The following is a 57,253-nucleotide window of genomic DNA, read 5'->3' as shown; positions in this document are numbered from 1 at the left end:
GACTTGCCGGTGACGAAGACCTTGCCGGCCGCGCCCTGGGCCAGGCCGACCTGTCCGAGGCCGCCGACGGCGAGGGTCTTGACCGTACGGCCGCGCAAGTGCTGGACCTCGACCTTGCCGCCCTTGGCGGGTTCGAGGAAGGTGACGTTGCCGTCGGCGTCGGGGCGCAGTCGCGTCGCTGTGCCGTGCGTGGTGGCCACCGTGTCCGCCTTGCCCGCCGGGGTCACCTTGATGAGGTGCGGCCCGGCCGCGGCTATGACGTCCTTGCCGACCGGGACCGCGGAGGTGGCCTGGCCGTCGACGGTCCCCGTGGAGACGATCCTTGCGGTGGTGGCGTCGACGGTCTGGAACTGGGTCTGCTCACTGCGGCCGTCCGCACTCGCCTGTGTGACGACCGCCGTCTCACCCGCACCGCAACCGGGGTCGAAGTAGGCCAGGCTGGCGTTGAGGGGCAGTTTGGTGACCTTGCCCGACTCCAGGTCCACGACCGCGGTGAAGGCACCCCGGTCGAAGAGGTCGGGGCGGTTGGTGAACGCCCGCGGCGCGTAGACCACCACGGCCCGCTTGCCCGAACCGGTCACACAGGCGTTGCCGATCCATTGATCGCTCTCCAGGCCCGGTTCCGACAGGGTCGCCACGGTGCGCCAGGTGTAGCCCGCGGCGGCGTCGGCGACCAGTACGTGGAACCCGGTCGCGTCCCCGGCCGTCGTCCAGGCGCGGTCGGTGGAGTTCTTCCAGTCCTTGCCGAGGGCGGCGGCGCGCTGTTCGGGCGCCACCGTACGGGGTGAGGCCGCGGCGGGCACCGGGGGCCGGTCCTCGTCGGTGTCCGGCTGCCCGGCCCAGGCGATGCTGCCCGGCAACAGCCCGGCGACCATGGCCAGGCCTGCCGACGCCAGCACGGACACCCGTGCTCTGCGGGGGGTTCTGCGAGGTCTCAAGGGAGATCTCCCGTTTCGTAGGTCGTGGATTGACGGGCGCGGCGTACGCGGCGGTATGGCGACGCGTGAGGGGCAGTCATGAGGCCATGACTGCGTGAGGATTTGAGGGTGAGGCGCTGCTGCCCGCGACGGTCGCGGCGGCGAGCGGGCAGGGCAGGACAGCAAAGGGCGCGGCAGCAAGCTGCCGCGCGCTTCGCCCTGTGTGCCGTCCAGGTCCCGTCGAGCAGCCGGTAACGCCGTCGGTAGCACCGGCGGTGCTGGCGCCGGGCCGCTCCGGCTAGATCCAGCCCGTGCACTCCTCGCGGCCCGCGCCGCGCATGCACACGCGGGCCGTGCGGGCCGCCGGGTCGTAGAACATCCCGGTGTGCCTGATCACCGTGTTGCCGTCCATGCCCTCGTAGGCGAGCTGGTCCACCCGGGACTCACCGAGGTTTTCGCACATGCTGTGGTCCAGGTAGCAGCGCTGGACGAAGACGGTGTAGTCGTAGGGGTTGCTGCCCGTGGGATAGGTGGCCTTGGCCCAGGCGTAGAAGTCCCCGTCGGTGGTGCCGGTCCACAGCTCGACGCCGAACCCGCTGCCGTGGTCGCGGCCGTCGCGGTGGGTGGGGCCGCGCTGCCAGCTCTGGATGTCGGGGTCGTGTCCGTCACAGCCGAAACCGGAGCAGGAGGTGACCTTGGCCGAGGCGGAGCCGGGCGCGACCATCAGCGTGGCGCAGGCGGCGAGGAGGGATGCGAACACCAGCCCCGTGCGGGACAGGAGACTGTTTCTCTTCAGCGTGAAACGCACGTGTTCCCTTCGGTTGGTGAGTGGACGGTCCGGTGCCGGTTTCAGCCGGCCGTGTACCACTCCTGGTTGCCGGCGGCCTCGCTGCGGCTCTTGGGCCACCACTGCACGGCGTCGGTGTCGTTGGCCGTACTGAAGCCCGGCATGTCCAGCGCCATGCCGCTGTTGGCGTTGCGGACGGATACGCCTACCTGGCCGACTTCCTCGACCCACTGCTGGTTGGCCCCGCCCGTGCACTGCCACACACGCACCGGGGCGCCCGCGTCCTTGCGCCAGTCGGCGACCTCGAGGCACTTGCCGCTCTCGGCGTTGCGGTACGTCCACGCCAGCCGGCCGTCGGCCGTCTGCACCCCGTCCACGATCCAGGTCTGGTTCGCGCCGCCGTTGCAGTCCCACTGCTGGGCCGGTGCGCCGTCGTAGTCGTGGTTCAGCGGGATCTCAAGGCACTTGTGGCTGGCCACGTTCACGATCCGGTGGGTGCTCGGACCCCCGCCCGCGTTCGCCGGAGATGCGGCGATCAATCCGAGGGCGGCCACCGCTGCCGTCGCCATGGCCGCCCGGGCGCCTGTCTTCCTCACCACGGTCTCGCTCCCCCTGTACTGGTGGTTGATCAGTCGCCACCGAGCCTAGGAAGGAAGATCGTCACCGCGCTGTGCACTCAGCGCACAGTTCCTTGATCTTCAGCGCACGGAATTCGGAGGGGCTGACTCCGTACGCCTCGCGGAAGCAACGGCTGAACACTGAGGGTCTGGTGAAGCCCCAGCGGGCCGCGATGGCCTGGATCGGCGCGCGCACGTCGGGACGGGCCAGGTCGGCGTGGCACTGTTCGAGACGGCGTCGGCGGATCCTGGCGTGGACGCTCTCGCACGTGCCGTGGAAGAGCTGGTGGAGTGAGCGAACGGAGATGTTGTGGTGAGCGGCGATGACGGAGGGGGTCAGCTCCGGGTCGCCCAGGCGGTGCTCGATGAACGTGCGGATCTGCCGCAGCAGCGTCTGTGCGCGCACTTCGGCGGGGAGGTCTTCCTCGACGTCGAGGTGCTGGGCCAGGCAGGCTGCCGCGAGCTGAGCCGTGACGGTGCCGAGACTGCTCAATTCCTGCGGCGTGCACCGGTCGCCGTTGTCCACCAGGGACCTCATGAAGGACGCCAGCATCGCCGCCATGCCGTGTCCGCCGGGAATGCGCCGGGCCAGCAGGCGCTCGATCTGGCGTGTGTGCAACGGCAGCGCGGACCGCGGCAGTTGCAGCACGACCAGCTCGCCCATCCCGCCCTGGGAGGGGGACTGGGCCACCCAGGGCCGGGAGGTGTCCCACATCACGAGGTCCCCGGCGGTTACGCCGCAGTCGTTGCCCTGCTGCGACAGCGCCATGGAGCTCTTGGTCACCAGTGCCAGCTGGTACTGCTCCGGGTCACTGCGCCTGATCAGCGCGGGAGTGCGCCGCGAGCGCAGAGGCAGGTAGGCGAGCCTCGACATCTGCGGGCCGCCGAGGTCCAGTACGGCGGCCTCGGCCTGGAAGCGGGCCGGGCACTCACTGCTGATCGCGGTGGGCACCACCTCCCGCGACACCATGTCCGAGAACCAGTCGAAACGTTCCGTTGCCGGTACCCCGCTCGACGACACCGCTGTCCACATGCTGCCCCCTACTTGCGATCTTCTCCAGGGACAGGATGCGGTGGGAGACCGTCATGGAGGAACGCTTTTCCGGACAGGTAGGGGAGGCCAATCGTCCGGTTCTTGGGGAGGGCAGCAGCGGCGGGCCGCCCCGCCGGGCAGCGCGTACCGGATGACTGATCGGCGGGTCAGGTGTCATGTCATGCAGCAGGCAGTGTCGCAACATCACCCACCGGTGGGTTCAGGCGAGCGAAGCCTTCCTGGCGTTGGTAAGGGAAGTATGGGTAGGCCGCTACCTTGGCGCTCGCCGCATTGAGCTTTGCCAACTGCTCGGGTGTGAGAGTCCAGCCGACGGCACCGAGGTTCTGGCGGAGCTGCTCCTCGTTGCGGGCGCCGATGATGACGGAGGAAACGGTCGGCCGCTGGAGCAGCCAATTGATGGCGATCTGCGGGATGTTTTTGCCGGTCTCCTGCGCGATCTCGTCGAGGGCGTCGACCACGCGGTAGAGGTGTTCGTCCTCGACCGGCGGACCGTAGTCCGCGGTGTGGTGCAGTCGGCTGTTGGCCGGTAGCGGCTGGCCGCGGCGGACTTTGCCGGTGAGCCGTCCCCAGCCGAGCGGGCTCCAGACAAGGGCTCCGAGGCCCTGGTCCAGACCGAGGGGCATCAACTCCCACTCGTAGTCGCGGCCGATGAGGGAGTAGTAGACCTGATGTGCGACATAGCGCGGGTGGCCGTACCTCTCCGCGATGGAGAGGGACTTCATCGCCTGCCACCCGGAGAAGTTGGAGATGCCGAGGTAACGGACCTTCCCTGCTCGTACGAGATCGTCGAGCGTGGACAGGACCTCCTCGATCGGTGTGCCGGCGTCAAAGGCGTGCAGCTGGAACAGATCGATGTAGTCGGTACCGAGTCGGCGCAGGGCGTCCTCACATGCGGTGATCAGACGCGAACGGGAGGATCCCGCATCGCCTGGACCATCGCCCATCGGCAGGCTGGTCTTCGTGGACACGATCACCCGATCCCTGCGGCCTTTGATCGCGTCGCCCAGCACCTCCTCCGAGGCGCCGCCGGAGTACACGTCGGCGGTGTCGAACATCGTGATCCCGGCGTCCAGGCAGATGTCCACGAGACGGCGTGCCTCGCGCGCATCGGTGTTGCCCCAGGCGCCGAACAGCGGTCCCTGACCACCGAATGTGCCGGCACCGAAGCTCAGCGCGGGGACCTTGAGGCCGGATGCACCCAGCCGCCTGTATTCCATGGCCGTTCCTCTCTCGTTGCCCAACTAACTAATGGGCATGGAGTTCCGTTAAGGTGATCTCAACGTAGCAGGTGCGAGTGATTAATGGAACGGGAGACCCGTTATGGGGCTGGAGAGTTCGGATCCGGGGACCGTCCGTCCTGGAGGGCGTACGGCGCGGGTGCGATCAGCGGTGCTGCGGGCAGCGGGGGATGCCTTGGCGGAGGGTGGCTTTGCCCACCTGGACCTCGCTGACATCGCGCGCCGTGCCGAGGTGGGCAAGACCACCGTCTACCGCCGCTGGGGGACGGTGACCGGCTTGGTGGCCGATCTGCTGGTGGACATGGCCGAGCAGTCACTGCCCCGTACTGAGACCGGCTCGCTGCTCGGCGACCTCAAAGCCAACGCCCGGCTCGTACAGCGCACCTTGGCCGACCCGCGACAAGGAGCGCTGTTCAAGGCAGTGGTCGCCGCCGCCACCTGCGAGGCCAAGACAGCCGAGGCTCTGCATGGCTTCTATGACATCCGTGTCAAGGAGTGGGCGCCCTGCGTCCAGCAAGCCATCGAGCGAGGCGAGGTGCCTGAGGGCACCGACGCCCACGAGGTCATCCGTGCTGTCTCCGCCCCCCTCTATTACCGCCTGCTGACCACCGGCGACCGTCTCGACGAAGCCGCTGCGGACCAAGCCGCCGAGGCCGCCGCAGCCGCAGCGCGCGCGGGAGCGTACCGGCGCGCTGAATGAGGTGGTACGTGACGGGCTTCATGCATCCGGCGTGAGTGCGGCTTACCGTGCGCGCTCTCAGAGGGTCTGGTGGTTCAAGATGCCGTCGTCGACCGGGAGAGAGGCCATCGGGCGCTGTTGCCGACGGGCACGGCGTACGGTCGCTGGTGGAAGGCCAAAGCCAGTTCCGGGGTGGCTGTGGCTGCAGTGATGCCGAGATCGCGGTAGCACCACGGCCACGACCGCCGCCGGGCCAGGAGCCGGGGCTACCCGGCGCCCTGGCCAAGTGGCGCGTCCCCCTTGGGAGTCTGGCTGTTGTGGCGGGGAAACCCCCGAGTCAGCCAGCTCCCTTTCGACGCGGGTCAGCCACCGGTCATCTCAGGGGCTCCGATGGTGTAGAGCAGGAGGGCGAGGGTGGCCAGGGTGAACAGCGCCGTCATCAAACGCCGTACGTTGATTGTTCGGGTCACGTCGGTTTCCTTGAGGGTGAGGTGTCAGCCGCCGGTCACGTCCGGGGCTCCGATGGTGTAGAGCAGGAGGGCGAGGGTGGCCACGGTGAACAGTGCCGTTATCAGGCGCCGTACGGTGATGGTTTGAGTCATGTCTTGCCTCCGCGGTGTGTTGTGGTGCGGGCTGGTGCATCGCTGTGGCGATGACGACGGTGACTCCCAGCGTGATGAGGATGTCGCCGATGCTGATGACCGCGTGCGCGGGGGGCACGGGGATGGCATCGCCTCCGCTCGTGCGGGGCGCGAGAGCGAGGCGTGCGGTGGCGGCGGTTCCCACGTGGGGATGGCTGTCGTCGCCCCTGGCCATGCCGGAGGAAGACCGGCACTGGCCCGAGTTCCGGGCGCCGATCTCGCTGCCACTGGCCGCGGAGGCCGACGCTTGCCGGGCAGCCGACAGGGCCGCTCCTCCCAGAAGCACCATTCCCGCTCCGCCGACGGATGTGGGCTTCCGGTCCTCGTTGCCATTAAGACCCCTGGGTGATCGAAAGCAAACTCGGTAGAGCTGCTGCTTCGGGCTGACGAATAGAACCTCGCGCGAACCGCCGTTGTCCGCCTTACGATGCCGGCGGCGACGCAGGTCGCAGCTGAACTGCGAGCGGACAATGGGGATTGTCCGCGGACAACCCTGCTCCCTGGCCGTGACTCCGCTGCAAGGAGGGCCTTCGCGTGCCGGGCGCAGGCAGGCGGCGCGGGTCGCGTCGGAGGGCAGTGGCCCGCTTTCCTCTGCCGCACCCGAGCCCGGGCAGGCGCGTCTCGTTCTCCGGCTACTGGTAGTCCTCGGTGCCCCGGTCCGTCGAAGCGCTTACGTGCGTTGGTCCGCGCAGTGAGTGGGTTCGTCCTGGGCGAAACGCCGCCATCTGGCACAGCGGGCACACCGCCATTGGTCGACGGAGGTGGCCTCTTGCGGGCGGGAGGGCGAGCAGGTCGCTGTCGGTGCGGCGCGATACGCCGGGGTCAGTTCCCGGTGTGCCACTGGTGGTCGGGCAGGAAGGTCACGTCGTAGTGCTCGGCGGCGGTGTGGAACTTGCCGGGTTCGGGGACGACGGGTTCGCGCGGCAGGGTGAGCTCGTCGGTGGGGACGCCGAGGTTGTCGAAGAACCGCTCGAAGGTGCCGCCGGGGCCGGCGGCCACGCCGACAACCCGGCTGTGGTGGCGTTCCATGCGATAGGCGTGCGGGCAGTTCTTGGGTACGAAGCCGAAGTCCCCCGGGGTCAGCAGCTTCTCGTGCTGGTTGCCCTGCAGGTCTTCGACGAACAAGCGTACCGCGCCGTCGGTGATGTAGAAGACCTCGTGGGTGTCGGGGTGGGAGTGGGCGGGGATGGTGTCGCCCTTGGGGCCTTCGACAGTGAAGAAGTTGAAGGTGTTGTCGGTCTGCTCGCCGCCCGCGTAGACGGTCACCAGGTCGCCGAAGAGGTGGGCGCGGTCGCCGTGGCCCCTCTCGATGAAGTAGGGCGTGCACGGCTCGGCAGGGATGTGGGAGCGGGTGCGGTAGCGGGTGGCGTACTCGATGGTCATCTGCGATCTCCCGGTCGTCGTGGAAGGAGTGGACGGTGCGTGGCGAGGTCGCGGAGGTGCCGCGTGCCGCGCCCCGGTGGTGGCGTAGGAGGCGCCCCCGGGCTCAGTCGGCCTGCTGAAGCTTTCGGACACCGGGTCAGGCGTTGGCGTGCCGCTTCTCTCGGGCACCCTGGGTGCGCTCCCGCCTCATGCAGGCTAGATCCAGGCGCTGCCCCGACCGCCTACACTCGGGACACGTCATGAAGAAAAACGGACACGCTTCGCAGAGCTCCTCCTCGGGGGAGATCACGGCCGTCCCCTACCGTCCGACGCCGGGCACCCCGCCGGGCGTCGAAGTCGTGCCACTCGACCGGCTTGTCGAACGCGCCCACAGCCACGGCATCGACCCCTACCGCCCCAGCCGCCCGGTCTTCCACTTGCTTCTCCACCTCCGGGCAGGCACCCTGCGCTGCTCGACCGACTTCAGTACCGACACGATCCAGCCCGGCGACTGGCGCTGGGTGAGGCCCGGACAGGTTCTGCAGTTCGTTGGCCCGCTGGAGGAGGCCGAGGGCACCGTGGTCGTTTTCCCGGCCGGCTTCCTCAGCGACACCGCCACCACGCTCACCAGCGCCGCCGACACCCGAACCGGTCGCGTAACCCCCGCCGCCCGGCAGGCCGAGTCACTGATCCGCATCCTCGGCGCACTCGAAGACGATTACGCCCACCTGTCCGACCTGCCCTTGACGGCTCACATCGAGACGATGCGACACCTGCTGTCCGCCCTCCTGATCCGCCTCGCCCACCTCAAAGGTTCCGTACCTGCCCAAGGTGCGGCCTGCGAACCCTTCAGCCGCTTCCGCGAGGCCCTCGAGCAGGACTTCGCCCACACCCACCGGGTCGAGGACTACGCCGGCCGCCTCGGCTACAGCACGCGCACCCTCACCCGCGCCACCCGCGCCGCCGTCGGATGCGGAGCCAAACGCTTCATCGACGACCGGGTCCTGCTGGAAGCCAAACGCCTCCTCGTCCACACCGCCCTGCCCCCCGCCGCTGTCGGCGACCGCATCGGCTTCACACACCCCACAGCCTTCAGTGCCTTCTTCCGCCGGCACACCGGCACCACCCCGAGCGACTTCCGCGCCCTCGCCTCGGGTGCGCCTCCGGGACTCGGGGCACCACCAAGGGCCGGACGGCCCAGCGGCCCCGTGTCTTCACGCGCGTGCTCGGCCCCCAACTGCGCCGTCTCGCCCCGCAGGCCACGTACCTGACGCCACCTCAGCTGGGGCGGCTGCTGGTCGAGGGAACGCGCTTCAGCGGGCGGGTGCGGACCGGTCCCCCCCCGCGAGCGCCCGACTGCTCACCTGCGTCAAGCGAGCGTGCGCCGAGGAGGCGTGGGGCGTCTACGCACTGACCGAGCCGTTCCCCGCCGGGGCGGTCGAACAGGCGGAGAGGATGGCGTTCACCGGCGAGGGCGACCTGGTCGGTCGGCCCCTTCCCGCGTGGAGGCCACGGCGGACGCCTTCGGCGTGCTGCTGCTGTCCGGTCCCTCCGTCCGGGACCGCTACCTGGGCGAGGCCCCGGACCGGTGGGTCGCCACCGGCAACCAAGCGCGCCTGGACGGCGGCCGGACCCGGTGCTGCTCGCCGACATCCCGCTGCCCGGCCGCTCCCTCAAGGCCGCCGACCGCGCGGCGACCGCGCGCCTCGCCGCCCGGCGCCTCGCGGAACGGAGCCGGGGATGAGCACGCCCGGCAGCGCGCCTTTTTTCGTCACGGTCGCTGGGCTCATCTCCGGTCAAGTTCCCCATGCGTCTGACGAGCCGGCGTCGATGGGTGCATGTCCGAAGGGGAGAACGGCGCGGCGGACACGGTGGAGGCATTGGCGCGTACATACATGGCCCGTAGGTGGCGGGCCAGGGCGAGTGCGGCGAGCAGCGCGACGAGCACGCACACGCCCCACCAGCCGGCCCGGCTCCAGACGTGTACCCCGAGCCAGGAACCTGTGCTGCCGCCCAGGTAGGCGCAGGTCATATAGGCGGTGTTGAGTCTGCTGCGGGCGTCGGGGCGGAGGGTGTAGACGCGGACTTGATTGGCGACCATGCCTGACTGCATCGCGGTGTCGAGGAGCAGCGTGCCGAGTGTCAGGGAGGTCAGGCCCAGCGAGCCGCCCCGGGCACCCATGGTGAGGGTCGCGGCCGAGACGAGGACGCCGAGCATGCAGACCAGGTTCACTGGATCGGGACCGTAGCGGTCCACCAGGCGGCCGGCGAGCGGGGTGCAGACCATGGTCGCTGCTCCGACCAGGGCGATCATTCCGACCGCCTGGGCACCCAGCCCGTAGGCCGGTCCGGCGAGCAGGAGCGCCAGGCAGGTCCAGACCGCGGAGAACCCGGCGAAGACGGTTGCCTGGTAGAAACACGAGCGGCGCAGGTCTGGCTCGGTGCGCAGCAGGCGCAGCGGCTCGGCCAGGAGCGCTGTGTACCGCTGGCGGGAGGACGGGGTTGTGGTCGGCACCGCGAACGCCAAAACGGTGGCGAGGAGCAGGGCCAGGACCGCGGCGATCAGGTAGGGGGCCCGCCAGCCCAGCCACTCACCGAGCGTGCCGCTGAAGGTCCGGGCCAGCAGCATGCCGCCGGTCGATCCGCTCAACAGGGCGCCGATCACCGCTCCTTGGCGGTCGGCGGCCACGAGACCGACCGCCAGGGGGCCGACGATCTGCGCGCCCACAGTGGTCAGGCCGACGAGGGTGCTGGCGCCAATGAGGGCCGGCAGAGCCGGTGCGCAACCCGCTGCGAGCAGGGCCAGGCCGGTCAGGGCGAGGAGGACGACGAGGAAGGGGCGGTGGGGGAGCCGGTCGCCAAGTGGCACCAGCAAGACCATCCCGGCCGTGTAGCCGGCCTGTGTGGCGGTCACCACCGCAGCGGCCGAATCGGGTGAGACATGCAGTCCGTCGGCTACCAGTGGAGCGATGGCCTGCGGGAAGTAGATGTTGCCCACCGCCACGGCGCACGTGACAGCCAGAATGAGGAGCGTCCGGCGGCTCATCCTTCAGTCCACCGCCCACCCGCCATGTGTATCCCCTGGCCGCAGGCCAACGCCGACCCGGGGCTTACGAGGAAGGAGGCGGTATGGGGCCCGATGCCGACGTTGTTGACCAGCACCGGCCGCGGTCCGAACGCGGCGGCGATCCGGACGAGGGCCGCAGCGACCGCAGCTGCGTCGGCGGCATCAATGGCGAAGGCCAGCACCGCCCCGCCGGCACTCGGGTTGGCCTTGACGGTATCGGCCCGGTCCGCCTGGTCCAGGTCGGCCACGCCGACCGCCAAGCCGTCTCCCGCCAGCCGACTGGCCACGGCGGCGCCGATACCGCGTGCCGCACCGGTGACAACCGCCGTCCGCTGCACATGCGTGGTGTGTGTCATGGGATGAAGTCCACGGCATCGACGCTGTGCGGCCAATCGATGTAGCGTATGGCTTAATGATCAGCTTTGTGCTCGACGTCGAGGACCTCGCGGACACCCGCTTCGCCCTCTCCCCTCTGCATGAAACCCTGTTCAGCCTGCGGGTGTTGCAGGATCCGGGTCTGTCCGCGCTGCACCTGCCCTGGCGCAGGTCCGTACTCGGCAGACTCGGCGCGCTCGACACCGGTCTCCTGATGTCCCTGGTCGCCCTGCGGCGTACCCTCCCCGACTTCCTGACCCCGAATCCCACGAGCTTCGCGCCGACGTTCGAAGAAGAGCTCTCTGTCGTCCGGCAGGCTTCCTGCGCTCGGGTCCGCCACGATCTGCTTCTGGCGCACGCGCCCGACCCCGTCCCTGAAGCTCTCCGCGATGCCACCGCCGCCGAAGACGCACCCGTCGCCAGACTCCGCGACGCCATCTGCGATCTCCTGCGGCAGTACTGGAAGGTGGCCATCGAGCCGGTATGGCCGCAGATGCGGCTGGTGCTGGAAGCCGACATGACCTACCGCGCCCGCCAGCTCGCCCTGGGGGGCGCCCGACTGCTGTTCGCCGACATGCACCCGAACCTGCGCTGGCAAGGCGGAGAGCTCTACATCCACAAGATGATCAGCAGGCACCGGGTTGTGGCATCCGGCCGGGGACTGCTGCTCCTGCCGTCCGTGTTCGCCCACAAGCCCGCGCCTCCCGTCAGCCCGGACGAGCCGCCGAGCCTCGTCTATCCCAGCCGGGGAGTAGCCACGCTGTGGAGCTCGGAGATACCGGCCGTCGACGCAACCGCCCTGGTGTCCCTGCTCGGTTCACCCCGAGCGAGCCTGCTCAGCATCCTGGAAGAGCCGCTGCCCACCGTAGAACTCGCCCGCCGTCTCAGAGTCACCCCAAGCGCTGTCTCCCAACATCTGCGTGTCCTGCACTCCACAGGACTGGTCACCCGGACACGTGACGGACGGCATGTGCTGTACCGGAGAAGCCAGCTCGGTGACCGACTCACGGCCACAGCTACCAGGCCGTGAACTCGCGACAGCTGAGTTCAACAGTCCGCCTCCGTCCCGCTTCGCCTGCCCTTGCGACGTAAGTTCGGCGAGCACTTGGCGCTGGCTTCACCGTTGGTGGTGACCGGGGGAGGAGTGCCATCCGCCTGGGCCGGAGCGATAGTGCCCGCGAGGGCGCCAAGGCTGAGAGCGGTGACTGTAATCAGTTTCTTCATGGCTTGATCAGCGCACACAGCATCGCCTTCGGTCACTGCCCCAGCAGGGTGTGCATTGCCCGACTCGGCAGCGCGTCCAAGGAAGGTAGCCAAGTCAGCTGGTCTTGGGGCCCTGCGAACCCGAATCGTGGTGACGACCGTTGTGCGCCGCCCGTTCACGCCCAACACGCCTTGGCAGTCTGAAGCGAACGCGCGGCCTGGGTGCGCCGGGGCCTGGTGTTGCGTCACTTGTGTCCTGAACACACGGTTCGCCTCTGCCAGCGCGGTCCGGCTCCATGTAGCTTCAGCGCCTTTCACCGGCGCCAGCAAGGGCGTTCATACCGGTCGGCGTCCAGCCCCTGAACCCCGACAACTTCGGCGACGTCTGCGCCGTCCAGGGTAGGGGGCTGCCCCGCACTCCCGTACGGTGCGGACGAATTTCAGCGAGCTGTACATGGCCGGGCTCATGTGGGTGGCATACACCTTGCGGGGCTGGCAGGCGTTGTAGCCCCGGGGTGAGTCCGTAGTTCGCGTCCTCGTACGCGCAGGAGATCAGAGACGTGCTGTTGATGACCACTCGAAATTGGTTGTCCCAGGTTTCCAGCGTCGGCTTGTTCGTGTTCGCCTTGAGCATCGCGCCGTTGCCCTGGCCGTCCTTCCAGGCACAGAAGGATCACAGCTTCCAGGCCCGTCCCGCAGCAGTTGCCCGAGCGCCAAGAGGCCTCGACGCGCCCCGGAAAGGTCAAGCTCCCCGGTCTGCCCGCCGTACAGAACCTGCAACATCACATGCCCTCCGACCTGCCGATTCTAGCGGACGCCGAGGCATGTCAGCCTGCCCGCCTTCGACCGGGGCCGGGCCTACGGCTGCTCAGAATCGGCCCGAGCCACCCTTGATGGCCAGGGGTCGCCTGACGGCGGGATTCGCACGAGTCGGCGGCCGTTCCGCAACGCTGCGTCATGTCTGGAAAGAGTTGCCCTGTTGAGGCGAGAAGTGAGCTTTCCCACGACGGAAGGTAGCGCAACCGAGTCTTACGTCCAGATTTTCACGATCGCAGATGTTTCGTCGTCCCGGTTGGTGCCGACTGGGGCGGGGTGAATTTAGGACGGATGTTGTGAGTTCGCTGTGTGAACGATATGACGAGCCCACTGATCATCTAGGTGGGGGACATCTGTGCGCACAGCGCGACCACTAGTACTGCTAGTGGCATTCATCATGGCCGTTCTGGCAGGTACAGAGCAGGCTGCACTCGCGGTGGACCAGTGGGTCACCACGAAGACCGGCCACAGTGCCGGTGAACGGCCTGAACAGGGCTGGGGATCGGCGAGCGGGCGGGGCCACAGTGTCTCCGGCGACGCAACGGACGCGGCGGCGCGAGGGGGACGAGGTGGCGCGCTGAAGGCGCCGGGCGAGCTGCCGCTCGCCGGCGGCACTCCGCCTGCGAACTTGAGCGGGGAGCACAAGCCGTCGCCCAAGGTGCCGTTCGCCAAGGTGGCCGCTCCCAAGGTGGCGCCGCCCAAGGGCTTCGACGCGAAGACCAGCACTGAGGTTGCTGGCAAGCGGACCAAGCGCGGGCGCACGTTCCTGAACAAGGACGGCACCTTTACCAGCCGCTTCTACGACGAAGACGTGAACTTCCGCTCGTCCGACGGATCGTGGAAAGCCATCGACACGGGTCTGGCCCGCGGGTCGCAGAGTGCGATGCGAAGCATGAGCGGCGCAGGCGCGGGGTGGGCGCCGCGGTCCACCGAGGAACAGCTGGGCTTCGCCGAGTTTGCCGACGCCCAGACTCTGGTCCGTCTCGGTGTGGACGACTCCCACGCTGTCGCCTACGGGATCGAGGACGCTGCGCATGTGCAGGGCACCGTGGCGGGGAGCATCATCACGTATCCCGAGGTCCGCAGCGGCGCGGATGTGGAGCTGATAGCGGGCAGCGATTCCGTCAAGGAGACGCTTGTCCTCAAGACCAAGGACGCGCCCGCCGTATGGCGTTTCCCGCTTGCCTCGCAGGGGCTGACGGCGAAGCTCGACGGCCACGGCGGCATCGCTTTCCTCGACTCCGCGGGCCGACAGCAGGCCTGGATGCCCGCCGGCTGGATGGAGGACTCCCGTAAGGGCTCCAACTCCAACGAGGGCGCCATTTCCTCCGGTGTCACTTACGACATCCTGCGTGAGGGTGCACGGCAGGTCCTGGTTGTCAGCCTCGACCGCAAGTGGCTCTCAGCACCTGAGCGGGTCTTCCCCGTGAAGGTGGATCCTTCGGCGACCCGTGTGGGCGCGTCGTCGGGTACCTACGTCCAGGCCTCGTTCAACCAGAACTTCTCCGCGGACACGGTCCTGAAGGTCGGCACCTCGAACGGTGGCGGCAACAAGGCCGCCTCGTTCGTGAGGTTCGACGGTATCGATGCTTCCCTGAAGAACGCGTTCGTGCAGGGAGTGAACCTCCAGCTCTTCAACACCTGGTCGTACTCCTGCACGGCCCGGCCGGTGACCATTCACCCCATCACGTCGAACTGGTCGGAGGGCTCGACCTCTTCGTGGCCCGGCCCTGCCACGGGTGATGCTCTCGGTTCGAAGAGTTTCGCCCACGGCTGGCGGCCCGAGGGCCAAACCGGGTATCCCTGCGGTGGTCCTGCCTGGGAAGCGATCGATCTCGGTGGTGCCGGACGCCAGCTGGTAGATGACTGGACCCATGGACGCAAGCCGAACTACGGCTTGGCGATCAAGGCATCCACCTCCGACTCGTACGCCTGGAAGCAGTTCGGGTCCGACAACTATCCGAACGGCAAGCCCGCCCTCGACGTCACGTGGTCCAAGTACGGCGCCACCTATCAGCTGGGGCAGTGGGTCCAGCCGATGACGGCCACGACCGAAGGCGCCTTCAAGGTCACGGTTACCAACCAGGGGCAGCAGACCTGGGGCAAGGACAGCAACTTCAAGCTCCGGTATGACCTGTATGACGCGAACGGCACACTGGTGGGCGGCGACTACTGGAGCAAGATCCGGTGGACGTCGATGCCCTACGACGTCGCGCCTGGTGGCTCGGCGACGGTGGATGCCAAGATCGCGCCTCTCGCGCCAGGGACCTACACGCTCGTATGGACGATGGACGAGTACGGCGTGTCCAGCTTCGCGGCGGACGGCGTGGGCGGCGCGGCCATCAGGTTCGATGCGGTCAACGCACCCCCGTACCTCACGGGGGCGGCGCCTCCGAGCGGAGCGATCGCCGACACGCTCACCCCGACGCTGTGGGCCGCTGCGGCAGACCGGGACCGCTACCCGAGCCCCCTCACGTACCAGTTCGAGGTGTGTGAGGTAGAGGGCAAGGACACCCGGAAGAACTGCCGGGGAAGCGCACAGGCGGCCTCGCAGAGCTGGACCGTCCCCTCCGGCTGGCTGAGCTGGGCCAAGACCTACGCCTGGTATGCGTACGCCAACGACGGCAAGGACCAGTCCTCCCGTAGCGCACCCTCGATCCTGATCACGCAGGTTCCGCAGCCCGTCATCACCTCGCACCTGGGCAGCGCGGACCCGGGCCGACGGTATGACGAGAGGTCGGGGAATTACGCCACCGCCGCTACGGACGCCGCCGTATCCACGGTCGGCCCCGAACTGGCGGTCACCCGCACTTATAACTCGCAGGACCCGCGTCCGGCCAACGCTTTCGGCGCAGGCTGGGCCACCCGCTGGGACATGCGTGCCACCGCGGAGCCCGACGGCAGCGTGGTGGTCACCCTTGCCAACGGCAGTCAGGTCCGTTTCGGCAAGAGCAACGACAACACCTACAGTGCACCGTCCGGCTCCATGGGTGTGCTGACCGCCGTAGCCGGGGGTTGGACGCTGCGTGACGCGAGTGCGGCGCTGTACACGTTCGACGCGACCGGCCTGCTGACCACGGTCAGGGACGGTTCCGGGCGCGAGCAGCAGCTCAGCTACACGGGCGGCAGGCTCACCAAGGCCACCGACGCCCTCACCAAGCGGGCGCTGACGTTCACCTGGAGCGGGACGCACGTCGCCACTGTGTCCACCGACGCCGTCGGCCCCGGAAATCCCGCTCTCACCTGGTCATACACCTACCAGGGCGACCAGCTGGCCAAGGTCTGTCCGCCGTCCTCCACGACCTCGTGCACGGTGTACCAGTACACCGGCGGTTCCCAGTACCGGGCCATGGTGCAGGATGCCAACCCCGTAGGCTACTGGCGGCTCGGCGAGACCGATGGCGAGACCGCCCAGAGCGATGGGGTCTCCCGTACGGGCACGAATGCCGGGCACTACCGTGACGTCGACCTCGGCAGCGCCGGTGCTCTGGCGGGCACGGCCAACCAGGCGGCCTCCTTCAACGGCACCAACTCCTACGTACAGCTGCCGGAGTCGACCCTGGCATCCTCCACCGTGCTGTCGTTGGAGCTGTGGTTCAAGACGGACAAGCCGAACGGTGTCCTCGTCGGCTTCCAGAACGACCCGCTGACAGCGCCCCACCCAGGCGTCTACAACCCCGTCCTCGCGGTCGACTCCGCGGGCAAGCTGCGCGGCGCTTTCGAGAAGGCCGACGGGGGTCTCACCCCGATGACCTCCGCGGCAACCGTCACTGACAACGCCTGGCACCACGCCGTGATCACCAGCACCGGCACCGGCCAGACCCTCTACCTCGACGGCCAGGCCGTCGGAACCCTGGCCGGTCCCGTCAGCCACGCCACCAAGACTTTCACCTACCTCGGCGGCGGCTTCACCGACCAGACGTGGGACGGGACGGGCACGTACGGCACCCGCTACTACAAGGGCCTGATGGACGAGGTCGCGGTCTACCACCGAGCCCTCGACGCAGGGTCGGTCCGCGCGCACTATGCAGCGCGTACCGGCTCCTCCAAGCTTTCCAAGATGACCCTGCCCTCGGGCCGAGTCAGCGGACAGGTCGAGTACGACAACGACACCGGGCGCGCCACCAGTGTGACCGACGAGAACGGCGGCACCTGGCAGATATCGGCACCTACCTACAGCGCGGGTTCCGCCGCCTACGCGGACGCCGTGCAGAGAGGAAACCCCGCGGCCTACTGGCGACTTGGCGAGACTGCCGGGGCCGAGGCCGTCAACCAGATAGCGGCGGGCGGAAACGGTTCCTACCGTGACGGCGTCACCCTCGGCAGCGTCGGCGCGTTCCTCGACGGCGACGACGGTTCCGTCGCACTCGACGGCTCCCGGGGTGCCATCTCCGTGCCCGGCGAGTCCGTGGCCGGGGCGACGGCGCTGTCGGTGGAACTCTGGTTCCGCACTGACAAGCCGAGCGGCGTGCTGCTCGGTCTGCAGAACAGCGAGCTGGGTACCACTCCGCAGATGTGGAACGCGAGCCTGCTGATCGACGCCGAGGGCAAGCTGCGCGGCCATCTGTGGGACGGTCCGTCCGCGGGCTGGCCGGTCATGGGCGGCGTCAAGGTCACCGACAACAAATGGCACCACGCCGTCATCACCGGTGGCCCGGCGGGCCAGTCGCTGTACCTCGACGGCAGCAAGATCGGTTCCAAGACCGGTGTGGTCAAGCCGGAGACCCTGGCATACGCCTACCTCGGCGCCGGCTACTCCAGCGAGGTCTGGGATGGGCAGCCGGGCGCGACTCGCTACTTCAACGGGCAGGTCGACGAGGCCGCCTTCTACACGACGGAACTGACCGGCCAGACTGTCGCCGACCACTACAAGGCCCGCAACCGCCTGATCACCGGAAACGCTGCCCAGTACCAGGGCACTGTCATGGCCGACGCTCCCTCCAGCTATTGGCAGCTGGACGAGCCCAGCGGCACGAGCGTGGTGAACGAGGTCGCCGTCACCGGAGGCAACGGCACCTACACCAACGCCCTTCTCGCCAGGCCCGGGGTATTCGGGGCAGGGGAGGGTTCGGCGGTCGAGTTCTCCGGGAATGGCTACGCCGAAATTCCCGGTGCGTCCATCCCCCAGACCGACCTGTCGGTTGAGCTGTGGTTCAAGACCACTAAGCCGGGCGTGCTCTTCAGCGACCAGAACCGTCCCATCCCTGACTCCGGTGCCAGCTACACGCCGGTGTTGTACGTCGGCTCCGACAGCAAGCTTCACGGGCAGTACTTCACCCGCGGTATCGGCGCCACCAACGTGTCTGCGAACACGGTGACCGACAACGAGTGGCACCACGCCGTGATCACGGCGCAAGGCGGAACACAGACGCTCTACCTGGACGGGACCCAGGTCGCTCAGGCCACCAATGTGCCGGTCGACCACGAAGCCAACAAGACCTCCGTCATCGGAGCAGGTTTCACCCAGTACTGGCCCGCCTCCCCGGGCAATGGCGTCAGCTACTTCACCGGCCAGATGGACGAGGTCGCCGTCTACCCACGTACCCTCAGCGCGGAGCAGGTCGCCAAGCACTACAACGCCCGGACGCAGGCTGCGGGTTCATCCCTCTCCTCGTCGGTGACGGTCACCGACCCCGCGGGCGCCAAGACCAGCAGCACCTATGACATGGTGCGTGGCCAGCGCCGGGTCTCCTCCACGGACGCGGACGGTGGCGTCACCACCTACGCGTACGACACCGGAGGCTTCCTGCACACCCTTACCGACCCCAACGGTCACTCGACCATCACCGGCCACGACGCACACGGCAATACCGTCTCCACCACCACATGCCGAGACGCCAACTCCTGCTGGACGTCCTTCGCTGAGTACTACGTGAACGCCACCGATGCGCTGGATCCGCGCAACGGCAAGCCCACGGCTGTCCGCGACCCGCGGTCGACAGGATCGGCCGACAACCGCTACCGGACCACGACGTCCTACACGGCCCTGGGCCTGACCGACACGGTCACACTGGCGGATGGCCGTACGACGTCGACCACGTACACCTCGGGCAACGAACCCGCGGTGGGCGGCGGCATCACACCGGCCGGCCTTGTCGCCACGAAGAAGAGCGCCGGCGGCGCCACGGTCTCCTACGCGTACTTCGCAAGCGGCGACCTGGCCAGGTCGACGGCGCCCTCCGGCCTGGTGACGACGTACACCTACGACGGCATCGGCCGGAAACTGACGGAGACCCAGGTTTCCGACACGGCTCCCGACGGTGTCACGACGACGTACGCCTACAACGCCCTGTCCCGTGTCTCCTCGGAAACCGGCCCGGGCGTCAAGAACGAGATCACCGGCGTCACGCACACCGCCAGGGTCAGCCGTACCTACGACGCGGACGGGCAGTTGCTCACCGAGTCGACGGAGGACACCACCGGCGGCGACGCCACCCGCACCACCACCTACCGCTACAACGCGCTCGGCCTGAACGAGAGCGTGACGGACGCGGCGGGCAGCGTGAGCACACTGGGCTACGACGCGCTGGGCCGGGTGATCCGCGAGACGGACCCGGCGGGCAACGTCGTCACGCACGCGTACACCAAGCGCGGTCAGTTGGCCGAGTCGGTGCTCAAGGACTGGACGGGCGATGCCTCCGGTCAGACCCATGACCTGGTCCTGGTCTCCCACGCCTACGATCCGGCAGGCCGCCTGGCCTCGACCACGGACGCGATGGGCGCCACGACCGCCTTCACCTACTTCGACGACGGCCTGAAGGCCACGGCCACGGCGAAGCAGGTCACCCAGGCCAACGGCGCCAAGCGGGACATCGTCCTAAAATCCAACACCTACGACGGCGCGGGCAACCCCGCCGTACAGACGACCAGCGGTGGGCGCACCACGGTCCGCACAGTCGACGCCACCGGACGCACCACGCGTTCCGTGTTCGACCCGAACGGCCTGAACCGCGTCACGACCACGGCCTACGACGGCGACAACCGGATCACCGAGCAGACCCGGTCGATCGACGGCTCCGGCACGAAGCTCACCTCGACGACCGAGTACGACGTGGCGGGCAACCCGAAAAAGGTGACCGTCGCCGACGGCACCAGCACCCGGGTCTCCTCGGCCACCTTCGATCAGCGGAACCTGCCGCTGACTCAGGTCACGGCGCGGGGCAACACGACAACCAGCCGCCACGACGTGCTCGGCCGCCTCGTCGAGACGACGGCGCCGCAGGTGCAGGCCGAGGAGAACGGCGGTGCCGCCACACTCGTCACACCGAAGACGCTCACCGGCTACAACACTTTCGGCGAGGCTACCGAGACGCGTGACGCACGCGGTCTCATAACCCGCACGGAGAACGACAAGCTCGGTCGCCCCGTCGCGGTCACGCTCCCCGACTACACACCGCCGGGTACCACCACACCCATAACGGCAGTCACACGCAAGGCCTACGACACGCTGGGCAACCCGATCTCCACCACCGACCCGCTAGGCCGTGCCCGCTACTTCGCGTACGACCAGCTGGGCCATCTGATCCGCAGGACGGACCCAAGCCTCGCTGGTCCGCAAGGTCTCCAGGCCCCGGGTGCCACCACCTTCAACGGCACTTCCACGGATCTGTCCGGCGGCGGTGTCTCCACCTTCAGCTGGACCCCGACCGGTCTGCCGCTCACCGCGACCAACCCGACAGGAGCCCGCACCGAGGCCACCTACGACGAACTGGGCCGTGAGCTCACCGCGACCACGGTCGAGCGCAAACCCACCCTGCAGAACCTCGTCTCCCGCTACACATGGGACGACGCGGGCAACCAGACCGAGTCCAGCACCCCGGCCGGCCGTCACAGCACCGCCACGTACAGCACCGCCGGTGAAGTCCTGACGACCACGGACCCGATGGGCGGCACCACGCGCGCCGCCTACGACGGTCTTGGCCGTCGGACCGAGAGCACGGACGCTACCGGCCGCAAGACCGTCACCGCGTACGACGTCCTCGGCAAGGCGACTGCCGTGACGGACTACGGCACCGGCACCACGCCGCTGCGCTCGGCGTCGACCGAGTACGACGCCGACGGAAACGTCACCGCATCGGTCTCCGCCACAGGCGCCCGGCGCACCTACACCTACGACGCCCTCGGCCGGATGACCAAGCAGGTGGAACCGGTCACAGCCACCGACTCCATCACCACGACCCTCGGTTACGACGTGGCGGGCAACCGCACGCGCCTGACCGACGGCCGCGGCAAGGCCACCTTCTACTCGTTCAACGCGTGGGGCCTTCCCGAGTCCACGATCGAACCGAGCACGGCGCTCCACCCGGCTCTCAGCAACCGTACGTGGACCAATGTCTACGATGCGGCAGGCCAGCTCGTGACCGAGCTGCTCCCGGGCAGCGTCAAGCGCAACAAGACGTATGACGCCCTGGGCCGGCTGACCGCCGAGACCGGTTCCGGCACCGCCGTGGCAACCCGTCCGCGCTCGCTGACCTACGACCTCGCCGGCCGACTGACCGGGGTGGGCGGCGACGGAGTGCTCGCGGGCAACACCTACACCTACAACGACCGCGATCAACTCCTCAGCGCCGAAGGCGCTTCGGGCACATCCGCCTTTACGTATGACGCGGACGGCCAGATGGCCTCCCGCACGGACGCGGCTGGCTCGACGGTCTTCACCTACGACCAGGCCGGACGTCTCGACACGACGACCGACCCGCTGACCGGCACGCAGGTGCGCAATGACTACGACGCGGCCGGGCGACCGACGCTGACGCAGTACGCACGCCCGGCGGCCGGCGGCACGTTCGCGATCGGCGCACAGCGCTCGTACACGTACGACGCCTTGGGCCGGCTGAGCGGTGACAATGTCGCCCCCACCGGTACCGGTGCGCAGATCCAGGGCACCGCGTACGAGTACGACCTCGACAACCGCCTGGTGAAGAGGGCCACGGCGGGCACTGCGGGGGCAGGTACGAAAACGTACGCCTATGACCTCGCCGGCCGGATGACCACGGAGACGAGCGGGAGCACCACCACCGCCTTCGAGTGGGACAAGTCCGGCAACCTCGTGAAGAAGGGAGACATCACAGCCACCTACGACTCCCGCAACCGACTCCAGAGCTGGGGCACGCAGACTTTCGACTACTCCGCCCGCGGCACCGTCAAGTCGGTGACCGACGGCGGCACCACCCGCACCATCAACTCGGATGCCTTCGAGCGCACGGTCAACAACGGCACGAAGACCTTCACCTACGACTCACTCGACCGGATCCTGACCGAAGACGGCACCGCCTTCAGCTACGACGGTGGCTCCAACAACCTGGTCAGGGACGGTAAGTCGACCTACAGCCGTACGCCCGATGGCGCGCTGATCGCCAGCGCCACCACCGGGACACCCGGTTCGGCCCGCCTGACCGTCACGGACCGGCACACCGACGTGGTCGCCACCCTCTCCGCGGACGGCACATCGGTCTCCTCCTCCCGCACCTATGACGCCCTTGGCAACGTGACGGCGACCTCGGGCGCCAATCCATCCCTCGGCTACCAGTCGGGGTGGACCGACAGCTCGACCGGTGAAATCAACATGGCTGCCCGCTGGTACCAGCCCGGCACCGGCAGCTTCACCAGCCGCGACACGTGGCAGCTGGACCAGGACCCTTCAGTACAGGCCAATCGCTACACCTACGGCAACGCCGGCCCGCTGAACGGGACCGACCCGACGGGGCACGCACGAATCACCATCGACCCCGCAGAGTACGAGCGGGAGTTGGCGAACCGGGGCGAGGACCCCTGGAACTTCCGGGCAATGCTCTGGGACACCGAAGAGTCCATTTGCGGCCGTTCATGTGATTGGGGCAGCGACGACGGAGGCGGTGACGGCGGAGGGGGTGGCGGTCATCACGGCCATGGAAATGACAGGAAGACCCCCCGGGGTCCTGGAAACGGAAAGCGTCCGACTGCCCCGCCGGTACCGGTGATCGACCAGAACGACCACAACGGCCGTAACCCCATTCCCGCGCCTGACCTGCCCCCGATTATCGGTGTGCTGGTCACTGGAACTGGTGCGGTACTTTCCGAGGCCACGGCCGCGGCGGCCACCGTGTTCGGCGCCCAGGCACTTCTCGACGCACTAGCTGTTGCCGTCTTCGCGCCTGCGGTGACTGACACCCCTGGCCAGGCCGACCAGGGCAGGGACCAGGACGAGGACTGCCGCAGCGGCTTCGGCGGCGGCTGGCGGCACTACTCACCCGTCGACGCGGTCAACGGAGGCCGCGCCGTGGGTGTGGAAGCATGCCTTGACGCTGCGTTCATCGACGCCAACCCAGGCTCCAAGACCAAGACCTTCACCAAAAAGGGTGAGGACGCGGATGATGTGAGGAAGCCCCCGGGCTACACCTGGGCCGCGATCGAGGTGCAGAAGCTGGGCAACTCGCCAGCCTCGAGATGGCGGAACGCCTGCCACCTGCTGGCGGACTCGCTGGGAGGCGACGGCCTCATGTACGAAAACATCTCGACCTGCTCGCGCACCGCTAACTCCACGCCCAACGTCAAGGGGCAACCTCCCCACCGTGTACCCAACATGGCGGACTACGAGGAGCAGGTACGTGACGCCATCAAGGGCAACCAAGTCGTCCACTACCGTGTGACACCGCTGTACTCAGGCTCCGAGGTAGTTCCGTACGCCTACCGCATGCAGGCGAGCGGTTATAGTCCGAACGGTAGCCCTTCGCTGCGTTTCGATGCGGAAGTCCCCAATGAGATCAGGAGCATGAGGGACGGAAAATGGTACAATCTCGGCCACCGGGCTCCGAACGGATGGGTGGAGTGACAGCGGCGATGGCGCCACGTTTCGAGACCGCGATCCCCGAACTCGCTCGCATGCTGAGTGTCATGGGTGAGACGGCGGGGGAAGATGTCAGTTGGGACGAGATGGAACGCGTCTATGAAACGCGCTTCCCGACCGACTTCAAGGACTTCATGGCCCGATACGGGTGCGGCTCCATCGAGGACCAGCTCGTGGTCCTGGCACCCCGTCAGACCGAATCCGAGCCGAACGCGGTATCCGGATTCGCACGAAAGTCCTTGGGTGAAGCCACTTCATATGGCGGATGGGGATCCCCGCAACTTGCCCTGGAGCATCCACTTGAGAAGATGCTCATCTGGGGTGAAACGGTAGGCGCTGACGCGCTCTGCTGGTTTACCGGCCATCCAGATCCTGACGCCTGGCCAGTGGCAGTGTTCAGTCGGGGAAGCCTCGCCTGGTCTCTGTACCCATGCAACATGAGCGGATTCATCCTCGGTGTTCTCCGCGGAGATCTGGCCGATTCGCCACTCTCGGATGAATCGCTCCTGGGATGGGGAGAGGCGCGTTTTCTCCATGCCAGGGACGAGGCCGCCTTGGCGGAACAGGACATCTACCCCTGGGATTGATCCAACTCAGGGCTGAGGCTTGCCGCCGTCCATAGAGTAAAGACAGGCCGGCATCGGGGACCGCTCCCGATGCCGGCCGTGTCATATAGAGCACGCCCCGACCGCGGTCAGAGGCTGGAACCGACGCCGTAGACGTGTAGAGGTCCGGCTGCAGAGAGAACAGCGGTGAGGAGAAGTTGGGAACCGCCGCCACATGGTGAGGTTGGTGTGGAGATACAAGGCCGCCAGTAGTACCTGGTCGGCAAGCGGCAGGCGCCACCGCCAGTCACCGCCGGGCCGTTCCCGCCCCGGTCCCGAGATGTTCAGCAGCCGCTCGGACTTCCGCAGCCGCTACCCGTGAATGTCTCCGCCCACAATGCCTGCGAGACGGTCATCGCGGTTACGAGGGAGCTCGGGGTCGCGGCGCCGTCCCAACGGTGGACGACGTGTCACCGTGCACGCAACCGACGAGGACCACCATGTGATGACCCGGACCTGTTGGCCAGGCTCATCGCTCTGGGGGGTGTCGTGCGGCACCGAGAGACTGAGCGCGACGATCCCGGCAACCCCCGATGGGCCCCGTCGACCTGGCGCGGTGCTACCCGCCTCCGATCAGGAGGCAGGCAGGCTCCTCGAAGGCCGTTTTCAGATGAGTCAGAAGAGCCGGTCGGGGGAGGGGAACTGCGTGATCTGCTTGTCGAGCCAGGTATAAGTCTCCAGGTAGGACAGGTAGCCGCCGTGGGCGAAGACCAGCACACCGCCGATGGGCTGTCCGTCGGCATCGAGGACTTCGGCCTCGGCAGCAACGCCGTCGTCGATGTCGGGCGCGGCGGCCGTCAGCGTCTCGTCCAAGCCGAGTTCGATACTGGCGCAGGAACAGGTGCAGTGCCCGGTCACCCGCAGATGGGGGATCTGTGCTCGCAGACCACGATAGACAGGATTGTCGCTTGCGAGGAGCGCCTCAAGGAGCGTGATCGCCTCTTCGGGTACGCGATCACTGGCCGTGCTCGTTTCCATGTCCTTACCTGAGCATCTGGCAAACTTGAAGGTCAACCGGGTTCGCGATGATCCAGCTCACTTCTCGCCGGCTGGGGCGGCCCCGAGGCCGCCAGGTCCTCCCTTCGCGACTGCGGCTCACCGGTCTTTTTGCTCCCCTGTATGACACGCGCTCTGCTGTGGCTTTCGTGCCGCGCTGGCGTTGGTTTCGCACCCCCGAGTTGTGGTCGATACCCATCCCTATGTGTGGGGGAACTCCCTGGTGGCTTGCGAAGAGTCGACGCTGTTGGTGGATGTCCGCTCGGCGCGCATCGTGAAGGAGGCGGCCGTCGCCGCCATCGCGGCGACCGGCCCACGCGGCGGCCTCGCCCGCGTACAGATTTCCGGGCTGGCAGGGGCAGCTGCTTGCCGCAGCGGTCGGGGCGCGGCGTCTGGGGGAGCCGGTCGCGGCGACGGCGTGGCCGGTGCTGGCGCGGGATCACGTCTTGGAGCCTAGGACGCCTTGGTCCGCGGGAACGAAGCGAGCGTCTGGAGGGTGCCGCAGTGGTATTTTGACCCGAAATCGAGGGGGGTGATCAGGCGGGTGGACAGAGATCGGCGGCATGCAGCTGTCATGGTCCTCCGCGAGCTCGGGCGAAGCCACGACTACCGTGATCGGGCGGATGCCGGTCACGGCTTGGCAAGCTTCGCCGAGACGCAGGAGGCGCTCGGGCCACTGCTGGAGCTTGTGCTCGACGCAGGTGACACGTTCGTCACCCGAGTGACCGCAGAAGCCGTGCTGCGACGAAAAGACAGGATCGGGTTGGCGATAGTCGCCTCCGCACTGGCAGTCGCCGACTCGAATCACAGCGATTGGATCCACACCGCACTTCACGATGTGTTCAGTATCTCCTCCGAGGACCGGGACAGCGCGATGGAGCTATGCGAGGAGATGTTGCGGGACACTGACGACCGTGTTGCCCTGGGGGCTCGTCAGATGCACGAAGCCCTGGCCGAGATCGACCCCGTTCTTCGCCCCATTTAGCTCGGGGGTGAACGCTGCCGTGAGAACGCAGGTGCTCGAATCTCCATCCAGGGCCGGGGCATCCCGCTGGGCTCAGCTCCATGAGCGGAGCGGCATTCGCCGGCTGTCGCGTCGGCGCTCAGCGTTCTGGCTCGGCGCTGGTTCATCTGACGTCGCGCGGCCGTCGGACATGCCGAGGTGGACGGTGCACGGTCGCGCATGGCCTCCGGCTTCTGGGCGGCGGCTGCCATGGTGGTCTCGATGGCGGCGGCCTCGCCGAGCCAGCCCTGGTCCTCCGCCTCTTGGAGACGGTCGACAAGATTGGCGTGGACCTCCTGAACGCGTGGCATCTGTGCCGGGTCCACGGGCAGTAGGGGAGATCTGACACTAGGTTCTCTGAACTACCGCTGGTGGGAGCGGACTACGTCTCGTTGGGGCCGATTACGGCGTTTAGCGCGCGCAGGGCGTCATCGTATTGGCGACGGTCGAACTGGAACGGACCGAATGCCGTGTACTCGCGGGTCGTGCGACGGGGTTGCTCGAAGGAGTCCCAGATCACGAGGTCGGCTGTCGCGGTGATGTGGGCCATGAGGGGCCAGCATCCCCAGTCGCCACATTTACAACCGAGAACGGGTGTCTTCGGCCCCATTGGGTTGGTGGACCGTTCGAGGAAGTGATCGTGCATCGGGCCGAACCGGTAGAACTCCGGGATGGGACCGCCGTAGGCGTCGCCTGCGGGCTGCATCCGGGCCGCGATCTCGAACCCGTCGATCAGCTCGGTGAGTGGTGCTCCATCAATACGGGGCACGATCATGAGCGGGCCGCCGTTGCCACGGTGCTGGCAGTCGAACCAGATGTCATTGCTGGTCATCCAGTGATTGTGCCAGCGAGGCCGTTCCCTCCGCCTGGGTAAATTGAGGTGGGGCTATACGTGGGATGCCGAGGTTGGCCGCGGTACCGCCGGGAGTTTGTCGGTCCATATGAACGAGCTTGTCTTCGGCGCCAGCCAGGCTGACCCGGGGGCCCTTCAACGACTCTGTCCCCCGCGCAACACGCGTCGGCATGCCTGCCGGTTGGACGCGCATCCGCACCTCCCAGCGGGACCTCGCTGCCGCCGCGCCGCGCCTTTGTCAGTGCAGGCGCCTGCCGTCGCGGGTGTGGCTCACGACATTCGTAACATCCGGTGCAACGACTGGTGGGAGGATGCCGCCGTCGGTTTCTTGCCCTCGTGCACAGTTGGCATCCGTGGCCCCCCCGTACCCCGTCCGTCAGCTACGGCTGGTGTCGATGACGCAGAAGCGGTTGCCCTCGGGATCGGCGAGCACGACGAAGTCGGCATCGTCCGGATAAGAGTCCCAGTCCACACGTTCCGCGCCCAGGGACATCAGGCGCGCCACTTCGGCGCTTTGATCGACGGCGTCACCTGCGTAGAGGTCGAGGTGGATCCTGGGGTGTTCCTGCACGGGTGTAGTACTGAGGTCGAGGGCCAGCGCGGCACCGGACCCGTGGGCCGGCACCAGCACCGTCCAGTCGTCCTTCACTTCGCCATCGCGAGGGACGTAGCCCAGTGCCCGGCTCCAGAACTCGGCAGCCCGCCGCACATCGGCGGCGCCCATCACGATGGTTCCGATGTTCAACATCCGCCGATTCTGGCAGACACCGGAGCAGACCCACAGCGCGATTCACGTCCCAATCAGTGCCGCATCCAGCAATGTTCGCCCTCAAAGGTGCCGACCCGTCCACCACCCGGGCAGGGTGATCCGCCGCTCCGTCCCGGCACAGCACTGGAGGACCTGTCTCGCGGTTGCGGCGGGGCGGCGAGCGAGACGGTGCGGAAACTTTGGTTTCCATATACCGAGTCGGGAACTATAGTTGTCGCATGATGGTCTCTGAGATCACTCCGGAAGAGCAGGCAGAACTCGACAAAGCGCTGTACGACGCCCTGAATCCGCTGGCCTCGGCGATACGCTCCCGACAGACCGGGCTGCCCGCGGGCCGTATGTGGGACGCGGATCCCGTCGAAGTGGCACTGTCCGTCCTGGCCGCTTGGAAGGTAATGGATGCCGAGGTCAGGCAGTTGACTGCGTACGCGGCAGCAACCGCTGGCTCCTACGGCGCCAGTTACGAGCAGATGGGGGCTGTCTGGGGCATCACCCGGCAGGGCGCCCGTAAGAAATGGCCCGACGCCATCAGCCGCTCAGTGCCCGCGACAGCTGGCAGGAGCGCGCTCGCGCTCTTCGGGGGGACTGCCGAACTGGTGCAGACGCCTTCCGGTGACTGGAGTTGGACAGGCATGGGCGCTGATGGAGCATCCGCCACGGTCACCGATGGGACGCGCTACGCGACTGCGGAAGAAGCAGCAGCCCATGCGGGTGTTTTCCTCAAGGAACACGCCCTCGACGCCGTCGACCGTTCCTAGCATCAGGCAGCGTTCGCCCTGTTCACGACCTCGCGAAGGCGTTCGTCGGCGGCGTGCTTGTTCCGTCGGATGATGCAGCGGCGGATCATGCTGCCATGCTGTTTGTGGTCGGCGTGGGCGGTACCGTCGAGGGTGAGGTGGCGCAGGCGGTGAACCGGGCCTTGATGCGGCTCTGCCAAGAGGTGTGCGTCGGGGTGCAGGCGATGTCCACGTTGTTGGCCGCCGCCCGGGCCCCGACCCGCTGGTACCGCTGCGTCGTCAGGTACGGGAGTGGTTGTCGCAGACGATCGCGTTGCGTCTCTTGACTCTCGACAGGGTGCAGTGAGCGCAGGTAGCGACAGAACGCCAGGAACTTCGGGCAGTTCTTGGTCTCACCGCATCCGCTGAGATTCGGCGGTGGGTCCGTTGGGGATCCGCGCGGGCAGTCCGGGGCCAACGTGGGGTCCTGGAGGGCCGTCACCCACTGGGTGGCGGCCTCCGCAGGTCAGTGGGCGAGCCTTCAGCTGCGGGCAGTTGGCGGGAGGTTAGCCCAGTGGGTAGCTCAGGTTGCTTACGTACCATCGCTGCTGGGGCTTGTAGTTGGCTGTCCACAGCTGCAAATGGTCGCCCGGGACGCCTGGGTTGTCAGCACCCGCAGTGACGGCGTCGAGCACGTAGTTGGTGTTCACCCCGTTGATGAACTCGTAGTTCCCGTTTCCCAGGGGCCACAGGTACCAGTGTTGCTGCGCCGCCCCGTTGCAGGTCCAGTCCTGCACTTTACCGCCGTCGCCTATGTGGTTCAGGTCGGCGTCCATGCACCTGCCCCAGATGTCCTTGATCTCCCACCAGGCTCCACCGTGGCTGTCTCGCCTGGTGAGCTGGTGAAAGGTCCAGTTGTAATACGGATGGCTGAGGCCCGAGCAGCCGCCCATCTGGAGCTGCCAGCTGTCACCTCCACCGCCGTTGACACAGAGGTAGGGGGCGTAATTGCTGACGATCTTCGACGTTGAGTCGGCGCTGGCCGATGCCGCACCGGCCGCCGACGCCGGCGCCGCACCCGCCGCGAACGCCATCGCCGCGAGTCCCGCAATCCCCGCGCCGAGCGTTCCCCGGACGCGCGTTCCTGACCTGTAGCTGGCAAGCCTCATACGTGATCCCTCCCCATCGGGCGCTGCTCGGCAAGGTTGTGCCCCACGCTCGCAGCTGCTTCTGACTGACGGCACCAACCATCGCCACCAGAAGCGTTGTCCGCACCACCCAGCCGACAACGATGCAGGCTGGCACCCACCCACGGGCGGACAACAAGCCTTGTCCGCGGACAAGCCCTCCAGGCGGCACGTCCAAGCTCAGAGATTTTCGTATGCCCGGCTCGCGTCGTGGACATGAGGTGAGCGGTGCGCGCGTCATCCGGTTGCCGTCATCCGAGGAGCATGCGGCAGCGGCCACGCCGGGGACGGCACATTGCTATGGGCTGTCGTCGACATTGGCTGAGAGACCGGGGTCCGGGTCGGGAACGCGGTACGCGAGTCTTGGCGCGCTGGGGCCAGACGATGGGGTGCGGCGGCCGGCGCGCGGGAGCCGGGTAGCAGGTTTCGCTTCGATCGCCGGACCGACTCCGTCCCGTGTGCGGGCTCCAAAAAGGTGATCCGGTGGCCAACGCCGCCAGAAATGAGTGGCGGCGGCCGATGAGTTCCTCCATGATCCACAGTCGTAGTTCGTGGTTGGTGTGCCGTGGCCGCGAGTGCGGTCCAAGCGCGCACTAAACGACCTGCCGCCAGCTGGATACGAGACACTGAGGAACCTTAGATGCGCACCCTGATCAGCACTGCCTTCATCTCGCTCGACGGCGTCGTGGAGGCCCCCGGCGGGGAGGCCGGTTACCGGAACGCCGGGTGGACCTTCAAGGACATCGACTTTCTTCCCGAGGCGTTCGAGCTCAAGGGACGGGAGCAAAAGGAAGCCACCGCGATGATGATGGGCCGCACCAGCTACGAGGCCTTCAGCGCGGTATGGCCCGACATGGAGGACTTCGCGGACTACAAGGTGATGCCGAAGTACGTCGTCTCCACCACCCTCCATGAGGACGACCTGGTGTCGAACTGGGGTGAGACGACGATCCTTCGCTCGGTCGACGAGGTCGCCGCGCTGAAGGAGACCGAGGGCGGCCCGATCATCGTCCACGGCAGCGCCACGCTGAACCACAGCCTCTCGGACGCCGGCCTGATCGACCGCTACCACCTGCTGGTCTTCCCGCTCCTGCTCGGCGCGGGCAAGCGGCTGTTCAGTGCCACCGACAAGGACACCCAGAAGCTGAAGCTCGTCGAGCACGAGGCCTACGCCAACGGTCTGCAGAAGCAGGTCTTCGACGTCGTCCGCTGACCGGACTTCCGCCCACGTCCTGCTCTCACCTCGCGGGGCGTGGGAGTCGGGGCAAGGACCTGCTCGGCGAGTTCGGGATCACCGCGCCAACCTGAGGAAGAGTCCCGGTCACCTTGAGCTCTTCGCCCGCGACCGGCCTCCCTGTCTACGCAGACGTTCGCGGATGCTCCGGGCCTCCACCCACTTCCCTCACGGATGGCGATGGGGCAGGCGGCCTCGACGGGAGTGCCCGTCTCATCGAACACGGACCATGTGGAGGGGTCCGGGTGCCATGCCGGCACCCGGGCTCCGAAGGAGCTGCTATATCACCCGTCGGCCTTGATACCGCGCCGCCGGCCTTCTGTTTCCGCCCTGGTCTTGGTGCAGGTTGGCTGCGGAGATGCCGAGGGAGATCGGCAGTCCCCAGTCAACATCCCGCAAGATCACGCAAAACGGGAGGTCTTGTAAGCATCGCTGCCCCGGCCCGATCACACCGCGCCGAGGCAAGGCACCGCCGGCTGCGCGTCGCGTGGCCGTAGCTATACGAGAGCAGGGCCGTGAGTCCCGCGAGTTCGCGGCAACTGAAGGTTCTGCGGTGCGAGCCCGAGGCTGCGGCGCCCTGATTCTGCGGATGGACCCGCGGGTTCGGGGTCAACTCGCGGGATCGGCCTGGCCGTGTCCCGCCGAGTGGTGTAGGCCGCGAGCATCTTTACGGAGGATTCGGTACAGCACGCACCGGCGCAGCGGCCCATTCGGCACGCTAGGGTCCTCGAAATCACCGGCCGGGTCCCGGGTCATGCCGATCCGGCGCATTACTGCCTGGGAACGAAGGTTGTTGATGGTCGTCGATGCAACGACCTCTGACAGCCCGAGGGTTTCGAAGCCGAAGTCCAGGCAGGCCAGCGCGGCCTCGGTGGCGTAACCGTGACCCCACGCCGAACGGGTCAGGCGCCACCCGATATCCACGCCCGTGAACGGCAGGTCCTCGGCCACCTTGTCCAAGCCGGCACGGCCGATGAACTCCCCGGTCTCCCGTGCTTCCAGTGCCCACCACCCAAAACCTTGCTCGTCGAACTCGGCTTGCATGAGCGTCACCGCGGCATCGCTCTGCTCCCGTGTCAACAGCTCTCCCAAGTGTTCGCGGACTTCGGGATCGGCGTTCATCGCTGCCCACGGTTCGAGGTCGGATCTCCGCCATCGGCGGAGCAGAAGACGATCGGTATGAAGTTCGGGCATGCCGCCAACCTAACGCGATCAAAAGAGCAGTGTCGATCAGTTATGTCCGGGCCCTGTGGTGGACTACTCCGTGCCAGAGCCGTCGCGAGGATCCTCAGGGCTGCCCACCACCCGGCGGGACGCGGCCGATGGCCTCCGCAGCCTGTTCAGCCTCGGCAGGATAGCTAGTAGTGCCTCGTTACCTTGTGTGATCTCGACGGATCGGGGGTGACTTCCCAGAGTGAGGTTGGGGGAAGTGGCCGGTTCCAGGGCGAGTTGGATAGTCATGGCGACCCGTGACGCGGCCTCGGTGCGTGTGTTCGCCTTGCGGCGGCCGGGCTGTCCTGGGTACTGCGGCAGCGCTTCCCCCTCGCCGCCGGAGGTCGAGCGCCGACTGGCCGTATTGCAGGAGGCCCGGAAATCGTCATGGGCGTACCGGTACGTCGGAAAGGGCACGGTTCCGGTTCCCCGGCGCGGAACGGGCGCGCCGTCAGGCCATCGACGGCGCGCCGTCCGCCCCTTACCGGCACCATGACTTTGTCAGTGGGCCTCGGTCGGGGAACCTTTCAGGTGGCTTTCTGGGAGGCGGCTGCGTCGGGGTGCAGGTCGTCGAGGGTGAGTTGGTGCGTAGGTGAATCGGGAAGGGCGACCTGGCGGCTGAGGCGGAGGTCGGGGCCGACGTGGAGCAGCTCGCCGGGTTCCATCGCGTGCCAGTGGGGGTTGTCGTCCATGCGCTCGCTGGCGACGACGACAGCAGGGTGCTCGGCAAGGTGCGACGAGTGGATGCGCATCCGGCCGTGGCTGCCGCTGTGGTCGAGGTGCCGGCTGCCGTGCTGGCCGCCCGCCCGGCGCTCGAGGACGTACAGCTCGTGGGTGTCGGGGTAGCGCAGTGCCCAGAGTTCCTCGGGGGTGGTGAGGATCAGGTTGATGGCGTAGACGGGCAGGTTCTCGGCGATCCATCGGGCGGCCTGCCGGATGCCCGCGGTGACGTCACCGTCGTGCCGCCGGGTCTCGCGGGTGATCAGGGCGAAGAACCGCTCGGAGTCGGTGTCGCCCTTGACCAGCGAGCGGTCTTCGCCCAAGTGGTCGTCGAGCTTGTCCAGGCCTTCGATGACCCCGTTGTGCGCGAAGAGCCGCCCGTCCTGTTCGAAAGGATGAGTGTTGCGCATGTCGAGGCCGCCGGTGGAGGCGAAACGCACGTGGGCGATGAAGGTCGCCGACTCCACCTCTCGGGCCTCCTCGGCGAAGACGCGGTCGCGGTAGGCCGCGATAGGGGCCTTGTGGATGCGCGGGGTGCCGCCGGCGGTGAAGTGGCCGAGGCCGGTGCCGTCGGGGTCGCGGCGGCTCTGCCGCCTCAGACTGTCGGGGGCGTCGAGAAGCCAGAAGGTGGCGTGCGTGCGTTGCGGGGCACTGCTGAGGCCGAAAAGACGGCACACGGCATTCCTCCAGAGGGGTCGGCCGGCCCGTGGCGGCCGGTGCAGGGCCGGCGGTTCGTGGCCGGGGTCAGTGGCGGCCGGGTCGCTGGTGATTCTTGGTCTCCGCTCCGTGGGCGAAGCCGTCGGCCTCCTCATCGCGGTGAGGTTCAACTGTTGCTTGTCCAGTCGGGCAGGACGCAGCACAGGTCTTCGAGGAGCAGGTCGACCCAGGTCGTGGTGGGGAGGAAGGACCCAAAGCCCCCCACCAGCACAGCACAGGTACCATGTCTTCGCCCGTATCACGTGCAGTCCCGGTGGTGGCTGGTCCGCTCGAGGGGCTGGATGGGGTCGGGGTAACAGCCGAAGAGCAGTCCGGCCGCAGCTGCACCTTCGTCCTCGCCGTTGGCGGCCTGGGTCAGTGCCGCGCGGCAGGCCCGCACCGTGTCCAGGGTTTCGGCGGGCAGGATCAAAGCCCGTACGCAACCGGGGGGGGGGTATCGGTCGTCGCCAGGTCGCCGACCAGTTCGGCGGCGCCCCGCCAGGTCAGGGCAGAGACCACGTAGGGGGTGACGTTGAAGGTGGCCGCGGCAGCGGCCCCCACCGTCCGCAGTACCTCACCGGCCAGACGGGCGTGGGCGTTCTGGGCGATGCCGGCGGGCTGCAGGACAGGCCGGTCGGACTGAGCGTGACGGCTGCGCATGAGGCAGCTCTGCCCACACAGCCGCTCCGAGAATCCCGACCCCGACCGGGGCGCCGCCGACCGAGCCGTCGTGGCGGGGCGTCCACGATCCCCGCCGTCAGGCTCCTGCGACGCCGATTCCGCAGGCAGGAAGGCCGCGAGGAGGGACCCGACCCCGGTGAGCAGGGTATCGACGCTGGCAAGAAGATCGTCGGAAGGCAGCGGAGCATCGTCATCGACACCGTCGGACTCCTCTCGCGGTCGTGGTCACCGACCGCGAGCGTGAAGGCCGCGCCAACTTACGGCGTGCTGGTGAAGGAGCGGCGGTAGGAGCGGGGTGGGACTCCGCGGCGTCGGATGAACTGTTCGCGCAGGACGGCTGCGCTTGCGTATCCGATCTGATGCGCGATCTCTTCGATGGGGAGGTTGGTGGTTTCGAGGAGTTCTTCGGCTCTGCTCAGTCGCAGGTTGCGTAGCCAGGCGTGTGGGGTGGTGCCGGTGGCGGCGGTGAAGCGGCGGGTGAAGGAGCGTTTGCTCATCAGGGCGCGGCGGGCGAGTTCCGTGACGGGCAGTGGTTCGTGGAGGTGGTCGCGGGCCCAGGTGAGGACTTCGGTGAGCTGTTTGTCCTGGCCGTCCTCGGGGACGGGCGCGGTCAGGTATTGAGCCTGTCCGCCGTCGCGGTGGGAGGGCAGGACCATGTCCCGGGCGACGGTGTTGGCCATTGTGGTGCCGTATTCCCGCCTGAGCAGGTGCAGGCAGAGGTCGATGCCTGCGGCGGCTCCCGCTCCGGTGAGGATGTTGCCCTCGTCGATGTAGAGCGCGGTGGGGTCCACGGTGATGGGTGGGTGGCGGTCGGCGAGCAGGTCGGCGAAGCGCCAGTGGGTGGTTGCCCGTCGGCCGTCGAGGAGTCCGGCGGCGGCGAGTGTGAAGGTGCCGACGCAGTGGGCGGCGATTACGGAGCCGCGCTGGTGCGCGGTCCTCAGCGCGTCGAGTACGGCAGGGGCGGGCGGTGTGCGGAAGTGGGCGCCGGGCAGGGCGATGAGCAGATCGGCGTCGGCGAGGTGGTCCAGGCCGTGAGCGATGGAGAGGGGTATGCCGTGGTCGGTGGGCACGGGTCCGGGGCGGTCGGCGCACAGGGCGAAGTCGAAGCCGGGCAGGGCCGTTCCGTGGGGGCCGAACACTTCGGTGACGATGCCGACGGCGAGCATGCCGACGCCGGGCGGGACGTAGGCGGCGACGGTGGGGAAAGGCGGCATGGGGTGCAGTGTGGCACACGATGGCACGAATCCTGCGATGTGCGGCTGCTGTGCCACTCGTGAAGGGCTGCGGCACCGGGAAGGATGGGGGCCATGACAGACGCACCGCTCGGCCGCAGCGCCGTGTACAAGGTCCTGACCACCGGTTACGTGGGCTCCACCGGCCCCGGGGTTGCCGCAACCGTCTCCTACGTGCGTGACGCGGGACGTCACGTGATCTTCGACCCGGGCATGGTGGCCAGCCACGACGACATCCTCGCTCCGCTGGCCGAACTGGGCCTTGGCCCCGAGGACATCACCGATGTGGTGCTCAGTCATCACCACCCGGACAACACCATGAACGTGGGTCTGTTCGGCCGTGCCCGGGTGCACGACCACAAGGTGGAATACCTGGGTGACCAGTGGAAGAACCGGGACGCGGAGGGCTACGAACTCACCCCCTCGCTGCGGCTGATCCGCACCCCGGGTCACAGCGCCGAAGACATCACCCTGCTCGCGGGTACGGAGGCGGGCGTGGTGGCCTTCGCGGGCGACCTGTGGTGGCACGCGAACGGCCCGGCGGACGACCCGGTAGCCCCCGACCGCGAAGTGCTCCGCGCCTCCCGGCAGCGGGTGCTGGCCGCGGCGGACCTGATCGTGCCCGGCCATGGAAGCCCGTTCACAGCCGACGACAACACTCCCCGCTGAAGAACAAACCGTATGCGTGGGGGAGTGTGGCGCCTGGCCCATGATCTCGCCGGCGCAAAGGCGTGTTGTGCGGGTGACGGCGCCCGCACCAGCTAGGGCTTCTGGCCCCGAGTTTGACGTTCAGAACCGGTGGCAGGGGTGCAGGGGGGTGGTGCCTCCTTCCCTTCTATGCGGGGCCACGCTGCGTACAGCGCCAGGACTGCTTGCGATTCCCTGGATGCCGGATCTGTATCAGGCGGCCGGGTCGCGGTGGCGGGCCACGGTCATGCGCGACAGGGCCAGTGTGGCGGCGGTGATCCCGGGCCACAGCACTCCCATGACGACGTGGAGGACACCGAGCCAGGCGATCTCCGCACGACTGTAGAGGGCGGCCTGCGCAGCCAGACTCGCCAGGCACACCAGGCCGATGCCCACGGTGATCCAGCGATAGAAACGGTGCAGGGGCAGTTGCGAGTGCCAGCGCGGTGGGCCGCCCACGACCCGATTCGCCACCAGGCCGGCCAGGGGACGGCCTGCCAGCACCGACAGCAGGCAGGCCGCCCAGGATGCTGCGGGCAGCAACATGGGCAGCAGGAAGAAGCCCCGTGCCTGCCCGGTCCCGACCGCCACGGCCGCGCAGGCCACCGCCAACAGCGCGCCCACCGCCGCATGCTGGAGGTACCGGCGGGCCCGCAGACCGCAGGCGAGGACCAGTACACCGGCCGCTGTGGCCGCTACGAGGGCGGTCCGCAGCCCTTCGGCGCTGTAGGCAGCCACGAACGCCAGGGTCGGCGCCGCCGTAGCAGCGAGCCCGGGAAGGCGGTCCCTCATCGTGCCCCCGATCCCGTGTCGGGAGCGGCCTGCGCGTCGGCACGCTCCAGGGCACGGACCGCGAGCAGGCCCCCGATGCCAGGGATGACGGCAAGCAGCGTGGCGCCGGTGCTGCGGTGTGGATCGCGCCGGGTGGCCAGGACGCCGAAAAGCCAGGCGACCCCGTGCACGGGCCCGAACAGCGCGGCGATCTCCCGGTCGTTCCCGGTGGTGAGGTTGACCAACAACACGGCGAGGCTGACCAGTTCGATGGTTGCTGAGGCGCGCAGCGGCCTGCGTGCGCGCCGTGGCGCGGGTATGGAGTGGGCGGTCATGGGTCACACTTCCGTGGTGGGGCCGGGGCGGAGGATCATCAGGACGGTGACCGTCGCCCAGAGCTGGTTGAAGGCGCCGGGCGGCATGGCCAGGCGCGCGGTCTGCGTGCGCTCGACGGCCGCCGTCCCGGCCGCGGACTCTGCCAGCGGGGCGAGGAGACGGTCCTGGGCCGGTAGAACCAGCAGTGCCAGCAGTGCCAGCAGTGCCAGCACCCATGCAGCTGCACCTGTCAGTGCGATCGACATGATCAGTCAGGGGCTGTCCAGGACGTGGAGCTTGCTCGCGGTGGCGAAGCCGAGGACGGGAACGGCCAGGCCGAGGGCGGCGTAGACCCGCTAGACGCGGTGCAGCATCGTTAGGTGGCGGGTGTCTCGTGCTGGTCGGGCGTGCCGGCGGCACGGCAGACCGCGGCGGGAAACACGCTGTCCGCCACGGTCACCGGTCCGACGGCGGCGACGATCGCCGCGAGCACGTGCAGGCTGAGCAGGAGCTTGGGTCAGCGCGACTGCTCGCTGACGGCAGGGAACATCGGCACCACCCCCTGGTCGCGCCAGACGACGCCGCGGCGCTCGTAGGCGAACAGTTGCTCCACCGCGAGCGCGACTTTCGGCCCGACCTCCCGTTCCAGCAGATACAGGCCCAGATCGAGGCCAGAGGTGACGCCGCCGGCGGTGACGAGGTCGCCGTCGTCGACCACCCGGCCCGGGACGACCTGCACACCGCCCGCGCCCAGCAGGTCCAGCCCCTGGTGATGGGTGGTGGCGTGGCGGCCGTGCACCAGCCCGGCCATCGAGAGCACCAGCGACCCGCCGCAGACCGTGGCCACCGTTGTGCCCGCTGCAGCCAGCGCGTCGGCCAGCAATGTCGGGAGCTTGGTGGTCAGCGCGCGGCCGAGGATCGCGGGAACCTGTTCCTCAGCAGAGTCGTCCGCGCCCTGCCCGGGGAGCCTGCCGGCCGCGCCCGGCACAACGACCAGGTCTGCGCGATCCGGGGCCAGAAGAGCGGCGGCCGTCAGCGCGACGCCGGGTATTCCGCTCGGTACCTGCCCGGCCCCTTCCGCAGAGACCAGTTCGACGGTCACCCGGTCGGTGAAGGCCCGGGCGGCGCTGAAGACCTCGAACGGAGCCATGACATCCAACGGGTCGAAACCATCGAAGAGGACGAACTGTGCCAGCATCAGCGACTCTCATTTCCCTCGGTTCCTGACTGCCGCGCTCACGCTAGGCGGCACAACAGACCCCGAACCATGGGCTCGAATGACACAACTCAACGAGTTCTCGCCACTTCGCTGACCAGTACCTTCGTGGCCCTCAACTTCTGGGCCTGCAGGGTGTGTTACGGCAAGAAGTGGGCGTAGCCTGCGGAGATGCACACCGTGGCGATTCTTGCGCTGGACCAGACGGTGGCCTTCGACATGGCCATCCCGGTCGAGGTGTTCGGGCGCGTACGCCTGCCGGACGGGCGTCGCCCCTACCGGGTGCGGGTCTGCGGAACCCGGCCGGAGGTGCCGACCGAGACGTTCACCATCCGTGCGCCCTGGGGGCTGGACGGCCTCGCCGGTGCCGACACGATCATCGTGCCCGGCCGGGAGGAGCACGCGGGGCCGCCCCCGGCCGAGGCTCTTCAGGCACTACGTGACGCCGCCGCCGAAGGCGCGCGCATCGCCTCGATCTGCGGCGGCGCCTTCACCCTGGCCGCCACCGGCCTGCTGGACGGCCTGGCCGCGACCACCCACTGGATCGCCGCCGACCAACTCACCCGGCAGTACCCGAAAATCGACGTGCGCCCGGACGTTCTCTACGTGGACAACGGCCAACTGCTCACCTCCGCCGGGGCGTCCGCCGGCATGGACCTGTGCCTGCACCTGGTCCGCCGCGACCTGGGCTCAGCCGTCGCGGCGGACGCCGCCCGACTGGCCGTCACCCCCCTGGAACGGGAGGGCGGCCAGGCCCAGTACATCGTCCATGAACTCCCGCCCCTGCCTCGCGGCTCACTTCTGGAACCGACACTGGCCTGGATCCAGGACCACCTCGGCGAGGATCTCACTCTGGAAGCCATGGCCGCCCGCTGCGCCATGAGCACCCGCACCTTCAGCCGCCGCTTCCGCGAACAGACCGGCACGACGCCACTGCAGTGGCTGCTCCGCGCACGCGTCCGACACGCCCAGTACCTACTGGAGCACAGCGACCATCCCGTCGAACGTATCGCCGTGCAGGCCGGTTTTGGATCCGCGACCGCCTTCCGTGAACGGTTCAAACGCGTCGTCGGCACGACACCGCAGACCTACCGGGCCACCTTCCGCCGTTCTTGCTGAAACCCGGGTCACGCCCACGGGGGCGTTGCACCGGCGGCCACCCGGTGCCTCGGTGGTACCGACCCACCGCGCGGGCCAGCACCCACGCGCCGATCTTCGTGGAGTGGGATCACCCCCGCGTGCGCGGGGACCGCAGGTTCGAGGCGAAGGGCACGAGGTCTCTGACGCGACCGCCTGACCGACGGCCGCGTCAATACCACGACGTACACCTACAATCCGTGGAACCTCTCGGAGTTCGCCATCGACCTACGCCCACGACGACCGCGGCCAACTGTGACTGAGTTCCCCATCCGGCGGGTGAGTGCTTGAGTAGGCGGACGTGAGCGTCACGGTTGGCGGCTGTGCGCACGATCTGGTGTGCGGCGAGGCATGCGGGTGTTGTACTGTTTTTGAGGTCCTGTGCCGAGTTTTCGGTGACAGTGACCGGACTTCCTGTTCCTTCTGTGTCGATCTTGGGGTGACGTCTTATCAGCCAGGCCATGTAGTCGTCCGTGTTCCCCGCGTGCTGTGTTGTCGCACGTGTCCGGGGGCGGACGTCGCGCTGGCCTGAGTCGCGTCACCCATCCCCGCAGTTTTCCTTCCCGGGTGCAGCTCTGCCGTCTGCCCCGGGTTTCGCGTTTTTCGGCCCCGGTGTGGCTGTCGGCAGGGCTCCCCGATTCCTTTGGATCAGGAGTTCCCGTTTTGTCTTCCTCCGTGCTCGGCAGCGAGCCAGTGCACACCACCAGCCAGACCCCGACCCAGTCATCATCTGGACCGTCGAAGATGGCTATGGGGGCCTGGATCGCCCTCCTGGTGCTGCTGACGGCCGAGCTGATGAACATGCTCGACCAGTCGGTCGTCCTGACAGCCCTGCCCGCGATCCAGGAGTCGACCGGCGCCGGACCGGTCGCGGTGCAGTGGCTGACCACCGCCTATTCCCTGCCCGTCGCCGTTGGGCTGATCACCGGCGGGCGGCTCGGTGACATCTACGGCCGCCGCAGGATGCTGCTCATCGGCACCGTCGTGTTCACGGCCGCCTCGCTGCTGTGCGGTCTGGCGACCGGCCCGGGCGTGCTGATCGGCGCCCGTCTGCTGCAGGGCATCGGCGTGGCCGTGATGATTCCGCAGGTCCTGGCGACCATGCACGTCACCTTCGAGGGCCACAACCGCAGCAAGGCGTTCGGCCTGTACGGGGCCGTCCTGGCCATCGCCAACGTCCTGGGCCCGGTCCTGGGCGGCGTGCTCACCCAGGCCGACCTGTTCGGGCTGTCCTGGCGGCCGATCTTCCTGGTCAACGTGCCCATCGGCCTCGCCGTACTCCTCCTCGGACGCACGTTCATCCCCGAATCGACCGTCCGCACGGCCGCCCGGCTCGACTTGGCCGGCGTGCTGCTGTCCAGCCTGGCCATCGTCCTGATCCTCTTCCCGCTCACCGAGGGCCACGCCCACGGATGGCCGCTGTGGTGCTTCGTCATGCTCGCCGCCGGCGCCCTTGTCCTCGGTGTCTTCCTGCGCCACCAGCGGCGCAGGCAGGACAACGCCCCGCTGGTGACCCTGCCCCTCTTCCGCGTCAGGCAGTTCTCCGGGGGCATGGCCGCAGACCTGCTGCACGGCCTGCTGTGCGGCCTGTTCTTCATGACCTGGACGCTGTACCTGCAGCGCGGACTTGGTATGAGCCCGCTTGAGGCGGCTGCGGCCTTCGTGCTGCTCTCCGTGGGAGAACTGGGCGGCGCGACGGTCGCAGCGAAAACCGCCGGGCGTTTCGCCCGCCGTCTGCCGCAGGCCGGAGCCCTCATCGCGACCGCTGCGATGGCCGCCTACGGGCTTCAGATCGGCAGCCACCACGCTGGCCTGACCCTGTTGGCAATGACCGCTCCGGTGGTGCTGATCGGTTTCGGCCTGGGCATGGTCTCCGGCCCGCTCGCCGATTTGTCGCTGGCCCGGGTCCCGCACGAGGACGCCGGCTCGGCCTCGGGCTTGTTCAACACGGCCATTCACCTGGGCATCGCACTGGGCACGGCGCTGACCGCCGTGGTGTTCTTCGCCGTCACCGGTGGCTCTCGCGATGGCGCGGTCAACCGCGACGCATTCCTCACCGTGCTGTGGTGGGCCAGCAGCCTCCTGGCCCTGATGTGGGCGCTGATGTTCTGCCTGCCCAAGCACGCGAACAGCCACGACGACTGAGCCACCTCCCACGGGCGGCGGTTCCCGCACCCGGGTCGCCCCCGCCCCCCGCCCTCCGTTGATTCCCGCGGCAGGCCGCAGGGTGGCGGCCCATGCTCGTTCTCACGAACAAAGCCACGAATTCGCAGTCCTGCCCTCCACCGTCCTCCTGACCGCGAGCGTCAACGAGGAAATCGGCAAGGAATACGCAAAAGTGGCGGCTGACGGCGCTCTTGGTGCACTCACCCAGCTCTCGGCCTGTGGTTAACGCAGTCCAGGTCACGGGGGGCGTCAGAACTTGCCGGAATCGCGATTGAGAGACACGTCACGTCAGCGATCCATCGCCTGGTACTCCAGTTGTAGATCGTGATCTTCATGTCTGGTTCGCAGGTCGATGACGGCCCAGTCGTAGTAGCGGTACACCTTGGCGCCGGTCCCGGCCGACAGGTTCTGCCAGGCCCGCGTCGGGACTTTCGCAGCCAGGACATCTGCGCGGAACTTCCCGGCATCGGTGGTCACTTCATGGGAGCAGGCGACGGCGAGCGCGTAGCCGACCTGGCGCTCTTCCAGCGCCGCCCGCAGCTCCGGATTGCCGCCGTAGACCTCGTCACCCGCGACCCAGCCCGCGCGGTGCCCAGCCTCTAGGAACCGGCCGATCATGCGGGCGGCCAGCTCTGGCTTGGTCGCGAAGACGGCGTCCTCGCCCAGCCCCGCTGCCCGGCAGCGGTCCGGGTCGCACGTCCACGAGCGCGGGATGTACAGCTCACGGTCCACCGCCGCATGTCCGCGGCGGCCTGCGTAGACGAGGTAGCCGGCGACCTGTGCGTTTTCGATCCTTCGGCGGTGCCGGTGTACTGCCGCTGGACACCGACGGTGTGCGTGCCCTTCTTCACGTCCCCCGTCTCGTCGACCACCAGCACCGCGTCATCGTCGTGGAGGTGCTCGACGACGTATTCGCGCACATCGTCGCGCACGGGGTCGGCATCCCACTTGGCCCGGCCGAGCAGGTGCTGCATGCCGTCCGGGGTGGCTTCCCCTGCCCACTCGGCGATCGACCAGGAGGCCTTGCGCGGCAGGTCCGACAGCAGCCCCGGCACCAAGTCCCCCACCCGGCGCCGGGGTTCAACCCGTGCGAACCGGCCTGCTATCCGGGACATCAGGACCTCGAACGCCTCCTGCCAGCGGGCAGGGTCTACGCTGTGACCCGCGGCCACCGCATGAACTTCAGTCTTCACACACCGATGATCGACGGTGGCCGCACCCGTCTTCGCCACCCGTCGGTCACGACGTGCGAAGACGGGGCCGTATCCCTTGCGCGTCCCGCTCGGGACACGCAGCGTCGCCCGCCGTCTCGTGCCAGGAGGACCACATGCAACGCGGCGAAGTCTGGTGGGTCGACTTCGACGAGCGACGCCCGGTCGTGCTGCTCTCGGATGACGAGTCATCCGGCTTCCAGGCGATGCAGGTCGTTGCTCCAGCGGGCGTCGACATCAGCGGCCTGGGCGTTGAAGTGGCGATAGGCGCCCTGGAAGGACTGCCCTTCGAAGGTGTGCTGCGGTTCGCGTTCCCGCGTCCAGGCTTTACTCCTTGCACCTGGCTGACCACCGTGGCCCGGGATGATCTGATCGAGCGGGCGGGCGTGTTGTCGTCCGCGAAGCTCAGCGAGGTCGGGGAAGCCCTTCGTGCCGCTGGACAGAGGAGGGAGTGGACCCCGATGACCGCTGCCAGGCTCCACGAGATCAAAGATGCCCGCCGTCTCGGAGGACTCGAGTAGCGGGCGCCTCTGCTGGCCGGCTCGATCTCGTCGGCGACCGGCGGCGGCCCCCTCTCCGCCACACAACATCGCCTAGGCTGCCGCGGTGATCGAGACCTCTCCGCTCCCCGGCGAACCCTCCGAACTGCGTTTGCGTATCGCCTATGTCGACGAACTGTGCGACACCCCCGACGCTGACACGCCGGAACGGTGGGATGTGGCCGTCGCGCACCGCCGATAGGTGCACGACCACCGCCGATGCCCGGACGCGCCGTGCGAATGCCGCACCGACGCGTGCCCGGTGTACGCCGGTTCGGGTGAATCCGGCCCGGTCGGCGGCCAGTTGTGCGCCTGACCACGCGCTGCTCAGCGCCCGGGGAGCCGCAGCCTGCCCGACCGCGCAGCTGGGCCCTTCCGACCGCGTCCGCCAGACGCGGACCGGCGGGGCCCGGAGACGCACAGGATATCGCCGCACCCGGCCTGCCCGTGGCGGGCACTTCACACACGTAGACACGAAGTCACGCAAGGAGCGGCCCCGCCCCCTTCGTGATCATGGAGCTGCGGCTGCAGGGAGCCGGGCCGCAAAGCGTTGCAGGGGTGCCTCTCCGGCCGGGGAGGCACCCCCACAGCACTGTCCAACTGGCCCTCTCGTTCATCCGGCTTTCGCCTGCGAACCGCCCCCACCAGGAGATCGGAGCTCCGCTGCCCACGTGCGGCGTGCGTCGGCACGGGGAACAGCGGCTCCGGCCCCGTGCCGGATCGCCGGCCGGGCCGCTGTCAGCTGATGTCGAACCGGACCGAGTACTTCTGGGTGCACGAGCTGTTGAACCCGCCCGAGTACTTGCAGATGTTGTACTCGATGTACCCCGTCGTGTTGCCCTTCAGGGTGGACGGTGAGTACCAGAACGTCCTGCCCTGGCCACTGCCGCTGCCCGCCCCCATCTCGAAGGAGTCGTCGGCGACCTGCTCGCCGCCGGGGATGTGCACCGTCCAGTTCAGCTGGACCGAGTGGCTGTCGGCCGCGGTGTCGTTCACCAGGGTCTGCAGGCCCAGGTTCGAGTTGGTGGCGTACGTCATCAGCGTGGCGTTGCCGTAGCTCGCGGTCACCTGGCCCGTGTACTCCGTCGCGGCGGTCGCGTCTCCGGCCGTCACCAGCGCCAGCGCGGCGGCTGCCGGAACGGCGACCTTGGCTATGCGTCCAAAGGAAATCTTCTTCACGCCAGTCTCTTTTCTCGTCCGTGGAGCTGAATTGCCAGCCGACTGCCGCAGCCTTCCGGCAGCTGACCGCTGGAGCGAGTCGCACCTTCGTGGCCGACGCGGACGATGCTGGCACCACCCCTTAACAGAGCGATAACACGCCGCTAACGGGCATTTCCCTGTGCACAGCGCAGTTGGCTCGGAGAGTTCGGAGGAGTCCCCGAGGGCGACCAGGCGGATGACGCCGCCGAGGGGGTGACCACTCGGGCGCGCAGGCGGGTGTGTTCGGCAGGCGCCCCGCCGTCGGCCGCAAAGGGGTGCACGGGATTGCGGTCGGGGTGTGTTCGGTGGCCGTCGACGGTGTCCCCGTTCACCGTCGCTGAACCTCTTTCCTTGTGAAGAGCTGCAGGGGAGGAGGGGTGGGCGGCTGTGACGGTGCGTCCGATGCGCCAGGTCTTGAGTGGGGTGAAGGCGCGTTTGCCTCTCCCGATTGTGATTCGTGCTCAGCCGCGAAAAGTCCAGGGAGATAACCAGGCTGGAACTGAACGACGAAGGTGGGTCGGGGCTCTACGAGATCAATCTCTTCACCGATCGAAGGAAGGTGTGGTGGTGCCGGTCGCGGATTTCGGTGTCACGGTGGTGATCACCGTCTGACCGTCAGGATGTGCCGCCCGTACGGCCTTCTCCACCTCTTCCCTCTTTAGGGCTGGTGGGGCGGGGGCCAGTGACGGCTTCCGCGGCCTGATCCGCATCGTGCCGGACAGGGAGATCGTGTCGCTTACGGCTGATCCGGCCCTGCCCGCCGTGCCATCCGCCTACGGCCGTCACGTCTCCTTCCTTGCCCTCCGCACGGCATCGCGGAAACCAGTGCGCGTGCTCGGCCAATCTCGACCTCGGCCCGCTCGGCACCCTGCTCCGCGCGAGGAGTGAGGCGCCCCGCACTCGCGGGGCGCCTCACTCGTGCCGTACTACCGCGCTCGTGTGGGGGTCCGCGTCAGCGCCGGTGACATCGCGAAACGGGAGCCGCACGAGGTGGGGCTAGAAGCCCTTGACCACCCAGTCCTGGACGTCGGGCGTGGGGCTGCCCTGGGTCCACAGGGTCAGCCAGACGCCGTTGCCCAGGGAGTTGCCCTTGGGTGTGATGGCCTTGCCGTAGGCGTTGACGGCGACGCCGTCCGCGGCCGGGGAGAACCTCTGGACGTCGCTGGCAGGGTTGCAGGTCCACAGGGTCAGCAGCGCCCCGTTGGTGTTGGCTCCGTTGGCCTCGGGCGTGATGCACTTGCCGCTCGCCTTGTGGACGATCAGACCGTTCTCGTACTTCCATCGCTGGCTGTCCGAGCCCGTGCAGCTCCACACGGTGATGGGGGTGCCGTTGGCGGTGGCGTTGCCCTGGGGGGTCGCGCAGACGGAACCCGCCTGGTGGAAGTTGGTGAGCCAGCTCCAGCCGTCGACGGGCTTACCGGCTTCGGGGTCGACGTTGAAGACGACCCGACGCGGTCCGCTGGAGTCCACCAGTGCCTCGTTGGCGCCCCAGATCCGCTTGGCATGGGGGTCCCACGACAGGCCCTGGGTCAGCTGTGGTGCCTGGGTGAGGACGTGCGGTGCCTCACCGGGCTTGGCCGCGTGGATGCAGGAGTAGAGGTCGGTGCCGCCCGGCCAGTACGTCGGGCAGGTGCCGCTCATGTAGTAGGTGGTGCCGTCGGTGGCCGTGCCCTGGATTCCCCACACGGGAGAGGTGTAGCCCGTGGTCTCCGAGGCAACGGTGGTGGGCAGACCCGTTCCGAGGGCCGACAGGGGCCAGCGGACGATGCGCGCACCCGCGCCGTTCCGGTTCTCCGCCGAGACCAGGACCGGCGTCGCACCGGAACTGTCGATGCTGAGGCTGCTCAGGCACAGCTCGCTTCCGACGGCCGGGCCGCAGGCGCGGGGGCTGTTGTTGACGTACGCCGTGGAGAGCTTGTCGACCTGGGCGGTGCTGACGGTGCTGTAACGCGCGACGAGCGGCATGGCCCAGAGGTGGTAGCGGGCGGAGGTCTTGCCCGCGGCCAGACCGGTGGAGGCGCTCGTGGTGTCGGTCATGCGCCACATACGCGTCAGATCGAAGACCTGCAGTTCCGCGCCGTTGGCGACGAACAGCCGGTTGCCGTACCAGGCGACGCCGTCCGAGTGCGAGGGGTACTGGAGCGACTTGAAGTTGCCGCTGATCGGTTCCACGAGGGCGATGTGGCCGTACTTGACCTGGCCGCCGGCCGACTCCGCGATCGAGACCCTCGCATAGTCCTCGATGGTCGACGGAGTGCGGCCGCTGACATACGTGCCGTGGTACCAGGAGGTGGCGGTCAGGGAACGCCCCTGGTAGAGACCGTCAGGGGTGGCGGCATGCGAGCCCGCGAAGCCCTGCGGCATCCAACCACCGGCACCATCGGCGTAGTTGGACCGGTCGTCCTCGTCGTCCCAGCAGTAGCCGTCGGGCTTGAGGGCGGCGTTGAGGCCGGTGGCGTGGCAGAGGCCCGGGCGTCCCGTGCGGGTGCCCAGGACGTCGGTGACGGACGCCTTGGTGACTCCGGAGGTCTCGGCCGAGTCGATGAGGCTGGTCTTGTCCCCGTCCACGCGCGTGAGGGTGAAGTTCGCGGCGAACGGGTCCAGGCCGGAGGCGGCCTGGGCGGGCTGGACGGGGAGCAGGAAGGAGGCGGCTACGGTCGCCCCGAGGGTCAGCTGGGCGAGGCGGCTTCTTCGTCCGAACAAAAGTTTCATTTGGCGAGGTTAACCGCTGGCTGCCCGCCATGATCATTTATTTCACACGGTCTCCACGCGGACTGTGAGACCGCCCAGCCCAGGACGCGGCGAGTTCACGGTCTCCGCTGTGGCCCGGCCCGTCGAGGGGGCAGGGACAGCAAGGGCGACGGGCGGGACTCAGTAGAGCTCCCACCGCCCTGACGGCGGCGATAGTAGAGCTCCCACCGCCGTGACGGCGGCGATAGTGGTCATATATGCCTGACTTGCAGCCCTTCCTCCCGACTGATTCAGCGCTGGACACAGAACGCTATTCCGCGACTACTGATATTCGGTGATCGTTCCCGTCAGGATGGGGCGGGGTTACGACGAGACCTTGGCATGCCGGTCCTCACCGACCACGCACCACTGCTTCAGCCAGGATCGGGAGAGCCCGGATCTCGGCCCTGATCCTGTCAAGGAGCGAGTTCGGCATGGCGAAGGCCGCGGAACACCGACGATGTCGTCCATCCGCACAGCGTGGCGCGCATCGTCGAACGGAACGCGGCCTCGGCCGTGCTGATCTCTCCAGCCCGATCCTCGCGGACGCGACCGGCATGCACCGCCACACCGCACTCCGCCGGGTCGCGTGTGCCCGAGGTGACTGGGCCGAGTACCTCGCCGCGTGAGCTGGGCGTAAATCGGGAGACGTCTTCCCGGTGGGCGGCTAACCTCGCGAAGTTGTCTTTTGCGCCTTCGGGAGGAGACCTCATGGCCCAGCCGTTCCCGCCCACCGAACCGTACGCGCACGGCCTCCTCGATGTCGGTGACGGAAATCAGATCTACTGGGAGACCAGCGGGAACCCCGATGGGAAGGCGGCCCTGTGCGTGCACGGCGGCCCCGGGAGCGGAGGGCGCCGCGGCAGTCGCAAGATGTTCGATCCCGAGGTCTTCCGGGTCGTCCTGTTCGACCAGCGTGGCTGTGGTGAAAGTCGGCCTCACGCCTCCGACCAGTCCGTCAGCCTCGATCACAACACCACTGACCACCTCATCGCCGATATGGAGCGGTTACGGGAGCACTTGGGCATAGAGCGCTGGCTCCTCTACGGCGGCTCCTGGGGCTCAACACTGATCCTCGCCTACGCTGAGCGCTATCCCGAGCGGGTCTCCGAGGTCGTCATTGTCGGAGTCACCATGACCCGGCCGGAGGAGACCGACTGGCTTTACCACGGGGTGGGACGCCTGCTGCCAGGCCCCTGGGAAACATTCCGTGACGCACTGCCGGAGGCGGACCGGAGCGGCAACCTCGTGGCCGCCTACAACCAGTTGCTGAACAGCCCTGATGAGGCGGTCAGGGTGAAGGCAGCGCGGGACTGGTGTGCTTGGGAGGACGCCGTCATCGCCCATGAGGCACTCGGTCATCCGGGCGCCTACAGTGACAAGACTGACAACGCGCTGATGGCCTTCGTCCGGATCTGCGCGCACTACTTCGCGAACAACGCCTGGCTGGAGGACGGCCAACTGATCCGTGAGGCGTACCGGCTGGCCGGTATCCCAGCGGTGCTGATCCACGGCCGGCTCGATCTCGGTAGCCCGTTGAAGACCGCGTGGGAGTTGTCCAAAGCGTGGCAGGACGCGGAGCTGATAGTGATCGACGACTCCGGACACACAGGTAGTCCCGCGATGCAGGACGCGGCCCTGGAAGCGATCGCGCGATTCGGTAAAAGCGGGCGGTGACCGGCACCGCACGGTAACGGTACTTTCCCAGCCCCAGAGGAGCCCGGCCGCGCGGCATCACCAATGCCGTGGAGCGCGAGAGCGCGCAGCCGGAGGATGTGGCCGACGTCGTTGGGGTCCTGGCCGAAGTAGGGGAGTGCGCCGCCCTCCCGACACCGTCGACCTCGACCTCACCGCAGGGTTCGGACAGGCCGCGAGGACGTCCGTGAGCGCGGAGTGTTCGACGGCGTCGATATCGAGGCCCCAGCGGATCTTGTCGGCGATCCAGTCTGGGGCGTACTGGCAGCGATAGGCGGTGTACGGGGGAAGCCAGGAGGGCCTGGTCCGCTTTGGGCCGGTTGGAGGCGGCGGAGACCGCAATCAGGGCCCGGTCGTCGCCGAGATCGTTCGCATAAGCCTCACGCTCTGCCGGGCTCCAGGACTCGGTGCACTCGCCCTCGCCGCGAGCTGGATCCCGGCCGCCGGTTCGGCCAGTGCCACAAGCTGGCATACCGAGCGGAACTACGCCACCGGGCGGTGCCTCGACGCCAATGCCGCCGGCCAGGTCTACACCTCGCCCTGCGGCCCGTCCGACAATCCGTACCAAACCTGGTACCCCTCCAGCGGACCGAACGCCGGGCCCGTCGACTTGGCCACGAAGCGCATCCTGGACAGCAACGCGGCGGGCCAGGTGTACACCTCGGTCCCGAGCACCGGCACCAACCCCTATCAGACCTGGAACTGGGTGTAGGCCGTGTAGGCCCTTGGCCTGCCAGGTCCGTTACGGGAAGACCGCGATGTCGAGGCCGCTGCGACAGCACGACCCTCCACCGGCTCGTTCCGCTCACGAAAGTGCGGCCCGGCGCCCGCCGTCACCAACGCGGCGGGCCCGCACCGGCTCCGCGGTGCGGGCGGGACTGCCGCGCACGTTCCGCGACACGCGTCAGCCAGGTCGTGAAGCTCGGTCCTGCGGGCGGTCAGGCAGACGAAGTCCTCCCGGAAGCGAGATGCTTCCCCCCGGGCCTCAAGTTGGGCAGGCTCATCCCCGCAGCCGGAGGCATGGTCTCCGTCAACGGCGCCACGTTGTCCGGCGGCAGGGTCCACTTCGCGCATGCGCGCATTCATGCCGAAGCGTCCATCAATTGGGGTCCGTTGTCGGTGAGCAGGCCGAGTTGGAGGTCGAGCGCCAGCAGGGTCTGGCGGGCGCCCGGTTCGCCGGTGATTACGAGGCGGGCGTTGGGCACGCACGGTCTCGCGTGTGGGGCTGCCGGCCACCGCCAACCGCACCGTACTTCCCGCCGCATGGTTTTGACGCCGTCCCACACGCCCGGCGGGGTGCGGCAGGCCATGGTGATGCCCTTATACGGCTGCCTGTCCGCCTCGTCGGGGACGGCTTCAGGTGGACCGCCTTGACCTCAAGTGCACTTGATGCTCAAGGGTCGGGGGTATGACACGTTTCCTGGATCTCGTCCACCCCTCCGCCGGAACGGCCCTGATGAGCCAGTGGCTCACCGGCACCGCCGAGCGTTCTCGCACCGCCGCCGACACCATGCTGGGGGAGTGGGCATCGGCCCCCGCGCCCCCAGGGCGCCTGGCACAGCACATCTTCCTCGCCACCGACGGCTCCGGGCTTCTCTTCTACGCCCAGTGGACCAGCGACGAGGCCCACCTGGGTTGGGCCCGAGCGCATCGCGCCCAGCTCGTCAGCCGTGTCGACACGCTCGTACCAGGCATCGAGCGCCCCGGACTCACCCGCACTCGTCTCGCCGACAGCTTGGTGCACGACGCAACACCGCCCGCCGGTCTGCTCGTGGTGAGCACGGCGGCGGCATACGAGGGGAACGACACGGCGGTGCGAACAGCCAGCATGCCCCCGCCCGGGCTGCTCGCGACGTACGTCCACCGCACACGGGACGGCGAGCAGACGATACTCGTCACCGAATGGGACGACGCCCGCGCTTATGAAGCCGCCAGGACTGCCGGCTCCGGTCGGCAATACGCCCTCTACGGGGGCGTCCTCGACGAGGGCGGTGCCGACGGCTTGACCCTCCCGCTACGTCAGGCCTGAGGCTGGAGGCGAACGGAAGGCGATGACGTCGAGGTAAGTCTCGCCGTGGCGGGCGCTGGCTAAAGCCATCGTCCTGAACCCGAGCCGGTAACAGCCGGCGGTCTCGGACCCTGACGCGTCACCACGAGCCGACCGACATCACGAGTTCAAGTTCAGTAGTCCTGACGGGTTGCCAGTGATGCGTTCGCCCGGCGTTTCGCGGCCGAGGCCGGAAGCGTAGGGTGCCGGGTGTGATCGAACTGAACTACCGGGCGGTGGACCGGAATCGTCCGGCAACGCTGTACGTGGTCCTGGCACTTGTCATCCTGGTCGCCGAGGGGTCCGTTGCGTTCCTCAAGCTCGGCGCGGTGGGCTTTTTCTGGCTGACGGGCGGAAGCATCGCCCTCCTGGCCCCGCTTCTTCTCCTGTCGTCCCGGAGCTGGAGCAGGGTCGGGGCCGACGGAATAACCATCTGTTGGGGCCTTGGGCATGGCCGCACCTACCCCTGGCACGAGATCCGGTGGATCGACGTGCGCGAGACCAAGGGCCAGGGCTCGTCGTGGTACGCGGTCCGGATATTCCTGGAGGGCGGGCGGCGTCGTTCGCTGCCCGGGCTCTACCGCAGCGACATGCATCCCGCCCCCGACTTCGACGAGCAGTTCCAGCGGGTCGTCAACTGGTGGGAGCTGAGCACGGACCAGACCGCACGGGTCCGGCCCCCGAAGCAGTTCCGGGACCGGCTGACTCCCACCGTGGTCGGCCTCGTCGTCGTACCCGTAGCCGTGGTCGTCGTGGTGGTCGTCGCTCTCGTGATCCTCGCGCCGCACTAGGGTCTTCTCCTGACCGGCTCGGCGCTGACCTGAGTGGGCAGACCGTCCAGACCCGCAGTCCAGCCCTGCACCTCTGGGCGCAACGAAAACCCCCGTCCCCGGCAGACAGCTGTGGCCCACAAGCTCACCGACACCACGACCCCGTGGCACGAGGCCTCGACGGTGCCCTGCATGTCCTACGACATCGAGATCGCCATGGCCCTGGCTGCCCGACGTCACCGATGCGCGTGAAGTACTCGTCCTGGCCGGCGGGGGTGCACATGCACAGCATGCGGGCCGGCGCGCCCGATGCGTTGCGGAAGTTGTGCGGTGCGTTGGCCGGGATGTCGATCGTGGACCCGGCCTGCACGGTGTGCTTTTCGCCGCGGAAGGTGAACTCGATCTCGCCCTCGACGATGGTGAACATCTCCTCGAAGTCGTGCCGGTGCCGCGGCGGGCCGCCACCGTCGGGGACGTGCATGTCGATCAAGCAATATTGGCCGTCGGTCTGCTCGCCGGTGACCAGCATGCCGTAGGTGTTGCCCACCAGTGAGATGTACGTCGTGCCGCGGTTGTCAGGGTTCGCCACTCTCAGAGAGCACCACGGATCGTCGACGGGAATCATCGTGGTCGTCTCCTTCACAGCTCAGTCAGGAGGGCGTCAGACGCCGGGCGTGACGACGACCTTGCCGCTGGGCAGTACGGCCGCGGCAGCGTCGGCGTGCAGGGCCGGCAACTCGGCCAGCGGCACCCGCCGGGAAACCTCGACACGCAGCTCGCCGCCTTCGACCAGCTCCACCAAGTGCGACAACTGCTCCGCGCCGCTGCGCACGAACAAGTCGATGCCGCGTACCCCGCGCTCCTCGTCGGTGGGCGCGGGCATCCACACGGTGGTGTTCACCAGGACACCACCGGGCCGGATAGGACCGAGGAACGCGGCCAACTGTGCCGGTTCGACCGGCGCGAGGTTGAGTACGACGTCGACCGGCTGGCTCACCGCCGCGACAACGTCGGCGGTCGTGTGAGTCGACGCTTGCTGCCGTAGGCAGCCGAGGTGAGCCCCGAGCCAGGCGGGGACCTACCGCATCTCGGTGTTCGGGTGGGGCCTGGGACTGGAGCCGGTCGCGCCGGTAGCTCTCCTCGGCGGTGAGCGGGCCCTCGGGCCGGCGGATGCGGACGGGCTTCGGCCGCAGCGGCACGCCGACGTCCACCGCGGCGGCTTCGGCTTCCGCGAGGGCCCGGTGCAGCGAGGCGACCGAGGGGGACTTGCCCGCGTTCTTGCCAGTCTTGATGGTGAGCTTCTTGGCGATCTCGGGGACGGGGACGCCGTTGTCCCTGAGCGTGACGGCAAAGGTGAGCACGTCGTCGTTGATGACCTTGGGCCGTCCGCCATGGTCCCCCTTGGACGCGACGATGACCTGGGCTTCGAGGGTCTTCTCCCGGACGTAGTTGTGCTCGATCTGCCCGGCGACCGCAAGGACGGCGAAGAACATGGCGGCGAAGAACATGGCGCCCATGCCGTCGGGGTCGTAAGCCCCGGTGAGCGGGCCGATGAGGAGTCCGAGCCGGATGCCGCCGGCCTGGAGCTCGGCGGACAGCGTCATCAGCTCGGCCGCGTTCCTGGCCAGACGCTTCAGCTCGTGCACGGTGAGGATCACCGGCGTCTCGGGGTCGGCCTCCTTGAACTGATGGGCCAGTGCGAGCGTCTTCTCCAGCACAGGCCGGACCTTGACGCGGGTGCTGATCTGTTCCTTGAAGACCTTGTGGCACTGGGCGCGGTGGCGGGCTTCGAGCTCGCTCGCCAGCTCCTGGCGGCCGGTCGAGGTGCGGGCGTATCCGATCCTCACCAGCTGCTCGGGGCGGGGCGGGGCGGGGCGGGGCGGGGCGCGGGCACGACGGCGAGCGCGGGGCCGCTTCCATGGGGTTCCGCCGCGAAAAGCTCCAAAGCCGCCAGTTGTTGATCTTGAAGCCCTGAAGAGTGAGGGAGTTGGCTGTTCGGGGGAGTAGCGGATAAGTTCTGCGGCACGGACAGATGCGGGTATACCGGTATCTCCAGGCAGATCGCGCATCGGTGAGAGGGGCGTGACGGCCGGCGTGACGTATGAATGGCTCGCCGGGGAACCCTGCCAACAGGAGCCGGACGACGGCATACGGCACGAGGGGAAGGCGCCCGCCTGATGAGCAGCTCGCCAACGCCTGCGTTCGAGCCGGGCGGCGCCGACCGCGCACCGCTGCCCCGCTCGGAAACAGAGCCCCCGGCACGCTACTTGCAGCCATCCCGGGCAGCCGCCCCGCCCTTGCCGCCCCCGACGTACGCGCGCGACCTGCCGGGCTGGCAGCACATCGGTACCGCTCTGCGCCGGACCCCTGCCTCGGTGTGGAACGACAACGTGACCGACGTCGCTGCTGCCCTCACCTATTACGCGGTGCTTGCGCTCTTCCCGACGCTCCTTGTCACGGTCTCACTGTTGGGAATCGTCGGCGCTTCGACCACCGACAGCCTGATCAGTAACGTGATCGCTGTCGTGCCGGCTGAGTCCCGCCCCGTCATGCAGAGCACGTTGCAGGGCATGGCGGAGCAGCACACAGCTGCTTGGACGCTGGCCGTCTTCGGCATGATCGGCGCCCTGTGGTCCGCCACCAGCTATCTGGGGGTCTTCCGCCGGGCCCTTCACGTCATGCACGGTGTTGAGGACCTGCGCCCGGCGTGGACGACGGCGCCACGGCTGGTGATGACCGCCCTGGTGCTGCTGATGCTCCTGGTTTCCAGTGCCCTGGTGCTCATTCTGACCGGCGAAGCGGCCCACACCGTCGGCCGGCTTGTCGGCATGGGCAGCATGGCCGGCACCGCATGGAACGAGCTGAAGTGGCCGTTTCTGCTGTGCCTGGTCGCCATCATGGTGCTGGTGCTGTTCCGCTCGGGCCCACCCGGGACACGCGGGGTGCGACAGAGGCTTGTGGGAGACGCTCTGGCCGTGGCCCTGTGGCTCGTCGCCTCCGCCGGCTTCGCCCTCTACGTCTCGCACGTCGGCACGTACAACCGGCTGTACGGGTCGCTCGCTGGGATCATCGTCTTTCTGGTGTGGCTGTGGCTGTCCAACCTGGCCCTCCTCGCTGGAGCTCAGCTCAACGCCGAACTGGCCAAACTTCGCGCAGTGAGAGGCTGCGCTGACCGCACCGAGACGACACAGCAGAGTGAGGCGGACAGACCATGATCCACGCAGCCGACATCCGTGAGTGGCGCAACCGCAGCGTCGTTGATCCGAAGGGCCGCAAGATCGGTGTGCTCGAAGCGGTCTATGTGGACACCCGCACTGACGAACCGGCCATGGCCACGGTCCGCATTGGGCTCCCCACGCGTCACCAGCTGGCTTTCGTGCCTCTCGACGAGGCGATCCTGGGACCGGACTACGTCAAGGTCTCCTACGACAAGTCGCTGGTCAAGAAGGCGCCTACGATCGGCATGGATGACATCCTGCCCGCCGAGGCAGAAGAGGCGATCTTCCAGCACTACGACCTGGCCTACCAGCCGGGCGCGGGCGGCGAGAGGCAACTCGCGCGCCGGTGACCGTCGCGTGCTCATCCCGAAGGAGGTGTTCGTGTCATGGCTCTGTTCCTGTTTCTCGTGCTGGTCGCGGTCGTGCTGGGAATTGTCGGCGTGGTGGTGAAGGGGCTGTTCTACCTGTTGATTATCGCCATCGTGGTCTTCGTGTCCGCTGTGGCCTTCATCGCGGTGCGCTGGTCCCGGCGCTCCGGTCGCCGCCCCATCCGTTAACGCCAGACAGCCCGCACCTGCCACGGCGGCCAACCGACCCTAGCCCCGGTGGCGTGACCTTCCCGGCCTTGGGACTGGTGGGCGCGCATGTTGAGGCGTCGCTTATTCCTGCCAGGATCACCCCGCTGGTCACCCTGAGCCATGGCCGAAGACTCTCGCTTTATGGCCACACTCTGGCGTGCTCTTTCGGAGTCGCTTATCATTCGAGAACTGATTGAGGGCGTGACCTCGCGGCTGCGTGGACCCATAACGGTCCGCTGCTTTCCAGGGGTTACACCGTCTCAGCCAACCATCGTGCTTCGGTGGTCGGGCTGAGACGGCATGTCTCGGAACGGCCACCCTCACAGAAGGATGTCGGCCGTTGAGTTCCGGACCTTTGACGCGCCTCCTGCTCGTCGCCCTGGCAACTGTCCTGTCCCTGCTAGTCGCAGTCATCGCTGGTGTGCTGTCTTGGGCAGCGGACGGAAGCGTGCCACGTGCCGTGCTCTGCGGTGGTGGGGCATTCGTCGTATGGATGACCCTCTCCGTCTCGCTGTACTCAGCCCTGGGTCTGCTCGACAGGGGCGTCGGGTAGGGATGATGTAGAGCCCGGCCGACCGGAGTTCTCCCCGTGCTCTTCCTGATCGATCTGGTGTCACCGTGTGTGGTCGCCGGGGCTGGTCTCGTCACAGGTTTCTGTCTGGTGGTCCCGGTAGCCGATCCAGTCGCGCTGGCCGGCCACAGTGACCTTCTGGCTGTAGCGGGCGTCGGGATCATGCGGGGTGACGATCTCCATCGTCGACCTCGGCACCCGTGCCGATGCAGGATCCGGCCGGCCGTCGGATGAGGACTTGCCGGTGTTCCTCTGCTCGGTCGCCCTGGTTGGTTGGCACGGTCACGCGTCGACTTCGCTGCCCGCCACCGCAATTGGTCCAACTTGTCGTGCCAGTACCGCTGGACCCAGACCTGCCGCAGGACCTGCATCGACCTTTACTTCCGCAGACCGGGCGGGGCGTCGTCGCGATAGACGGCCTGCAGGATGTGCCTCATAGCTGCCGACCCTTCCCAACACCCACGCCAGCAGGTTCTGAGGCTGGCTGATGAGGAGAGGTAGAAAGCCCGTAGGAGTCCGCGGCGGAAACGATTAGGGTCCGCTGCCATGTGGAGGACGTGCCGAGCGAGGGCGAGACCAAGGACGTACTCGACCGGCTCGGGCTCGAACCGTGGGACATCACACGCACTCAGGAGGCCGTCGCCAAGGAGCTCGGGCTCAAGAAGTGGGCGTGGGAGGCCGGTTCGCGTGAGTCGTGCATCAAGGCCCTCGCCGGGCACCCGAAACTGATCCAACGGCCGGTCATCACGGCGGACGACAGCACAGGGGTGGTGGCGCGTACCGACGAGGCCGTGCGCGACGCACTGTCTCGGTGATCAGGCCTAACTGGCCCTAACAAAGGCGTTGGACGTGGCGGTGGGTGATGAGGCAGACGGCGAGGCCGAGGAAGGCTTCGTGGATGTCGTCGCGTCGTTCCC

General features: G+C 68.0%; 45 protein-coding genes and 6 pseudogenes (1 of these 51 cut by a window edge). 21 read left to right on the top strand and 30 right to left on the bottom strand.

The genetic code is table 11. The features are described from left to right. The 5 genes from ACZ5ID_RS28175 to ACZ5ID_RS28155 all read right to left on the bottom strand — a co-directional run. Positions 1-938: the 5' portion of a golvesin C-terminal-like domain-containing protein gene (locus ACZ5ID_RS28175; RefSeq protein WP_468903345.1), read on the bottom strand. The gene continues 3,415 nt to the left of window position 1, outside the view; only the first 938 of its 4,353 coding nucleotides appear in the window; the start codon lies at positions 936-938; the stop codon falls past the left edge of the window. Positions 939-1,215: 277 nt separating this feature from the next. After that, positions 1,216-1,677: a hypothetical protein gene (locus ACZ5ID_RS28170; RefSeq protein WP_468903343.1), complete on the bottom strand. Its 462-nt coding sequence runs from the start codon at positions 1,675-1,677 to the stop codon at positions 1,216-1,218. Positions 1,678-1,766: 89 nt separating this feature from the next. Next, on the bottom strand, positions 1,767-2,303 hold the full coding sequence (locus ACZ5ID_RS28165; RefSeq protein WP_468903341.1) for an RICIN domain-containing protein: 537 nt from the start codon (positions 2,301-2,303) through the stop codon (positions 1,767-1,769). Between the two features lie 61 nt (positions 2,304-2,364). Continuing rightward, positions 2,365-3,354: an AraC-like ligand-binding domain-containing protein gene (locus ACZ5ID_RS28160; RefSeq protein ID WP_468903339.1), complete on the bottom strand. Its 990-nt coding sequence runs from the start codon at positions 3,352-3,354 to the stop codon at positions 2,365-2,367. Positions 3,355-3,533: 179 nt separating this feature from the next. Further along, positions 3,534-4,592, bottom strand: a complete 1,059-nt coding sequence (locus ACZ5ID_RS28155) for an aldo/keto reductase (RefSeq protein WP_468903337.1) — start codon at positions 4,590-4,592, stop codon at positions 3,534-3,536. Positions 4,593-4,695: 103 nt separating this feature from the next. Between ACZ5ID_RS28155 and ACZ5ID_RS28150 the strand changes: the two genes are divergently transcribed. Beyond that, the gene (locus ACZ5ID_RS28150; protein ID WP_468903335.1) at positions 4,696-5,313 is read left to right on the top strand and encodes a TetR/AcrR family transcriptional regulator; all 618 of its coding nucleotides are present in this window, start codon (positions 4,696-4,698) and stop codon (positions 5,311-5,313) included. 1,442 nt (positions 5,314-6,755) lie between these two features. On the opposite strand, the gene ACZ5ID_RS28145 is transcribed toward ACZ5ID_RS28150, so the two are convergent. After that, positions 6,756-7,316 (bottom strand): quercetin 2,3-dioxygenase, encoded by a 561-nt coding sequence (locus tag ACZ5ID_RS28145; protein WP_468903332.1) that lies wholly within the window; start codon positions 7,314-7,316, stop codon positions 6,756-6,758. Positions 7,317-7,555: 239 nt separating this feature from the next. Between ACZ5ID_RS28145 and ACZ5ID_RS28140 the strand changes: the two genes are divergently transcribed. Then, complete coding sequence (locus ACZ5ID_RS28140; RefSeq protein ID WP_468903330.1) at positions 7,556-8,566, top strand: helix-turn-helix domain-containing protein; 1,011 nt, start codon at positions 7,556-7,558, stop codon at positions 8,564-8,566. 515 nt (positions 8,567-9,081) lie between these two features. Here the strand turns inward: ACZ5ID_RS28140 and ACZ5ID_RS28135 are convergent. Together ACZ5ID_RS28135 and ACZ5ID_RS28130 are read right to left on the bottom strand one after the other, a co-directional pair. After that, on the bottom strand, positions 9,082-10,341 hold the full coding sequence (locus ACZ5ID_RS28135; RefSeq protein WP_468903328.1) for an MFS transporter: 1,260 nt from the start codon (positions 10,339-10,341) through the stop codon (positions 9,082-9,084). Beyond that, entirely contained in the window at positions 10,338-10,718 is a 381-nt protein-coding gene (locus ACZ5ID_RS28130) for an SDR family NAD(P)-dependent oxidoreductase (RefSeq protein WP_468903325.1), read from the bottom strand. The genes ACZ5ID_RS28135 and ACZ5ID_RS28130 overlap by 4 nt, the downstream gene beginning before the upstream one ends. A gap of 56 nt (positions 10,719-10,774) precedes the next feature. Between ACZ5ID_RS28130 and ACZ5ID_RS28125 the strand changes: the two genes are divergently transcribed. Then, entirely contained in the window at positions 10,775-11,767 is a 993-nt protein-coding gene (locus ACZ5ID_RS28125) for an ArsR/SmtB family transcription factor (RefSeq protein WP_468903323.1), read from the top strand. 477 nt (positions 11,768-12,244) lie between these two features. On the opposite strand, the pseudogene ACZ5ID_RS28120 reads toward ACZ5ID_RS28125, so the two are convergent. Then, a pseudogene (locus ACZ5ID_RS28120) lies at positions 12,245-12,598 on the bottom strand (peptidase inhibitor family I36 protein); the annotation flags it as partial. A 555-nt stretch (positions 12,599-13,153) separates the two neighbouring features. Here ACZ5ID_RS28120 and ACZ5ID_RS28115 point away from each other — a divergent pair. Further along, positions 13,154-23,566, top strand: a complete 10,413-nt coding sequence (locus tag ACZ5ID_RS28115) for a LamG-like jellyroll fold domain-containing protein (RefSeq protein ID WP_468903321.1) — start codon at positions 13,154-13,156, stop codon at positions 23,564-23,566. Next, positions 23,563-24,168 (top strand): hypothetical protein, encoded by a 606-nt coding sequence (locus ACZ5ID_RS28110; RefSeq protein WP_468903319.1) that lies wholly within the window; start codon positions 23,563-23,565, stop codon positions 24,166-24,168. The genes ACZ5ID_RS28115 and ACZ5ID_RS28110 overlap by 4 nt, the downstream gene beginning before the upstream one ends. A 633-nt stretch (positions 24,169-24,801) precedes the next feature. On the opposite strand, the gene ACZ5ID_RS28105 is transcribed toward ACZ5ID_RS28110, so the two are convergent. Then, positions 24,802-25,164, bottom strand: a complete 363-nt coding sequence (locus ACZ5ID_RS28105) for a hypothetical protein (protein ID WP_468903316.1) — start codon at positions 25,162-25,164, stop codon at positions 24,802-24,804. A 592-nt stretch (positions 25,165-25,756) separates the two neighbouring features. On the opposite strand from ACZ5ID_RS28105, the gene ACZ5ID_RS28100 reads away from it, so the two are divergent. After that, entirely contained in the window at positions 25,757-26,167 is a 411-nt protein-coding gene (locus ACZ5ID_RS28100; RefSeq protein WP_468903314.1) for a hypothetical protein, read from the top strand. A gap of 400 nt (positions 26,168-26,567) precedes the next feature. Here ACZ5ID_RS28100 and ACZ5ID_RS28095 read toward each other — a convergent pair whose 3' ends face one another. Then, positions 26,568-27,017, bottom strand: a complete 450-nt coding sequence (locus ACZ5ID_RS28095) for a hypothetical protein (RefSeq protein ID WP_468903312.1) — start codon at positions 27,015-27,017, stop codon at positions 26,568-26,570. A gap of 397 nt (positions 27,018-27,414) precedes the next feature. Then, positions 27,415-27,786, bottom strand: coding sequence for a VOC family protein (locus ACZ5ID_RS28090; protein WP_468903309.1), 372 nt, complete (start codon positions 27,784-27,786; stop codon positions 27,415-27,417). 239 nt (positions 27,787-28,025) lie between these two features. On the opposite strand from ACZ5ID_RS28090, the gene ACZ5ID_RS28085 reads away from it, so the two are divergent. Beyond that, positions 28,026-28,565 carry a hypothetical protein gene (locus tag ACZ5ID_RS28085; RefSeq protein ID WP_468903307.1) on the top strand — a complete coding sequence of 180 codons (540 nt, stop codon included), beginning with the start codon at positions 28,026-28,028 and terminating at the stop codon, positions 28,563-28,565. 524 nt (positions 28,566-29,089) lie between these two features. Here ACZ5ID_RS28085 and ACZ5ID_RS28080 read toward each other — a convergent pair. Next, positions 29,090-29,692 (bottom strand): RICIN domain-containing protein, encoded by a 603-nt coding sequence (locus ACZ5ID_RS28080; protein ID WP_468903305.1) that lies wholly within the window; start codon positions 29,690-29,692, stop codon positions 29,090-29,092. A gap of 658 nt (positions 29,693-30,350) precedes the next feature. On the opposite strand from ACZ5ID_RS28080, the gene ACZ5ID_RS28075 reads away from it, so the two are divergent. Further along, the gene (locus tag ACZ5ID_RS28075) at positions 30,351-30,923 is read left to right on the top strand and encodes a dihydrofolate reductase family protein (RefSeq protein WP_468903302.1); all 573 of its coding nucleotides are present in this window, start codon (positions 30,351-30,353) and stop codon (positions 30,921-30,923) included. A gap of 630 nt (positions 30,924-31,553) precedes the next feature. Here the strand turns inward: ACZ5ID_RS28075 and ACZ5ID_RS28070 are convergent. The 4 genes from ACZ5ID_RS28070 to ACZ5ID_RS28055 form a co-directional block, all read right to left on the bottom strand. Further along, positions 31,554-32,138: a GNAT family N-acetyltransferase gene (locus tag ACZ5ID_RS28070; RefSeq protein WP_468903300.1), complete on the bottom strand. Its 585-nt coding sequence runs from the start codon at positions 32,136-32,138 to the stop codon at positions 31,554-31,556. 545 nt (positions 32,139-32,683) lie between these two features. Continuing rightward, positions 32,684-33,553 carry a class II glutamine amidotransferase gene (locus tag ACZ5ID_RS28065; protein WP_468903297.1) on the bottom strand — a complete coding sequence of 290 codons (870 nt, stop codon included), beginning with the start codon at positions 33,551-33,553 and terminating at the stop codon, positions 32,684-32,686. 278 nt (positions 33,554-33,831) lie between these two features. Continuing rightward, positions 33,832-34,002, bottom strand: coding sequence for a hypothetical protein (locus ACZ5ID_RS28060; protein ID WP_468903295.1), 171 nt, complete (start codon positions 34,000-34,002; stop codon positions 33,832-33,834). Beyond that, positions 33,999-34,232: a hypothetical protein gene (locus tag ACZ5ID_RS28055; RefSeq protein WP_468903293.1), complete on the bottom strand. Its 234-nt coding sequence runs from the start codon at positions 34,230-34,232 to the stop codon at positions 33,999-34,001. The genes ACZ5ID_RS28060 and ACZ5ID_RS28055 overlap by 4 nt, the downstream gene beginning before the upstream one ends. A gap of 102 nt (positions 34,233-34,334) precedes the next feature. Here ACZ5ID_RS28055 and ACZ5ID_RS28050 point away from each other — a divergent pair. After that, positions 34,335-34,499: pseudogene (locus tag ACZ5ID_RS28050) on the top strand (IS5 family transposase); the annotation flags it as partial. 11 nt (positions 34,500-34,510) lie between these two features. On the opposite strand, the gene ACZ5ID_RS28045 reads toward ACZ5ID_RS28050, so the two are convergent. Next, the gene (locus ACZ5ID_RS28045; RefSeq protein ID WP_468903291.1) at positions 34,511-35,467 is read right to left on the bottom strand and encodes a GlxA family transcriptional regulator; all 957 of its coding nucleotides are present in this window, start codon (positions 35,465-35,467) and stop codon (positions 34,511-34,513) included. 93 nt (positions 35,468-35,560) lie between these two features. Here ACZ5ID_RS28045 and ACZ5ID_RS28040 point away from each other — a divergent pair, with 93 nt between their 5' ends. Further along, positions 35,561-36,154: an MBL fold metallo-hydrolase gene (locus ACZ5ID_RS28040; protein WP_468903289.1), complete on the top strand. Its 594-nt coding sequence runs from the start codon at positions 35,561-35,563 to the stop codon at positions 36,152-36,154. A gap of 231 nt (positions 36,155-36,385) precedes the next feature. On the opposite strand, the gene ACZ5ID_RS28035 is transcribed toward ACZ5ID_RS28040, so the two are convergent. From ACZ5ID_RS28035 to ACZ5ID_RS28020, 4 genes and pseudogenes are all read right to left on the bottom strand, one after another. Further along, entirely contained in the window at positions 36,386-36,964 is a 579-nt protein-coding gene (locus tag ACZ5ID_RS28035; protein ID WP_468903285.1) for a DUF3159 domain-containing protein, read from the bottom strand. Further along, entirely contained in the window at positions 36,961-37,278 is a 318-nt protein-coding gene (locus ACZ5ID_RS28030) for a DUF3817 domain-containing protein (RefSeq protein WP_468903283.1), read from the bottom strand. Before ACZ5ID_RS28030 ends, ACZ5ID_RS28035 begins: the two co-directional genes overlap by 4 nt. A 3-nt stretch (positions 37,279-37,281) precedes the next feature. Then, positions 37,282-37,766, bottom strand: a pseudogene (locus tag ACZ5ID_RS28025) (hypothetical protein). A gap of 9 nt (positions 37,767-37,775) precedes the next feature. Beyond that, the gene (locus tag ACZ5ID_RS28020) at positions 37,776-38,456 is read right to left on the bottom strand and encodes a DJ-1/PfpI family protein (RefSeq protein WP_468903281.1); all 681 of its coding nucleotides are present in this window, start codon (positions 38,454-38,456) and stop codon (positions 37,776-37,778) included. Positions 38,457-38,645: 189 nt separating this feature from the next. On the opposite strand from ACZ5ID_RS28020, the gene ACZ5ID_RS28015 reads away from it, so the two are divergent. Then, positions 38,646-39,593 carry a GlxA family transcriptional regulator gene (locus tag ACZ5ID_RS28015; RefSeq protein WP_468903279.1) on the top strand — a complete coding sequence of 316 codons (948 nt, stop codon included), beginning with the start codon at positions 38,646-38,648 and terminating at the stop codon, positions 39,591-39,593. 762 nt (positions 39,594-40,355) lie between these two features. Next, the gene (locus tag ACZ5ID_RS28010; RefSeq protein WP_468903277.1) at positions 40,356-41,756 is read left to right on the top strand and encodes an MFS transporter; all 1,401 of its coding nucleotides are present in this window, start codon (positions 40,356-40,358) and stop codon (positions 41,754-41,756) included. Positions 41,757-42,122: 366 nt separating this feature from the next. Here ACZ5ID_RS28010 and ACZ5ID_RS28005 read toward each other — a convergent pair. After that, positions 42,123-42,892: pseudogene (locus ACZ5ID_RS28005) on the bottom strand (IS701 family transposase); the annotation flags it as partial. Positions 42,893-43,104: 212 nt separating this feature from the next. On the opposite strand from ACZ5ID_RS28005, the gene ACZ5ID_RS28000 reads away from it, so the two are divergent. Further along, positions 43,105-43,509 (top strand): type II toxin-antitoxin system PemK/MazF family toxin, encoded by a 405-nt coding sequence (locus ACZ5ID_RS28000; RefSeq protein ID WP_065000105.1) that lies wholly within the window; start codon positions 43,105-43,107, stop codon positions 43,507-43,509. Between the two features lie 85 nt (positions 43,510-43,594). Next, positions 43,595-43,729, top strand: a complete 135-nt coding sequence (locus ACZ5ID_RS27995) for a hypothetical protein (RefSeq protein ID WP_468903273.1) — start codon at positions 43,595-43,597, stop codon at positions 43,727-43,729. 536 nt (positions 43,730-44,265) lie between these two features. On the opposite strand, the gene ACZ5ID_RS27990 is transcribed toward ACZ5ID_RS27995, so the two are convergent. Next, on the bottom strand, positions 44,266-44,706 hold the full coding sequence (locus ACZ5ID_RS27990) for a hypothetical protein (RefSeq protein WP_468903270.1): 441 nt from the start codon (positions 44,704-44,706) through the stop codon (positions 44,266-44,268). 1,017 nt (positions 44,707-45,723) lie between these two features. Next, positions 45,724-47,439, bottom strand: a complete 1,716-nt coding sequence (locus ACZ5ID_RS27985) for an RICIN domain-containing protein (RefSeq protein ID WP_468903269.1) — start codon at positions 47,437-47,439, stop codon at positions 45,724-45,726. 729 nt (positions 47,440-48,168) lie between these two features. Here ACZ5ID_RS27985 and pip point away from each other — a divergent pair. Next, positions 48,169-49,134, top strand: coding sequence for a prolyl aminopeptidase (gene pip / locus ACZ5ID_RS27980; protein ID WP_468903268.1), 966 nt, complete (start codon positions 48,169-48,171; stop codon positions 49,132-49,134). Positions 49,135-49,680: 546 nt separating this feature from the next. Here pip and ACZ5ID_RS27975 read toward each other — a convergent pair. Next, positions 49,681-49,827 carry a hypothetical protein gene (locus ACZ5ID_RS27975; protein WP_468903266.1) on the bottom strand — a complete coding sequence of 49 codons (147 nt, stop codon included), beginning with the start codon at positions 49,825-49,827 and terminating at the stop codon, positions 49,681-49,683. A gap of 733 nt (positions 49,828-50,560) precedes the next feature. On the opposite strand from ACZ5ID_RS27975, the gene ACZ5ID_RS27970 reads away from it, so the two are divergent. Beyond that, on the top strand, positions 50,561-51,181 hold the full coding sequence (locus ACZ5ID_RS27970; RefSeq protein WP_468903264.1) for a hypothetical protein: 621 nt from the start codon (positions 50,561-50,563) through the stop codon (positions 51,179-51,181). A 230-nt stretch (positions 51,182-51,411) separates the two neighbouring features. Further along, entirely contained in the window at positions 51,412-51,990 is a 579-nt protein-coding gene (locus tag ACZ5ID_RS27965) for a hypothetical protein (RefSeq protein WP_468903262.1), read from the top strand. 124 nt (positions 51,991-52,114) lie between these two features. Here the strand turns inward: ACZ5ID_RS27965 and ACZ5ID_RS27960 are convergent, their stop codons facing one another. From ACZ5ID_RS27960 to ACZ5ID_RS27950, 3 genes and pseudogenes are all read right to left on the bottom strand, one after another. Continuing rightward, positions 52,115-52,594, bottom strand: coding sequence for a cupin domain-containing protein (locus tag ACZ5ID_RS27960; protein WP_468903260.1), 480 nt, complete (start codon positions 52,592-52,594; stop codon positions 52,115-52,117). A gap of 36 nt (positions 52,595-52,630) precedes the next feature. Then, positions 52,631-52,966 (bottom strand): zinc-binding dehydrogenase, encoded by a 336-nt coding sequence (locus ACZ5ID_RS27955; RefSeq protein ID WP_468903257.1) that lies wholly within the window; start codon positions 52,964-52,966, stop codon positions 52,631-52,633. 460 nt (positions 52,967-53,426) lie between these two features. Then, positions 53,427-54,038, bottom strand: a pseudogene (locus ACZ5ID_RS27950) (recombinase family protein); the annotation flags it as partial. Between the two features lie 108 nt (positions 54,039-54,146). Between ACZ5ID_RS27950 and ACZ5ID_RS27945 the strand changes: the two are divergent. The 3 genes from ACZ5ID_RS27945 to ACZ5ID_RS27935 are packed head-to-tail and all read left to right on the top strand — an operon-like array spanning position 54,147 to position 55,744. Then, a complete protein-coding gene (locus ACZ5ID_RS27945; protein ID WP_468903255.1) occupies positions 54,147-55,184 on the top strand; it encodes a YihY/virulence factor BrkB family protein in 1,038 nt (345 codons plus the stop codon). Then, positions 55,181-55,537 carry a PRC-barrel domain-containing protein gene (locus tag ACZ5ID_RS27940; protein WP_468903253.1) on the top strand — a complete coding sequence of 119 codons (357 nt, stop codon included), beginning with the start codon at positions 55,181-55,183 and terminating at the stop codon, positions 55,535-55,537. The genes ACZ5ID_RS27945 and ACZ5ID_RS27940 overlap by 4 nt, the downstream gene beginning before the upstream one ends. A gap of 36 nt (positions 55,538-55,573) precedes the next feature. Further along, positions 55,574-55,744, top strand: a complete 171-nt coding sequence (locus ACZ5ID_RS27935) for a hypothetical protein (protein WP_468903251.1) — start codon at positions 55,574-55,576, stop codon at positions 55,742-55,744. Between the two features lie 634 nt (positions 55,745-56,378). Here ACZ5ID_RS27935 and ACZ5ID_RS27930 read toward each other — a convergent pair. Then, a complete protein-coding gene (locus ACZ5ID_RS27930) occupies positions 56,379-56,519 on the bottom strand; it encodes a hypothetical protein (RefSeq protein WP_468903250.1) in 141 nt (46 codons plus the stop codon). A 353-nt stretch (positions 56,520-56,872) separates the two neighbouring features. Between ACZ5ID_RS27930 and ACZ5ID_RS27925 the strand changes: the two are divergent. Next, a pseudogene (locus ACZ5ID_RS27925) lies at positions 56,873-57,151 on the top strand (ArsC/Spx/MgsR family protein); the annotation flags it as partial. Positions 57,152-57,253 lie beyond the last annotated feature (102 nt).

The sequence above is a fragment of the Streptomyces sp. NPDC031670 genome, assembly GCF_055580545.1.
Note: the sequence above shows the minus strand (reverse complement) of the source record. Positions and strands in the feature narration are given on the sequence as shown.

Bases quoted from the DNA above. Each gene is read 5' to 3' on its own strand.
- ACZ5ID_RS28095 (WP_468903312.1), bottom strand. From the start codon at position 27,017: ATGACCAGCAATGACATCTGGTTCGACTGCCAGCACCGTGGCAACGGC.
- ACZ5ID_RS27970 (WP_468903264.1), top strand. From the start codon at position 50,561: ATGACACGTTTCCTGGATCTCGTCCACCCCTCCGCCGGAACGGCCCTG.
- ACZ5ID_RS28130 (WP_468903325.1), bottom strand. From the start codon at position 10,718: ATGACACACACCACGCATGTGCAGCGGACGGCGGTTGTCACCGGTGCG.
- ACZ5ID_RS27985 (WP_468903269.1), bottom strand. From the start codon at position 47,439: ATGAAACTTTTGTTCGGACGAAGAAGCCGCCTCGCCCAGCTGACCCTC.
- ACZ5ID_RS28080 (WP_468903305.1), bottom strand. From the start codon at position 29,692: ATGAGGCTTGCCAGCTACAGGTCAGGAACGCGCGTCCGGGGAACGCTC.
- ACZ5ID_RS28020 (WP_468903281.1), bottom strand. From the start codon at position 38,456: ATGCTGGCACAGTTCGTCCTCTTCGATGGTTTCGACCCGTTGGATGTC.
- ACZ5ID_RS27940 (WP_468903253.1), top strand. From the start codon at position 55,181: ATGATCCACGCAGCCGACATCCGTGAGTGGCGCAACCGCAGCGTCGTT.
- ACZ5ID_RS27960 (WP_468903260.1), bottom strand. From the start codon at position 52,594: ATGATTCCCGTCGACGATCCGTGGTGCTCTCTGAGAGTGGCGAACCCT.
- ACZ5ID_RS28145 (WP_468903332.1), bottom strand. From the start codon at position 7,316: ATGACCATCGAGTACGCCACCCGCTACCGCACCCGCTCCCACATCCCT.
- ACZ5ID_RS28100 (WP_468903314.1), top strand. From the start codon at position 25,757: ATGGTCCTCCGCGAGCTCGGGCGAAGCCACGACTACCGTGATCGGGCG.
- ACZ5ID_RS28030 (WP_468903283.1), bottom strand. From the start codon at position 37,278: ATGACCGCCCACTCCATACCCGCGCCACGGCGCGCACGCAGGCCGCTG.
- ACZ5ID_RS27945 (WP_468903255.1), top strand. From the start codon at position 54,147: ATGAGCAGCTCGCCAACGCCTGCGTTCGAGCCGGGCGGCGCCGACCGC.
- ACZ5ID_RS28040 (WP_468903289.1), top strand. From the start codon at position 35,561: ATGACAGACGCACCGCTCGGCCGCAGCGCCGTGTACAAGGTCCTGACC.
- ACZ5ID_RS28140 (WP_468903330.1), top strand. From the start codon at position 7,556: ATGAAGAAAAACGGACACGCTTCGCAGAGCTCCTCCTCGGGGGAGATC.
- ACZ5ID_RS28000 (WP_065000105.1), top strand. From the start codon at position 43,105: ATGCAACGCGGCGAAGTCTGGTGGGTCGACTTCGACGAGCGACGCCCG.
- ACZ5ID_RS28115 (WP_468903321.1), top strand. From the start codon at position 13,154: ATGGCCGTTCTGGCAGGTACAGAGCAGGCTGCACTCGCGGTGGACCAG.
- ACZ5ID_RS28155 (WP_468903337.1), bottom strand. From the start codon at position 4,592: ATGGAATACAGGCGGCTGGGTGCATCCGGCCTCAAGGTCCCCGCGCTG.
- ACZ5ID_RS28055 (WP_468903293.1), bottom strand. From the start codon at position 34,232: ATGCGCAGCCGTCACGCTCAGTCCGACCGGCCTGTCCTGCAGCCCGCC.
- ACZ5ID_RS28070 (WP_468903300.1), bottom strand. From the start codon at position 32,138: ATGCCCGAACTTCATACCGATCGTCTTCTGCTCCGCCGATGGCGGAGA.
- ACZ5ID_RS28035 (WP_468903285.1), bottom strand. From the start codon at position 36,964: ATGAGGGACCGCCTTCCCGGGCTCGCTGCTACGGCGGCGCCGACCCTG.
- ACZ5ID_RS28015 (WP_468903279.1), top strand. From the start codon at position 38,646: ATGCACACCGTGGCGATTCTTGCGCTGGACCAGACGGTGGCCTTCGAC.
- ACZ5ID_RS28045 (WP_468903291.1), bottom strand. From the start codon at position 35,467: ATGCCGCCTTTCCCCACCGTCGCCGCCTACGTCCCGCCCGGCGTCGGC.
- ACZ5ID_RS27930 (WP_468903250.1), bottom strand. From the start codon at position 56,519: ATGGAGATCGTCACCCCGCATGATCCCGACGCCCGCTACAGCCAGAAG.
- ACZ5ID_RS28010 (WP_468903277.1), top strand. From the start codon at position 40,356: ATGGCTATGGGGGCCTGGATCGCCCTCCTGGTGCTGCTGACGGCCGAG.
- ACZ5ID_RS28125 (WP_468903323.1), top strand. From the start codon at position 10,775: ATGATCAGCTTTGTGCTCGACGTCGAGGACCTCGCGGACACCCGCTTC.
- pip (WP_468903268.1), top strand. From the start codon at position 48,169: ATGGCCCAGCCGTTCCCGCCCACCGAACCGTACGCGCACGGCCTCCTC.
- ACZ5ID_RS28160 (WP_468903339.1), bottom strand. From the start codon at position 3,354: ATGTGGACAGCGGTGTCGTCGAGCGGGGTACCGGCAACGGAACGTTTC.
- ACZ5ID_RS28085 (WP_468903307.1), top strand. From the start codon at position 28,026: ATGATGGTCTCTGAGATCACTCCGGAAGAGCAGGCAGAACTCGACAAA.
- ACZ5ID_RS28075 (WP_468903302.1), top strand. From the start codon at position 30,351: ATGCGCACCCTGATCAGCACTGCCTTCATCTCGCTCGACGGCGTCGTG.
- ACZ5ID_RS28090 (WP_468903309.1), bottom strand. From the start codon at position 27,786: ATGTTGAACATCGGAACCATCGTGATGGGCGCCGCCGATGTGCGGCGG.
- ACZ5ID_RS28150 (WP_468903335.1), top strand. From the start codon at position 4,696: ATGGGGCTGGAGAGTTCGGATCCGGGGACCGTCCGTCCTGGAGGGCGT.
- ACZ5ID_RS28105 (WP_468903316.1), bottom strand. From the start codon at position 25,164: ATGGAAACGAGCACGGCCAGTGATCGCGTACCCGAAGAGGCGATCACG.
- ACZ5ID_RS28135 (WP_468903328.1), bottom strand. From the start codon at position 10,341: ATGAGCCGCCGGACGCTCCTCATTCTGGCTGTCACGTGCGCCGTGGCG.
- ACZ5ID_RS27935 (WP_468903251.1), top strand. From the start codon at position 55,574: ATGGCTCTGTTCCTGTTTCTCGTGCTGGTCGCGGTCGTGCTGGGAATT.